This window comes from Cronobacter sakazakii, assembly GCF_000982825.1.
GTDB classification, from domain to species: domain Bacteria; phylum Pseudomonadota; class Gammaproteobacteria; order Enterobacterales; family Enterobacteriaceae; genus Cronobacter; species Cronobacter sakazakii.
Genome location: NZ_CP011047.1, coordinates 1885139 through 1941988 on the forward strand (window position 1 = coordinate 1885139; position 56850 = coordinate 1941988).

Here is a 56850-nt window from a genome sequence, read left to right on the forward strand (position 1 = left end):
CGGCTGGAAGTTTCGTGAAATGTACGAATTTCGCGACCGCACCGCCAAAGCCTACGGCTGCGAGCTGCTGGTGCACAAAAACCCGGAAGGCGTGGCGATGGGCATTAACCCGTTCGTTCACGGCAGCGCCAAGCACACCGACATCATGAAAACCGAAGGGCTGAAGCAGGCGCTGAACAAGTACGGTTTTGACGCCGCTTTCGGCGGTGCGCGCCGTGACGAGGAGAAATCCCGCGCCAAAGAGCGTATTTACTCCTTCCGTGACCGCTTCCACCGCTGGGATCCGAAAAACCAGCGTCCTGAGCTGTGGCACAACTACAACGGCCAGATCAACAAAGGCGAAAGCATTCGCGTCTTCCCGCTCTCCAACTGGACCGAGCTGGATATCTGGCAGTACATCTATCTGGAAAATATCGAGATTGTACCGCTGTACCTGGCCGCCGAGCGTCCGGTGCTGGAGCGCGACGGCATGCTGATGATGATCGACGACGATCGTATCGATTTGCAGCCGGGCGAAGAGATCAAACCGCGCATGGTGCGCTTTCGTACCCTGGGCTGCTGGCCGCTGACCGGCGCGGTGGAATCGAACGCGCAGACGCTGCCGGAGATCATCGAAGAGATGCTGGTCTCCACCACCAGCGAGCGCCAGGGGCGCGTTATCGACCGCGACCAGGCAGGCTCAATGGAGCTTAAAAAACGTCAGGGTTATTTCTAAGGAGCCGCCATGAACACCACTATCGCACAACAGATCGCCAAAGAAGGCGGCGTGGAAGCTTATCTGCACGCTCAGCAGCATAAAAGCCTGCTGCGCTTTCTGACCTGCGGCAGCGTGGATGACGGGAAAAGCACCCTGATTGGCCGTCTGCTGCACGATACCCGCCAGATTTATGAAGATCAGCTCTCGTCGCTGCATAATGACAGCAAGCGCCACGGCACCCAGGGCGAGAAACTGGATCTCGCGCTGCTGGTGGACGGCCTTCAGGCCGAGCGCGAGCAGGGCATCACGATCGACGTGGCGTACCGCTATTTCTCCACCGAAAAACGCAAATTTATCATCGCCGACACTCCGGGGCATGAGCAGTACACCCGCAACATGGCGACCGGGGCTTCTACCTGCGATCTGGCTATTCTGCTGATGGACGCCCGTAAAGGCGTGCTGGATCAGACCCGCCGCCACAGCTTTATCTCGACGCTGCTCGGCATCAAGCATCTGGTGGTGGCGGTGAACAAAATGGATCTGGTGGATTTCAGCGAAGAGACGTTTGAGCGCATTCGCCAGGACTACCTGACGTTCGCGGGGCAGTTGCCGGGCAACCTGGACATTCGCTTTGTGCCGCTGTCGGCGCTGGAAGGCGACAACGTGGCGGTGCAGAGCCAGAATATGCCGTGGTATACCGGCCCGACGCTGCTGGAAGTGCTGGAAAATATCGAGATCCAGCGCGTGGTCGACGAGCAGCCGCTGCGCTTCCCGGTGCAGTACGTTAACCGCCCGAACCTCGATTTCCGTGGTTACGCGGGCACCGTCGCGGGCGGCGTGGTGAAAGTGGGCCAGCGCGTGAAGGCGCTGCCGTCCGGCGTGGAGTCGAGCGTGGCGCGTATCGTCACCTTTGACGGCGATTTACAGGAAGCGGGCGCGGGCGAAGCCGTCACGCTGGTGCTGAAAGATGAAATCGACATCAGTCGCGGCGACCTGCTGGTGGACGCCTCCCAGACGCTGGCGGCGGTACAAAGCGCCGCGGTGGACGTGGTCTGGATGGCCGAGCAGCCGCTGGTGCCGGGCCAGAGCTACGACATCAAAATCGCCGGGAAGAAAACCCGCGCGCGTGTGGACAACGTTCAGTATCAGGTCGATATCAACAACCTGACCCAGCGCGTGGTGGAAAACCTGCCGCTCAACGGCATCGGCCTTGTGGATCTGACCTTCGACGAGCCGCTGAACCTCGATAAATACCAGGAGAACCCGGTGACCGGCGGGCTTATCTTTATCGACCGCCTCTCTAATGTGACGGTCGGCGCGGGTATGGTGCGCGAGCCGCAACAGAATGTGTATCAGGAGCCTTCCGCATTCAGCGCGTTTGAGCTGGAGCTGAATCAGCTGATTCGCCGTCACTTCCCGCACTGGGGCGCGCGCGATCTGCTGGGAGGCAAATAATGGCGCAGCATGACGAAAATGTCGTCTGGCACGCCCACCCGGTGACCACAGCGCAGCGCGAGCAGCTCCACGGCCACCGCGGCGTGGTGCTGTGGTTTACGGGGCTTTCGGGCTCCGGAAAATCCACCGTCGCGGGGGCGCTGGAAGAGGCGCTGCATCAGCTTGGCGTGAGCACCTATCTACTGGATGGCGACAACGTGCGCCACGGCCTGTGCAGCGATCTGGGCTTTAGCGACGACGATCGTAAAGAGAACATTCGCCGCGTCGGCGAAGTGGCGAAACTCATGGTGGACGCCGGTCTCGTTGTATTGACCGCGTTTATCTCGCCGCACCGCGCCGAGCGTCAGATGGTGCGCGATCAGCTGGGCGACGGGCGCTTTATCGAGGTGTTTGTGGACACGCCGCTTTCGGTGTGCGAAGCACGCGATCCGAAGGGGCTCTATAAAAAAGCCCGCGCCGGCGAACTGCGTAACTTTACCGGCATTGATGCCGTGTATGAGGCACCCGAGAGCCCGGAAATTCATCTCGACGGCCAACAATTGGTAACAAATTTGATGGCGCAATTGTTAGACCTGCTGCGTCGCGAAGATATCATCAAATCCTGAGACCGCGCCGGGAGTCCTTTTCCCGGCCCGTCACGTCACAGGATAAGCGATGCGGAATACCACGAATATGATTGTCACCCAGGCGGATAGCGCGCCTGCCGTCGAAGAACCCACTTGGGCCTGGCCTGGCGCCGTGGTGGGCTTTATTTCGTGGCTACTGGCGCTTGGCGCGCCGTTTCTGCTCTACGGCTCCAATACGCTCTTTTTCATGCTCTATACCTGGCCGTTTTTTCTGGCCTTGATGCCGGTGGCCGTGGTGGTCGGCGTGGCGGTCTTTTCGCTGCTGGAGCGCCGTCTGGTCTACAGCACGCTTGCCACGCTCATCAGCGTCGGGCTGATGTTCGGTCTGCTCTTTCTCTGGCTGGTGAGCTAACCTTTCGCGATTTTCACACTCTCTCTACCGGCGCATGCGCATCGGCGCGCTTTCTGTGGTACATTCTGCCGCTGTTTAATTTCTTAACCTGCACGTCGTAGCAAGCCGGGTAGAGTCCGGCGGGAAGTTATGGGATGATGAGGCCGTTTTTCAGGGGGCAGAATGGGTAAACTAACGCTGCTATTGCTGGCTTTGCTGGTCTGGCTACAGTATTCGCTGTGGTTTGGAAAAAACGGCATCCACGACTATTCCCGCGTAGCCGACGACGTGGCGGTACAGCAGGCCACGAACGCCAAACTCAAAGCGCGTAACGATCAGCTTTTCGCCGAGATAGACGATCTCAACGGCGGTCAGGAAGCTATCGAAGAACGCGCGCGCAACGAATTAAGCATGACCAAACCGGGCGAAACCTTCTATCGTCTGGTGCCGGACGCCACAAAACGCGCCGGTGGGCCTGCGCAAAATAATCGATAACCAGAAGCGGGTTTTACACATGGCGCCTTCCTTTGCGGACGTGATTGCCGTGGTGCCGGCGGCCGGAATCGGCAGCCGTATGCAGACGGAATGTCCCAAACAATACCTCACCATCGGGAACCAGACGATTCTCGAACACGCGGTCGCCCCGCTGTTGCAGCATCCGCGCATCAGCCGGGTGATCATCGCGATAAGCCCTGCTGACACCGCCTTCGCCCGGCTGCCGCTCGCGGCGCATCCGGATATCCAGGTGGTGCGCGGCGGCGCGCAGCGGGCTGATTCCGTGCTGGCCGGGCTTCAGGCCGCGGGCGACGCGCGCTGGGCGCTGGTGCATGACGCCGCGCGCCCGTGCCTTGCCGTCCAGGATCTCGAACGGCTGCTGGCCTTAACAGAAACCAGCCAGGTCGGCGGCATTCTCGCCGCGCCCGCCTGCGACACCATGAAGCGCGCGGAGCCGGGCAAACCCGCTATCGCGCATACCGTCGATCGCGAAAACCTCTGGCATGCGCTCACCCCGCAGCTGTTCCCGCTGGAACTGCTGCGCGACTGCCTGACGCGCGCGCTCGCGGAAGGCGCGACCATTACCGACGAAGCCTCGGCGCTGGAGCACTGCGGTTTCCACCCGGAGCTGGTCGCCGGTCGCGCGGACAATATTAAAGTGACCCGCCCTGAGGATCTGGCTCTGGCGGCGTTCTATCTTACCCGCTTAACCCCTATGGAGACGGCATAATGCGTATCGGACATGGTTTTGACGTACACGCCTTTGGTGGCACAGGCCCGATTATTCTTGGCGGCGTCCGTATTCCTTATGAGCAAGGGCTGCTGGCGCACTCTGACGGCGATGTGGCGCTTCACGCGCTGACTGACGCGCTGCTTGGCGCGGCGGCGCTGGGCGATATCGGCAAACTGTTCCCGGATACCGATCCGGCCTTTAAAGGCGCCGATAGCCGCGAACTGCTGCGTGAAGCCTGGCGTCGTATCCAGGCGAAGGGCTACACGCTTGGCAACGTCGATGTCACCATCATCGCTCAGGCACCGAAAATGGCTCCGCACATCCCGCAGATGCGCGTGTTTATCGCCGAAGATCTGGGCTGCCATATGGATCAGGTGAACGTGAAAGCGACCACGACGGAAAAACTCGGCTTTACCGGCCGCGGCGAAGGCATCGCCTGCGAAGCCGTGGCGCTGCTGATGAAGGCTGGCGCATGAGTGATTTCAACACGCTGCGCTGGCTGCACGGTCAGCCGCAGGGGCAGGGGCGTCTGAAGGCCAGCCCGAGCGATTTTCAGGTGGTCGAGGATTTAGGCTTCGCGCCTGACGGCGACGGTGAACACCTGCTGGTGCGCATCCGTAAAACCGGCTGCAACACCCGCGCGGTGGCGGACGCGCTGGCGAAGTTTCTCGGCATCGCGGCGCGTGAGGTCAGCTTTGCGGGGCAGAAAGATAAATACGCGGTAACGGAGCAGTGGCTGTGCGCGCGACTGCCGGGCAAAGAGATGCCCGCGATGCGCGCGTTTACGCTGGAAGGCTGTGAGGTGCTGGAGTTCGCCCGTCACCGCCGCAAGCTGCGTTTAGGCGCGCTGAAAGGCAACCGCTTCTCACTGGTGCTGCGCGATATTACGCACCGCGATGAAATCGAACAGCGCCTGATCCTGATTAGCGAAAAGGGCGTGCCGAACTATTTCGGCCCGCAGCGTTTCGGGCGGGGCGGCAGCAATATCTACCAGGCGAAGCGCTGGGCGCAAACCGGCCAGCCGCCGCGCGAGCGCAATAAGCGCGGTTTCGCGCTCTCTGCCGCGCGCAGCCTGATGTTTAACACGCTGGTCAGCGAACGTCTGCAACGCTTCGGGGTTAACCAGGTGATGGACGGCGACGCGCTGCAACTCGCCGGGCGCGGCAGCTGGTTTGTCGCCACCCCTGAGGAACTTACTGATTTACAGGCTCGGGTGGATAACGGTGAGCTGCTGATCACCGCCGCGCTGCCCGGCAGCGGCGACTGGGGCACCCAGCGCGCGGCGCTGGCGTTTGAGCAGGCGACGCTTGCAGACGAAACCGAGTTGCTGACGCTGTTGACCCGTGAAAAGGTCGAGGCCGCCCGACGCGCCATGTTACTGTTCCCGCGCGAGCTGCGCTGGCAGTGGCAGGACGATGCGACGCTTGAGGTGAGCTTCTGGCTGCCCGCCGGCAGCTTCGCCACCAGCGTTATCCGGGAGCTGTTTAATACCGCTGACGATGTCTCGGATATCAGCGAGTAACACCCCATTGCGTTTTCTTCTTCGCGACGCATTCAAAAACCGCCTCCGGGCGGTTTTTTTGTCTTTACGCTCAGTCAAACAGCCAGCGCCCGGCTTTCGCGGATTGCGCTTTTCCTGAACACCACAGTTTGGCTTTCCTGGCAAAAATGAACTAATAACTGATGACGCGAAGCGCGGGACGTTATTCCTCCTGCTCATGTAACGACATGATATTGCGAAAATCGACCCTACCGGACAGCGGCATCGCGCGTTAGAATGCCAGCGAGCGGCTATCCGGCCTTCTGCCTGAATCAGCTTCAGCGCAGGCAAACAGAAAAAGCAGAATGAGATTTAAGGAATCACGCTTGCATGTTTAACACCAGGAAAGGATTACGCGCGTTATGCGGATATTGTTAAGTAATGATGACGGGATCCACGCGCCGGGCATTCAGGCGCTGGCGAAAGCGTTGCGTGAATTCGCTGAGGTTCAGGTGGTGGCTCCCGACCGCAACCGTAGCGGCGCGTCTAACTCCTTAACGCTCGAATCTTCGCTTCGCACGTTCACCTACCCCAACGGCGACATCGCGGTGCAGATGGGCACGCCCACCGACTGCGTCTTCCTCGGCGTTAACGCGCTGATGCGCCCGCGCCCTGATGTGGTCGTCTCCGGCATCAATGCCGGGCCGAATCTTGGCGATGACGTGATTTACTCCGGCACCGTGGCCGCGGCGATGGAAGGCCGTCATCTGGGCCTGCCGGCGCTGGCGGTGTCTCTTAACGGCCACGAGCACTACGAGACCGCCGCTGCCGTGACCTGCACGCTGTTACGGGCGCTGGCCCGCGAGCCGCTGCGCACCGGGCGCATCCTCAATATCAACGTGCCCGATCTGCCGCTTGAGGAGATCAAAGGCATTCGCGTCACCCGCTGCGGCAGCCGTCATCCGGCGGATAAAGTCATTCCGCAGGACGATCCGCGCGGCAACACGCTCTACTGGATTGGCCCGCCGGGCGAGAAGCTCGACGCCGGCCCGGATACCGATTTCGCCGCGGTGGACGAAGGCTACGTCTCCGTCACGCCGTTGCATGTCGATTTAACCGCGCACAGCGCGCAGGATGTGGTAACCCGCTGGTTATCCAGCGCCGGAGTGAACGGGCAATGGTAAACAATCGTGTTCAGACCCTTCTGAATCAACTGCGTGCTCAGGGCATTAAAGATGAACGCGTGCTTGAGGCGATTTCGCGCGTGCCGCGTGAAAAATTTGTCGATGAAGCGTTTGAGCACAAGGCCTGGGAAAACGTTGCGCTGCCTATTGGTTCAGGGCAAACCATTTCTCAGCCTTATATGGTGGCGCGGATGACCGAGCTTTTGACGCTTACGCCCGCCTCCCGGGTGCTGGAAATCGGCACCGGCTCCGGCTACCAGACGGCGATTCTGGCGCATCTGGTGCATCATGTCTGTTCTGTCGAGCGCATTAAAAGCCTGCAATGGCATGCCAGACGGCGTTTAAAGCAGCTCGATCTGCATAATATCTCCACCCGCCACGGCGATGGCTGGCAGGGCTGGCAGGCGCGCGCGCCATTTGACGCTATTATTGTGACTGCCGCTCCGCCTGAAATCCCGACAGCCTTGCTGTCGCAACTGGACGAGGGCGGCATTCTGGTTCTTCCCGTGGGCGACGAACAGCAGGTGTTAAAGCGCGTTCGTCGGCGGGGGAGCGAATTTATTATCGACACCGTAGAAGCCGTACGCTTTGTGCCTCTGGTAAAAGGGGAGCTGGCGTAAACCAGGAATTTTTCCTGAGTTTTTAGCGCGTTTTTGGCGTATGGTGGGCGAAAATCGCGCCGGCCAGACGCCGGGCAGAGCGGTTGTCATCGTATTTATAGAGAAGTAAACCATTCCAGGGGGATAAATGAGCGCGGGAAGCCCAACCTTCACAGCACGCCGTGTCGCGGCGCTGTCACTGATTTCGCTTTGTCTGGCGGCATGTAATTCAAATAACTCCTCCGCACCGGCGCCTGTCAGTTCCGTTGGCGGCAGCGCGAGCAGCAGCGCAGAAGCCAGTTCCGGCGCAGGCGGCGGGATGATTATGCCGCCATCGAATATCTCCACGCAGGCAAGCCAGCCGCAGATTCAACCAGCGCCGGTGCAGCCGCAGATAAGCCAGCCGCGTCAGACGCAGGCGATCCCTGATGAGCCGGTTCAGACCCAGAACGGCCGTATTGTTTACAATCGCAAGTATGGGAATATTCCGAAAGGCAGCTATGCGGGCGGTAGCACCTATACCGTAAAACGCGGGGATACGCTGTTTTATATCGCCTGGATTACCGGGAACGATTTCCGTGACCTCGCGCAGCGTAACCATATTGAAGCCCCGTACAGCCTTAATGTCGGTCAGACGTTGCAGGTAGGTAACGCATCTGGTACGCCGATCACAGGTGGCAATGCAATTACACAAGCTGATGCAAGCGCACAAGGAATAGTCTCAAAACCTGCGCAAAATACCAGCACAGTGGTTGCGTCGAAACCGACAATTATTTACTCTGAGGATTCAGGTGAACAGAGTGCTAACAAAATGTTGCCTGGGAATGTGAGCTCTGGGGCAGTCGTGGCTCCTTCCACAGCACCTGTTGTTAGCACGCAAGAACCGACCGTAAGCAGCACGACCAATAGCGCACCTGTCGCTACCTGGCGCTGGCCGACTGAAGGCAACGTTATCGAGAACTTCTCCGCCGCTGAAGGGGGGAACAAAGGGATCGATATCGCAGGCAGCAAAGGACAGGCAATCATCGCGACCGCAGATGGTCGTGTTGTGTACGCCGGTAATGCGCTTCGCGGTTACGGTAATCTTATTATCATCAAACACAACGATGATTACCTGAGTGCCTACGCCCATAACGACACAATGCTGGTCCGGGAACAACAAGAAGTTAAGGCGGGGCAGAAAATCGCTACCATGGGTAGCTCCGGAACCAGTTCAACACGCTTACATTTTGAAATTCGTTACAAGGGGAAATCCGTAAACCCGCTGCGCTATTTGCCGCAGCGATAAATTGGCAGAGTGCGCTTCTTCAGGCGCTTTGCTCAGGGATCACGGGTAGGAGCCACCTTATGAATCAGAATACGCTGAAAGTTCATGACTTAAATGAAGACGCGGAATTTGATGAGAACGGAGTAGAGGCTTTTGACGAAAAAGCCTTGGTAGAAGAGGAACCCAGTGATAACGACCTGGCTGAAGAAGAGCTGCTGTCGCAGGGTTCAACACAGCGTGTATTAGATGCAACTCAGCTGTATCTTGGTGAGATTGGTTATTCGCCTCTGCTAACCGCTGAAGAAGAAGTTTATTTCGCACGCCGCGCTCTGCGTGGTGATGTAGCCTCCCGCCGTCGCATGATCGAAAGTAACCTGCGTCTGGTGGTGAAGATTGCCCGCCGTTACAGCAATCGTGGTCTGGCGCTGCTGGATCTGATTGAAGAGGGCAACCTGGGGCTTATCCGCGCTGTTGAGAAATTTGACCCGGAACGCGGGTTCCGTTTCTCTACGTACGCAACCTGGTGGATTCGTCAGACCATCGAACGGGCAATCATGAACCAAACCCGTACGATTCGCCTGCCGATTCACATCGTAAAAGAGCTTAACGTCTATCTGCGTACCGCTCGTGAACTGTCGCATAAACTGGACCACGAACCGAGTGCAGAAGAGATTGCAGAACAGCTGGATAAACCGGTTGATGACGTTAGCCGTATGCTGCGCCTGAACGAGCGTATTACCTCTGTTGACACCCCGCTGGGTGGTGATTCAGAGAAAGCGCTGCTGGATATCCTGGCCGATGAGAAAGACAACGGCCCGGAAGACACCACGCAAGACGATGATATGAAACAGAGCATCGTCAAATGGCTGTTCGAACTGAACGCCAAACAGCGTGAAGTTCTGGCCCGTCGTTTCGGTCTGCTCGGTTACGAAGCGGCAACGCTTGAAGATGTCGGTCGTGAAATTGGCCTGACTCGTGAACGCGTTCGCCAGATTCAGGTTGAAGGCCTGCGCCGTCTGCGTGAAATTCTGCAGGGCCAGGGGCTGAACATCGAAGCGCTGTTCCGCGAATAATCACCATTCCCGTCAAAAAGGCCAGTCATCCGACTGGCCTTTTTCTTTTGCACCTTACGCCTGCCGCGTCTCCTGCAGATGACGCCAGCGCGGCTCTCCTTCATGAAGTTCAAACACGACGGTCGACCAGCGCACCGTGCTCTCCTGCGCTATCCGCTGCGTTTCGCGATACCCCACGACCGCGCCATCGGGCCATTCGGCGATCACCGAAAGCGCATCCACCTGAATCTCAAGCCCGGGTTTACTGCCGCCCGCGGCGGTAAAGAACGCGTTGAGCGCGTGCATATCGAGCGGCACACCGTTCAGCGGGATCATGGAATAGTCCGGGCTAAAACGGCCCAGCAGCGCCTGGACATCACCCTCGCCCCGGCCGAGCCAGCGTTCAATTGCCACATGGGCGTCGAGAACTTCTTTAAACCAGCGATTCATCACTTCTCCTTCTTTTCGACAAATGACAGCGTGACAGCCTGACGGGGCAGACGCCACGCGAAAATCAGCGGCACCAGCGTCAGCGCCGCCGCGAGGGTAAACGTCGCCTGCCAGGCGACAAGTGGTGAAAACTACATCAGCAGCGCATTCAGCGCGAGGCTCACCAGCGTGACGCCAAAGCAGAAGCTGAGCTGGCGGTTGATATTCCACAGCGCGCTGGCGTCCGGCATATCGGTATTGGCGGTATGCAAAAACGCGCTGCTCTGCGCCGTGCTGCTGCACAGGCTGCCGCCTGCGCCCATCAGAAAGAACGCCGTGACCAGCAGCGCCCACGGGCTTTGCGCATTGGTTTGCGTCAGCAGCACAATCCCGCCCGCCTGCAACAGGCAGCCGAGGGAAATTAACGGCCGCGGGCCGAGGCGGTTAAACAGACGGGCGGTCGCGGAAATCGCCATAAACGACGCCACCGACCATGGCACCATCAGCGCGCCGCTGGCGGCGGGTGAAAGCCCCGCGACGGTTTGTAGCCAGAACATGCCGACCACGTTAACGCCAATAAACATGCCGGGCACGCACTGATAAACCAGCATCGAAAAACGCATCAGCGGCTCGCCCAGCAGATGCACTCTCAGCAGCGGCGCGGGATGACGACGACAGCGGCGCAGCATCAGCGCCATAAGCACCATGCCCGACGTAAGACCTGCCGCGGCAAGCCACGGCGACGCTTTTTCGCTAAGTTCATTCAGCCCGAACAGCACCAGCAGCAGGCCGCCTGCGCCGGTAATGACGCTTATCGTATCGAGCGGGCGTTTATCGGGCGCTGGCGCATCGGGCCTGAGCCAGCAGAACGCCATCACAAGCGCCAGCATCGAGAGCGGCAGGCTCGCCAGAAAAACCCACTGCCAGCCCGCCGTCTGAACGATAACTCCGCCTGCGACCGGCGAAAGCGCCGGTGCCAGCAGGCCCGTCAGCATCACGGCGGAAGAGAGCCCGGCACGCTCGTGTTTTGCATATAACTGCCAGACCAGCGCCTGCCCGACCGGGATCAACACGCCGCCGCCCGCGCCCTGGATGACGCGCCAGAAGATGAGCGACTCCAGTGACATCGCCATACCGCAGGCCGCCGTCGCCACGGTGAACAGCGCCAGCGACAGTAAAAACAGACGCCGCGCGCCGAGGCGCTGCGTGAGCCAGGCGCTGAGCGGGATCACCACCGTCAGCCCGGCTATGTAGGCGTTGCTAATCCATGAAAGCTGCGTCACTGACGCATGCAGCGCATCGCCAATGGCCGGAAAGGCCACCGCCGCGATAAACATATTGATGAGATCGAGAAAAAAGCCCAGCAGATAAATCAGGGTAACTCTGTTTCGATAGGTCATGGCACGCCCTCTGTGGAAGAGGGGCACTCTAACCGCTCGCCATGAAAGGAAAAACGGCGTCCGGGTTGATATACTGTCAAACCCTTTTTGACAATCGACGCAAAGACGATGCTGAATTTATCGCGGCTGGCCATGTTTGTCGCCGTCGTGGACGCGAAAAGTTTTACCGGTGCCGCAGCGGCGCTCGGGCAGACCAAAGCCGTAGTCAGCTTTAATATCCGCCAGCTTGAAAGCGAACTCGGCGTGACACTGCTGCTGCGCTCGACGCGCCGCCTGACGCTGACCGACGCGGGCGAGCGGTTATACCAGCGCAGCCTGGTATTGCTGAAAGATGCTGATGCGTTGCTGGACGATGTTCAGGCAAGCCATGATGGGTTCAGCGGCGAGCTGCGTGTGACCACCACGCCGGAATATGCAACGCACGTGGTCGGCCCGGCGCTCGCCGCCTTCAGCCGCGCGCATCCGGCGCTGCGCATTCGCCATTTTTCGTCGTCGCAGCACGCCGATTTAATCTCAGAGCGGGTGGATGTCGCTATCCGGCTCGGCACGTTGCAGGATTCCGCCTACCGTGCGGCGCTGATTTCCCGTTTCGATATTTTCCCTGTCGCATCACCGGCGTGGCTTGAGCGCCACCCGATCTCAACGCCCGGGGCGCTCGGCGACGCGGACTGGCTGGTGCATACCCGGCTGGCGTCGCCACTGCGCTGGGAACTCACCGGCCCGCATAACGAGACGCTGTGGTTTGAGATTACGCGCCCGCCCGTGATTGCGGCCGACGGCGCAGGCGCGCTGATGACGTTCGCGCTGGAGGGCTGCGGCGTGGCGCTGCTGCCCGCGTGGCTGGTTAAAACCGCGCTGGAAGAGGGAAGCCTGGTGCGGCTGCTCCCTGCGTATCGCTTTCCGGCGCAGGGTGTTTATGCGGTCTATCCCGACGCGCGCCACGTTTCCGGCAAAGTGCGGGGGTTTATCGATTTTCTGCGCGCCCGCGAAGCGCAGGCAACTGGCAAATAGCGTTACGGTTTGTCTATCATCCGCGTGATGAGTGCTGCGAACAGCGCCCGCTCTTCGGCGTTCAGCTTGCCTAAAAACGCCTCATCCACGGCGTCGCCCTTCGGAATACTGGCGTGCAAAAGCGCCTCGCCTTCTGGTGTGAGGTAAATAAACCGGCGGCGCTTATCCTCCGGCGCGCTTTCACGGCGCACCAGCCCGCGGCTCTCCATCCGGCTCAGCATTTCGGCAAGCGTCGCTTTGGTGCTGACGGCGGCCTCGGTCAGCGCCACCTGTTCGATGCCGGGGTTTTCGGCTATCGATCGCAGCACCGCGTATTGCGGCTTGGTCAGCTCAGGCAGCGCCAGCTGCCACTGCGCCGTATGCTGCTGAAAAAGCTGGCGTAACAGATGAAAGGCTTGTTGTTTTACGGCCATACACTCTCCGGGATCAGGATCTTCTCACCATCATAACCGCTGCGATGCGGAAAGCTAACGCGGCGCTTTTTAGCAAAAAGTGTGACTGTACACGAACGATCTTGCCAGATTCCCCTGCCGGGCGTACTTTTAATTTATATGTTCGTACACGAACAATAATTGAGGTAACACATGAGGCTAATTGTCGGAATGACGGGCGCAACCGGCGCGCCGCTTGGGGTCGCGCTGTTGCAGGCGCTGAAAGCGATGCCCGAGGTGGAAACCCATCTGGTGATGTCAAAGTGGGCGAAAACCACGATTGAACTGGAAACGCCGTTCTCCTGGCAGGATGTCGCGGGGCTGGCGGATGTGGTGCACAGCCCGGCAGATCAGGCCGCGACGATCTCCTCAGGATCGTTTCGTACCGACGGCATGGTGATTATTCCGTGCAGCATGAAAACCCTGGCGGGCATCCGCGCGGGCTACGCCGACGGGCTGGTGGGCCGCGCCGCTGATGTGGTGCTGAAAGAGAACCGAAAACTGGTGCTGGTGCCACGCGAAACACCGCTTAGCACCATTCATCTGGAAAACCTGCTGGCGCTCTCGAAGATGGGCGTGGCCATCGTGCCGCCCATGCCCGCCTGGTACAACCATCCCGCGACGATCGACGACATCATCAACCATATCGTCGCCCGCGTACTCGATCATTTCGGGCTCGATGCCCGCAACGCCCGCCGCTGGCAGGGGCTAAATCCTGCGAAAACAGCCGACACCCATTCATCACGAGGAGGAAACACGCATGGCGTTTGACGATCTGCGCAGCTTTTTGCAGGCGCTTGAAGAGCAGGGGCAACTGCTAAGGATCAGCGAAGAGGTGCAGGCGGAGCCGGATATCGCGGCGGCCGCCAACGCGACCGGACGCATCGGCGAAGGCGCGCCCGCGCTCTGGTTTGACAATATCCGCGGCTTTACTGACGCGCGGGTGGCGATGAACACCATTGGTTCATGGCCGAACCACGCGATCTCGCTCGGTCTGCCGCCTGCCACACCGGTAAAGCAGCAGATAGAAGAATTTATTCGCCGCTGGGATACCTTCCCGGTCGCGCCGGAACGCCGCGATAATCCGCCGTGGGCGGAAAACAGCGTCGACGGTGATGACATTAACCTGTTCGACATTCTGCCGCTGTTTCGCTTAAACGACGGCGATGGCGGGTTCTACCTCGATAAAGCGTGTGTGGTCTCGCGCGATCCGCTCGATCCCGAACACTTCGGCAAGCAGAACGTCGGTATCTACCGGATGGAAGTGAAAGGCAAGCGTAAGCTCGGGCTGCAACCGGTGCCGATGCATGATATCGCGCTGCATCTGCATAAGGCCGAAGAGCGTGGCGAGGATTTGCCGGTTGCGATTACGCTTGGCAACGATCCGATCATCACGCTGATGGGCGCCACGCCGCTGAAATACGATCAGTCTGAGTATGAAATGGCGGGCGCGCTGCGCGAAAGCCCGTACCCGATCGCCACCGCGCCGCTCACCGGTTTTGACGTGCCGTGGGGGTCGGAGGTGATCCTCGAAGGGGTGATTGAAGGGCGCAAGCGCGAAATAGAAGGGCCGTTCGGCGAGTTTACCGGTCACTACTCCGGCGGGCGTAACATGACCGTGGTGCGTATCGATAAAGTCTCTTATCGCACCAAACCGATTTTCGAATCGCTCTATCTCGGCATGCCGTGGACCGAAATCGACTACCTGATTGGCCCGGCGACCTGCGTGCCGCTTTACCAGCAGCTTAAAGCGGAGTTCCCGGAAGTGCAGGCGGTGAACGCGATGTATACCCACGGGCTGCTCGCGATTATCTCCACCAAAAAACGCTACGGCGGTTTCGCCCGCGCGGTGGGCCTGCGTGCGATGACCACGCCGCACGGGCTTGGCTACGTGAAGATGGTGATTATGGTGGATGAGGATGTCGATCCGTTCGATCTGCCGCAGGTGATGTGGGCGCTGTCGTCAAAAGTGAACCCGGCGGGCGATCTGGTGCAGTTGCCGAATATGTCGGTGCTGGAGCTTGATCCTGGCTCAAGCCCAGCGGGGATTACCGACAAGCTGATTATCGACGCCACGACGCCGGTTGCGCCGGATAACCGCGGGCATTACAGCCAGCCGGTGAAAGACCTGCCGGAAACCGCGCAGTGGGTAGAGAAGCTGACCGCCATGCTGGCTAACCGTAAAAAATAAGGAGACGAGATGATTTGTCCACGTTGTGCCGATGAAACCATCGAAATTATGGCGACGTCGCCAGTGAAAGGCGTCTGGACGGTGTATCAGTGCCAGCATTGTCTGTACACCTGGCGCGACACCGAGCCGCTGCGTCGTACCAGCCGCGAGCATTACCCCGAGGCGTTCCGGATGACGCAGGCCGATATCGATAACGCGCCGGAGGTACCGACGGTGCCGCCGCTGCTGGCGGATGGTAAGCGTTAAGCTTTCACGATGGAGAGTTGAACGGTGGGTGCGAAGCGTAAAACGGCGGGTGCGAAACTTTAAACGGCGGGTGCGCTACGCTTACCCGCCCTACACGACAAAATGATGGCATTCACGTAGGGTGGGTAAGCGAAGCGCACCCACCATTCACGCCCCGCCATCACCAACGACATCCACCCCGTAGGGCGGGTAAGCGTAGCGCACCCGCCACCTCAGACCACCCACCCACCACATCAAACTTACACCAGGCTTTTCAGCCGGTAGATCCACTCCAGCGCCTGACGCGGCGACAGCGAATCCGGGTCGAGATTCTCCAGCGCCTCAACCGCCGGGCTGGTCTCTTCGGCGGCGGCGAGCAGCGACATCTGCGTGCCGTCCACCTGCGTTGCCGCTGCGTTACCGGAAAGGCTCTCCAGCTCGCGCAGCTTCTGGCGCGCGCGCTTAATCACCTCTTTCGGCACGCCCGCCAGCGCCGCAACCGCCAGACCGTAACTCTTGCTCGCGGCGCCGTCCTGAACGCTGTGCATAAACGCTATCGTATCGCCATGCTCAATCGCATCCAGATGCACGTTGGCGACGCCTTCCATCTTCTCCGGCAACTGGGTCAGTTCGAAATAGTGCGTGGCGAACAGCGTCAGCGCTTTAATACGGTTGGCGAGGCTCTCCGCGCACGCCCACGCGAGCGACAGCCCGTCATAGGTAGATGTGCCGCGGCCAATCTCATCCATCAGCACCAGACTGTGCTCGGTGGCGTTATGCAGGATATTGGCGGTTTCGGTCATCTCAACCATAAAGGTCGAACGCCCGGAAGCCAGATCGTCGGCGGCGCCCACGCGGGTAAAAATGCGATCGATCGGGCCGATTTCCGCCTGTTCGGCGGGCACGAAGCTGCCGATATACGCCATCAGCACAATCAGCGCCGTCTGGCGCATATAAGTGCTCTTACCGCCCATGTTCGGGCCGGTGATAATCAGCATCCGGCGCTGCGGGCTGAGCGACAGCGGGTTGGCGATAAACGGCTCGTTCAGTACGCGCTCCACCACCGGGTGACGGCCTTCCACCAGGCGAATGCCGGGCTTGTCGGTCAGCGTCGGGCAGTGGTAGTTCAGCGTGTCGGCGCGCTCGGCAAGGTTTGTCAGCACGTCGAGCTCAGCAAGCGCCGCGGCGCTTTTTTGCAGTTCCGCCAGGTGCGGCAGCAGCAGATCGAACAGCTCGTCATAAAGCTGTTTTTCCAGCGCCAGCGCTTTGCCTTTGGAGGTCAGAACTTTGTCTTCATACTCTTTGAGCTCAGGGATGATATAGCGCTCGGCGTTTTTCAGCGTCTGGCGGCGTACATAGTGAATCGGCACCATATGGCTCTGCCCGCGGCTCACCTGAATAAAGTAGCCGTGCACGGCGTTGAACCCTACCTTGAGCGTGTCGATGCCGAGCTTCTCGCGCTCGCGGATCTCCAGGCGGTCGAGATAATCGGTCGCGCCGTCGGCCAGCGCCCGCCATTCATCAAGCTCTTCATGGTAGCCAGGCGCAATCACGCCGCCGTCGCGCACCAGCACCGGCGGCGCTTCAATAATCGCGCGCTCCAGCAAATCTCTCAGCTCAGCGAAATCGCCCATCTGTTCGCGCAGCGTCTGTACATACTCAGCGTCAATATCGGCAAGCAGCGTATTGAGCATCGGCAACTGCTGGAAGGCGTGACGCATGCGCGCCAGATCGCGCGGGCGGGCGGTACGCAGCGCCAGGCGCGCCAGAATACGCTCCAGATCGCCCACCTGGCGCAGCACCGGCTGGATCTCTGTGCTGTATTCCATTAGCGCCGCGATGGCCTGCTGACGGTGGCGCAACACGCTCGTATCGCGCACCGGCATATGCAGCCAGCGTTTTAACATGCGGCTGCCCATCGGCGTGACGGTGCAGTCGAGTACGGAGGCCAGCGTATTTTCCACCCCGCCCGCCAGATTCTGGGTGATCTCCAGATTACGGCGCGTGGCGGCGTCCATAATGATGCCGTCCTGCTGGCGCTCCATGGTGATCGAGCGGATATGCGGCAGGCTGGTGCGCTGCGTGTCTTTCACGTATTGCAACAGACACCCGGCGGCGCACAGCCCGCGCGGCGCGTTCTCAACCCCAAAGCCCACCAGATCGCGCGTGCCGAATTGCAGATTAAGCTGCTGGCGCGCGGTATCGAGTTCAAACTCCCAGAGCGGGCGACGGCGCAGGCCGCGTCGGCCTTCAATCAGCGACATCTCGGCGAAATCTTCCGCATACAGCAATTCCGCCGGGTTGGTGCGCTGTAATTCCGCCGCCATGGTCTCGCGGTCCTGCGGCTCGCTTACGCGAAAACGCCCGGAGCTGATATCCAGCGTTGCGTAACCAAAGCCTTTGCTATCCTGCCAGATGGCGGCCAGGAGATTATCCTGACGCTCCTGCAACAGCGCTTCATCGCTGATGGTGCCGGGCGTGACGATGCGCACCACTTTGCGTTCCACCGGGCCTTTCGATGTGGCCGGGTCGCCAATCTGCTCGCAAATCGCCACCGACTCGCCAAGGTTAACCAGCTTCGCCAGATAGTTTTCCACGGCGTGGTGCGGCACGCCCGCCATCGGGATCGGCTCGCCCGCCGAAGCGCCGCGTTTGGTCAGCGAAATATCCAGCAGTTGCGACGCGCGTTTCGCATCGTCATAAAAGAGTTCGTAAAAATCGCCCATGCGATAAAACAGCAGAATGTCAGGGTGCTGCGCCTTGAGCTTCAGATACTGCTGCATCATGGGCGTGTGGGCGTCGAAGGTTTCGCTTGTGCTCATGGAGTGGAGATGTCCATTTCGTTGGATTTCAAAAGGATGTGATATTTGTAGTTATCGTGGGTTATCACGCAGAAGGGTATGATAACCAAGTCTCGGGAGCAGGGAAACTGGTGGCGTGCGGCAATGCGCGACACCCTGAAGCCGGGTCGCAAAAATGCGCGCCGAGGAACCGCGCGTGGGCAGGGCTCCTCTTTTTTACTGATAAAAAACCGCGCCGCAATCGTTCGCGATTTTACATCTGGTCACGCCTTTATTTGTCCTTAAACTCGTCCAGATGTTTAATCTGCCGACCGCGCTCATTAAAGTTTTCCGGGCGCAGCCAGGCGCGCAGCGCTTTGGCGTGGTGCGGCCACTCGGCTTCGACAATCGAATACCAGTTCACATTACTGTTGCGGCCTTTTCGCACCTGACATTCCCGGAATGTCCCTTCATAAATAAAGCCGAGACGCTGAGCAGCCTGAATGGCAGGCGTATTCAGCTCATCGGTTTTCCATTCGCAGCGCCGGTATTTTAATTCTTCGAAAACATACGCCAGTAATAAACAGATGGCCTCCGTACCGTAATGGGTTCTTTTCATGGAAGGCGACCAGTTCACATTACCAATTTCAATCACGCCGTGGGTTTTATCGACATTCATCAGGCAGAGTGTGCCGGTGGGCTGGCCGCTAATATTTTCCAGCACGGTGAAATACCAGGCGTCCGGCGTGGCCTCCAGACGACGCAGATAATATTCCGTGGCGGTTAGCGCCGGCGGGCGCTCATCGGCGAGGTAAGTCCAGTCGCGGGTGTCGTCAATGCTGTGCCAGGCGTGGTGCAGCGCCAGCGCGTGGCGCACGCTGACTGGCTCAAGGTGACAAAAATGCCCGGCGAACATTTTCTTTTGTGGCAGCTCACGCGGTTTCCAGTCCGCCACAGGCTGGCCGACATACTGACCGAAGCTGTTTAGCTCTTTCATAGTGCCTCCTTAAAACCCGGAAGGGGACGTTCTGGAACGCTCGCGGGGTGAAAGGGATACTTTGACTATCGGTCAAAAAGCTAAGGTTTTTATCTTTTTATTTTAATTTATGGCGTCGTTCGCATATTTCAGCCGGGTGGATAAAGTTTGTGCGCGCTATTCCGATAACAGCTTCACACGAGCGCCTTGTTCAGGGGATAGTTAACGATGATTAAAAATATAAAAGTGGTTAGCGGGATTATTATTATCCTGTTGACCTTTACGGTGTTGCAGATGGTCACCGGCAGCCTTTTTTATTCGGCAGTCAATAATGACAGAAATAATTTTCAGAATGCGAATTTACTTAATTTTCAGCAGGAGCAGCTTGGCGACAGTTTTCAGACGCTGGTAAAAACCCGCGTGACGGTGAACCGCGTTGCGATCCGTTTTCTGAAAAATCAGCGCGATCCGGCGTCGCTTGCGGCAATCAACAAACTACTGGCGACCGCCTCGACCTCGCTTGGCAAAGCGGAAAAACATTTCGCACTCTACAAAGGCTCGCCGCGTCTGAACGGGCAGGATGAAGCGACGGCCAGCAAAATAACTGAAAAATACCAGGCGCTGCATGACACTCTTCAGGCGTCCATTGGTTATCTTAGCGCGAATAACTATGAGGCTTACGGCAATCTCGACGCCCAGAAAGCGCAGGACGAGATGGAGGAGATCTACACCACGTGGCGCGCGCAGAACACCACGCTGCTGCAGGCCGCCGCCGAGGAGAACCAGCAGAGCTTTACGGGCATGCTCTGGACGCTTGGCGTTATCGCAGTGATTGTCGTACTGGCCATCGCCACTATCTGGCAGGGCTTACGTCATCTGCTGCTGGGGCCATTGCGTGAAGCGATGGAGCATATCCGCGCCATTGCTGGCGGCGATTTAACGCGCCAGATCGCGGTAGAAGGGCGTAACGAGATGGGGCAGCTTGCCGCGTCGCTTCTGGCGATGCAACAGGCGCTGGCGGGCACCGTCACGGCGGTACGCGACAGCACGGAATCCATTTACACCGGCGCGGGGGAAATCTCCGCAGGCAGCAACGATCTCTCCGCGCGCACCGAGCAGCAGGCCGCGTCGCTGGAAGAGACCGCCGCCAGCATGGAGCAGTTGACCGCGACAGTGAAACAGAACAGCGATAACGCGCGTCAGGCGTCGCAACTGGCGAAAAACGCCTCGGAGACCGCAGATAAAGGCGGGCGCGTGGTGGAGAACGTGGTGCAGACCATGAAGTCCATCGCCGAAAGTTCGCAGCAGATTGCGCACATCACAAGCGTTATCGACAGCATCGCCTTCCAGACCAACATTCTCGCGCTTAACGCCGCGGTAGAAGCGGCGCGCGCCGGAGAGCAGGGCCGCGGCTTCGCGGTGGTGGCGGGTGAAGTGCGCACGCTTGCCAGCCGTAGCGCCAACGCGGCGAAAGAGATCAAAGCGCTTATCGAAAATTCAGTAAACCGCGTCGATACCGGCTCCGGCCAGGTACAGGAAGCGGGCGATACTATGAAAGAGATCGTGCAGGCGGTCACCCGCGTGACCGATATTATGGGCGAAATCGCCTCGGCGTCCGATGAGCAGAGCCGCGGTATTGAGCAGGTGAGCCTTGCGGTGTCGCAGATGGACAGCGTTACGCAGCAGAACGCCGCGCTGGTGCAGGAATCCGCGGCAGCCGCCGCTGCGCTGGAAGATCAGGCAGAGCAGCTGCGCCAGGCCGTGGCAGCCTTTAAGGTCTCCCGCGGCGTCGTCAGTGCATCAGCACGTACCGGTGCCGCGCCGCTTGCCCGCGTCGAGCCGGTAAAACCCGCGCTGGCAGCGCCTGCGGGCAGCGATAACTGGGAAACGTTCTGATCTCTGTCTGTTAGCGAAATAAAAAAGCGTGGCGAGCCACGCTTTTTTTATGCCTTCTGTTTATCGCTTCAGCTGACGGACACTTTGAAAAAGCTGCTTTTGACATTGCTGTTGAACCAGCTCTCTTTCTCGTTGCTCATCAGAAACGTTTGCCAGGTTTTCGCCGGTACGCCGAGAAACTGCTCCACGCGCCCATTGGCGTACTCAATTTCCATAATCGAACAGGTTGGATCGTAGCCTGCGCTTTTAAACGTTCTCGACTGGACAGGATGTCGTTTCATTTCAGCCCCTTGATTTGAAAACCACTGAGCGTTATCGGCATTTCACCCGCTGCGCTTGACTACCAGAACTGGCGGGGCGGGTGGAGCGGCGAAGAATATATTCTTGTTGCGCGGCTTGACTAATCTATGTATTTTTATTCACATTGAGTGCATAAAAATGAGGGTTGCGATCATGGTGAAATCTTTACTCAAGGCCGGTTTATTAATGGCAGCCCTCGCGGGCAGCGCGCTGGCAGCGCAGGAAACCTATGTTGTCGGCGCGGGCGGCACCTATCGTCCGTTTGAATTCGAAAACAGCCAGAAACAGCTGGAAGGCTTCGATATCGACATCATTAAAGCCATCGCCAAAGCCGAAAACTTCAACGTGAAGCTGGTGAACACGCCGTGGGAAGGGATTTTCGCAACGCTCGGTTCAGGCGATCGCGACATTATCATCTCCGGCATTACCATCACCGCTGTTTATGCAGGGCGCCTGGATGACCATCAAATGCACCATAATTTGCGTGATCCTCGGCACGCTGTGGGGCTTAACGCTCGGGCTGGGGCGCATGGCGCACGCGGAGCACGGGCCGTGGAAATATGTGCTGCGCTACCTGGTGCAGTTCCCGGTGCGCTTTTATGTCAGCGCGTTTCGCGGCACGCCGCTGTTTGTACAGATAATGGTGGTGCACTTCGCGCTGGTGCCGCTCTTTATTAACCCGCGCGACGGCTGGCTGGTGGAGAGCGGGCTGATGAGCAGCGAATTCGCCCGTATGCTGCGCTCCGATTACGGCGCGTTTCTCTCCTGTATCGTGGCGATCACCCTTAACGCGGGCGCGTATGTTTCCGAAATTTTCCGTGCGGGTATTCAGTCTATCGATCGCGGGCAGATGGAAGCGTCGCGCGCGCTCGGCATGCCGTGGTGGAAAACCATGCGCAAAGTCATTCTGCCGCAGGCGTTTCGCCGCATCCTGCCGCCGCTTGGCAACAATGCGATCGCCATTGTGAAAGATTCGTCGCTCGCGTCTGCCATCGGTCTTGCGGATCTGGCTTACGCGGCGCGTACCGTCTCCGGCGCTTACGCCACATACTGGGAGCCCTACCTGACCATTTCACTGGTCTACTGGGTGATTACCTTCCTGCTATCGCAACTGGTGGCGCGGCTGGAAAAGAGGTTTGGCAAAAGTGATTCACGTTAAAAATCTGCATAAGCATTTCGGCGCAAGCCACGTTCTGCGCGGTATTCACTGCGACATCAAGCCGGAAGAAGTGGTCTGCGTGATTGGCCCTTCCGGCTCCGGGAAAAGCACCTTTTTACGCTGCCTGAACGCGCTGGAGACGGCAGAAGAGGGCGAAATTGTCGTGAACGGTTTTGCGGTGCATGACCGCAACGCCGATATAAACCAGCTGCGCGCAGGCGTCGGGATGGTGTTCCAGCGCTTTAATTTGTTCCCGCATATGACGGTGCTGGAAAATCTTATTATGGCCCCGATGAGCGTGAAGGGCATGAAACGCGCGCAGGCGGTGACGCTCGCCGAAGGGCTGCTCGCCAAAGTCGGGCTTAGCGATAAGCGCGACGCGTGGCCTTCGAGCCTCTCCGGTGGCCAGCAGCAGCGTGTGGCGATTGCCCGTGCGCTGGCGATGAACCCGTCGGTTATGCTGTTTGATGAACCGACCTCCGCGCTGGATCCGGAGCTGGTGGGCGAAGTGTTGGCGGTAATGAAAAATCTTGCCGAAGAGGGCATGACAATGGTTATCGTCACCCACGAAATGGGATTTGCGCGTGAAGTCGCCGACCGGGTGATTTTTATCGACAGCGGCGTGATTCAGGAAGAAGGCCCGCCCGCACAGCTTTTTACCGCCCCGCAAAACCCGCGCACCGCGGCTTTTCTCAGCAAAGTTCTCTGATGGCGGGCGCAGGCGGAAAAATTTACCGCCTGCGCCTCATGCCCGCGCTTCCTCGGCTGGCCCAGGATGATCTACCATTACTGCCATTCGTTCTGAACAGCCATATGGATATCTCATGTTAAAGCGTCGCTATGTCGCCCTGTTGCCGCTGATGATGGCGCTTGCCGCCTGCAGCAGCAAGCCGAAGTCTCAATCTGCAACCACCCAGACCGCAGGCGCAAGCCAGGGCGGCTTCCTGCTCCAGCCGCAGCACGATATGTTGCTGCCAACCGGCGATTTCACCGGCAACCCGGCGGCGGAAAATTTCATCAACATGATGGTCAGCAAGCACGGGTTTAACCGCCAGCAGCTCCAGGAAGTGTTTTCACAGACCAAAAGGCTCGATTACGTGCTGCGTCTGATGGACCGCCAGGCGCCGACCACCCAGCCTGCGCCGGGGCCGAACGGCGCCTGGTTGCGCTATCGCAATAAATTCATTACGCCGGACAACGTGCAAAACGGTGTGGCGTTCTGGAACCAGTATCAGGATGCGCTTAACCGCGCCTGGCAGGTTTACGGCGTGCCGCCGGAAATCGTCGTCGGGATCATCGGCGTGGAGACGCGCTGGGGCCGCGTGATGGGCAAAACCCGTATTATCGACGCGCTGGCGACGCTCGCCTTTAACTACCCGCGCCGCGCTGACTATTTTGCCGGTGAGCTTGAAACTTTCCTGCTGATGTCGCGCGATGAAGGCGACGATCCGCTGGCGCTGAAAGGCTCGTTTGCGGGCGCGATGGGCTACGGCCAGTTTATGCCGTCCTCTTATAAAGAGTACGCGGTCGACTTTAACGGCGACGGGCATATCAACCTGTGGGACCCGGAAGACGCTATCGGCAGCGTCGCGCACTACTTCCAGCAGCACGGTTGGGTGAAGGGCGATCTGGTGGCCGTGCCCGCCAACGGTCAGGCACCGCAGCTTGAGAATGGCTTTAAAACCAAATACAGCGTCGGCCAGCTGGCGGCGGCGGGTTTAACGCCGCAGCAGCCGCTTGGCGATCACACCGAAGCAAGCCTCCTGCGTCTTGATATCGGCAGCGGCTATCAGTACTGGTACGGCCTGCCTAACTTCTACGCCATTACGCGCTATAACCATAGTACGCACTATGCGATGGCGGTCTGGCAGCTCGGCCAGGCGGTGGCGCTCGCCCGGGTACAATAAGACGTTTCCCCGTCTGTACAGGCGGGGAAATAAACACGACCTCAAACCTTGAATTCGCCTCGTAAAACCCGATGTAACTGCCTGCAACGCTTAAAAATCGCTGTGGGATGCCTGGGGTTACGTTTACAATCGGAGCCGTCATGACAGATAACGAATTAATGCAGTTAAGTCAGCAGCTTGGCGCTGCGCTGAAGGCGCAGGGCGCGACCGTGACGACGGCGGAATCCTGCACCGGCGGCTGGGTGGCGAAAGTCATTACCGATATCGCCGGTAGTTCCGCCTGGTTTGAACGCGGCTTCGTGACCTACAGTAATGAGGCTAAAGAACAACTTATCGGCGTGGATGGCGCTACGCTCGCGGCGCACGGCGCGGTCAGCGAGCCGGTTGTCAGGCAAATGGCGCAGGGCGCGCTGAATGCCGCAGCGGCCTCTTATGCTGTTTCTGTGAGCGGTATTGCCGGGCCCGATGGCGGCAGCCCTGACAAGCCCGTCGGCACCGTCTGGTTTGGTTTTGCCGACAACCAGGGAAGGGTGGAGGCACACGTGCAACGCTTTGATGGTAATCGGGATTCCGTACGCCGCCAGGCGACCGCGTTTGCGCTGCAAACCTTGTGGCAACATTTTATACAAAAGACTTGATACTGTATGCTCATACAGTATAATTGCACCAACGAAACAAATTCGCAGCGTGGCGCAATTGGGCTCACCCTGCATGACAGGAGTAAAAATGGCTATCGACGAAAACAAGCAGAAGGCGTTGGCGGCAGCACTCGGCCAGATTGAGAAGCAATTCGGCAAAGGCTCCATCATGCGTTTGGGTGAAGATCGCACCATGGATGTGGAAACGATCTCCACCGGCTCTCTCTCCCTGGACATCGCGCTGGGAGCGGGTGGTCTGCCGATGGGGCGTATCGTGGAAATTTACGGCCCGGAATCTTCAGGTAAAACCACGCTGACGCTGCAGGTGATTGCCGCAGCACAGCGCGCGGGTAAAACCTGTGCGTTTATCGACGCAGAGCACGCGCTCGATCCCGTCTATGCCCGTAAACTCGGCGTAGATATCGATAACCTGCTCTGCTCTCAGCCGGACACCGGTGAGCAGGCGCTGGAAATCTGTGACGCGCTGGCGCGCTCCGGCGCGGTAGACGTGCTGGTGGTCGACTCCGTTGCGGCCCTGACGCCGAAAGCGGAAATCGAAGGGGAAATCGGTGACTCTCACATGGGCCTCGCGGCACGTATGATGAGCCAGGCGATGCGTAAGCTGGCCGGTAACCTGAAAAACTCTAATACCCTGCTTATCTTCATCAACCAGATCCGTATGAAGATTGGCGTGATGTTTGGTAACCCGGAAACCACGACCGGTGGTAACGCGCTGAAATTCTACGCGTCTGTGCGTCTCGACATCCGCCGTATCGGCGCGGTGAAAGAGGGCGAGGAAGTGGTAGGTAGCGAAACCCGCGTGAAAGTGGTGAAAAACAAAGTCGCTGCGCCGTTTAAACAGGCTGAGTTCCAGATCCTCTACGGTGAAGGGATCAACTTCTACGGCGAGCTGGTTGATCTTGGCGTGAAGCACAAGCTGATTGAAAAAGCGGGCGCCTGGTACAGCTACAACGGCGAGAAGATCGGCCAGGGTAAAGCGAACGCGACCAACTTCCTCAAAGAGAATAAGCCGATGGCTGACGAAATTGAGAAGAAACTGCGCGACATGCTGCTCAACAATCAGGACTCTACGCCTGACTTCACCGTCGATGATAACGACGGCGGCGTTGAAGAAACCAACGAAGAGTTTTAATCTCAAGGGCTGCTGATGCAGCCCTTACTTTTTTCTGTCTCCTCAACTTCGCCACTGTTATTCACGCCTATGACTGACGCTACTCCCCGCCGCTCCGCTTACTCCCGCCTTCTTGACCGCGCCATGCGAATACTCGCGATGCGCGACCACAGCGAGCAAGAGCTCAGGCGCAAGCTTGGTGACGTGTTGCCGGGCAAAAATGAAGATGAGCAGGCGCAGGCGACGCCGGAAGATATCGAGAAAGTGATTGCGTGGTGCCACGAGCAGCATTATCTCGACGATGCGCGTTTCGCCGAGCGCTATATCGCCAGCCGTGGCCGCAAAGGCTACGGGCCGCAACGCATTCGCCAGGAGCTGCAGCAGAAGGGTATCTCCCGAAACGCGTGCGACAGCGCCTTCGCTGACTGCGAGGTGGACTGGGAGCAACAGGCCCGCGATCAGGCCGAGCGTAAATTCGGCGCGCCGCTGCCGCGCACCTTCCCCGAAAAAGCCAAAGTCCAGCGCTTTTTACTGTATCGCGGCTATTACATGGAAGATATCCAGGCGATCTACCGAAATTTTGAGTGATGACCCCATGCGGGGTTTTACTTCCCTGTAAAGAAAACTTATCTTATTCCCACTTTTTTCCGTTTAGCCTGGTCTGGCGGCAGCGTGCTGCGCCACTCGGGTGACACATTTCGTTAGCTTGATTTCAGGATAATTATGAGCAAGAGCACCGCTGAGATCCGTCAGGCGTTTCTCGACTTTTTCCATAGCAAGGGACACCAGGTAGTCGCCAGTAGCTCTCTGGTCCCGAATAATGACCCGACTTTGCTGTTTACCAACGCCGGGATGAACCAGTTCAAGGACGTGTTCCTTGGTCTCGACAAGCGTAATTATTCCCGCGCGACGACGGCGCAGCGCTGCGTGCGCGCTGGTGGTAAGCACAACGACCTGGAAAACGTCGGTTACACCGCCCGCCACCACACCTTCTTCGAAATGCTGGGCAACTTCAGCTTCGGTGACTACTTCAAACATGACGCTATCCAGTACGCCTGGGAGCTGCTGACCGGTGAGCAGTGGTTTAACCTGCCGAAAGATCGCCTGTGGGTAACCGTCTACGAAACCGATGACGAAGCTTACGAAATCTGGGAAAAAGAAGTCGGGATCCCGCGCGAACGCATCATCCGCATCGGTGATAACAAAGGCGCGCCTTACGCGTCTGACAACTTCTGGCAGATGGGCGATACCGGTCCGTGCGGCCCGTGCACCGAGATTTTCTACGATCATGGCGACCACATCTGGGGCGGGCCTCCGGGCAGCCCGGAAGAAGATGGCGATCGTTATATTGAGATCTGGAACATCGTGTTTATGCAGTTTAACCGTCAGGCTGACGGCACCATGGAACCGCTGCCGAAGCCGTCCGTGGATACCGGAATGGGCCTTGAGCGTATCGCCGCGGTGCTGCAACACGTTAACTCCAACTACGAAATCGATCTGTTCCAGAAGCTTATCAAGGCAGTGGCGAACGTCACCGGTGCCACCGATCTGAGCAACAAATCGCTGCGCGTTATCGCCGACCATATCCGTTCGTGCGCATTCCTGATCGCGGATGGCGTCATTCCGTCTAACGAAAACCGCGGCTATGTGCTGCGTCGCATCATTCGTCGGGCGATTCGTCACGGCAATATGCTGGGCGCGAAAGACACCTTCTTCTACAAGCTGGTTGGGCCGCTGGTGGACGTGATGGGCGCGGCGGGCGAAGAGCTGAAACGCCAGCAGGCGCAGGTGGAACAGGTTCTGAAAACCGAAGAAGAGCAGTTTGCCCGCACGCTAGAGCGTGGTCTGGCACTGCTGGATGAAGAACTTTCTAAGCTTACCGGCGACACGCTCGATGGCGAAACGGCTTTCCGTCTGTATGACACCTATGGCTTCCCGGTTGACCTGACCGCGGACGTCTGCCGCGAGCGCAACATTAAAGTTGACGAAGCGGGCTTTGAGGCCGCTATGGAAGAGCAGCGCCGTCGCGCGCGCGAATCCAGCGGTTTCGGCGCGGATTACAACGCGATGATCCGCGTTGACGGCGCGTCAGAATTCAAAGGCTACGATCACACCGAACTGACAGCGAAAGTCACCGCGCTGTTTGTCGACGGCAAATCCGTTGAGCAAGTCACAGCGGGCCAGCAGGCTGTCGTCGTGCTGGATGAAACGCCTTTCTATGCGGAGTCCGGCGGTCAGGTGGGCGATAAAGGCGAGCTGAAAGGCAACGGCTTTACATTCACCGTTAACGACACCCAGAAATATGGTCAGGCGATTGGTCATATTGGCGAGCTGGCCAGCGGCGTTCTGAAAGTGGGCGAGGGCGTTAAAGCGGAAGTGGACCATGCGCGCCGCGACCGTATCCGTCTCAACCACTCGGCGACGCACCTGATGCACGCCGCGCTGCGCCAGGTGCTTGGCACCCATGTCGCGCAGAAAGGTTCTCTGGTCAACGACAAAGGCCTGCGTTTCGATTTCTCCCATTTCGAAGCGATGAAGCCGGAAGAGATCCGCAAGGTGGAAGATCTGGTCAACGCCCAGATCCGCCGTAATCTGCCGATTGAAACCAACGTCATGGATCTGGAAACGGCGAAAGCCAAAGGGGCGATGGCGCTGTTCGGCGAGAAATATGAAGACCGCGTACGCGTACTGAGCATGGGCGATTTCTCCACCGAGCTGTGCGGCGGTATCCACGCGTCGCGCACTGGCGATATCGGCCTGTTCCGCATCGTTTCTGAATCAGGCACTGCCGCAGGCGTGCGCCGTATCGAAGCGGTAACCGGCGAAGGCGCGCTGTCTCTGGTTCATGCCCAGAACGACCGCCTGAACGAACTCTCTCACCTGCTTAAAAGCGACAGCCAGACGCTGAACGATAAAGTTCGCGCGATGGTTGAGCGCACCCGTCAGCTGGAAAAAGAGCTGCAGCAGCTCAAAGAACAGCAGGCGGCGCAGGAAAGCGCTAACCTCAGCAGCAAAGCCGTGGACATTAATGGCGTGAAACTGCTGGTGAGCGAGCTTGCAGGCGTCGAGCCGAAAATGCTGCGCACGATGGTTGATGATCTGAAGAATCAGCTGGGTTCTTCGGTTATCGTGCTGGCGACCGTCGCGGAGGGGAAAGTCTCTCTGATCGCGGGCGTATCAAAAGATGTGACGGATCGCGTCAAAGCTGGCGAGCTGGTGGGCATGATCGCTCAGCAGGTCGGCGGTAAAGGCGGTGGCCGCCCGGATATGGCGCAGGCAGGCGGCACCGATGCCGCGGCGCTGCCCGCAGCGCTGGGCAGCGTTGAAAGCTGGGTAACCGCGAAGCTGTAAAACCAAAACGGCAGTAAAGACGCCATAACGCATTGTTGTTATGGCGTCTTTATCTGTGCCCGAACTATAACGATAAAGTCGGGTTGATTTTTTCTGGATCGGCTAAACTTAGGTTTAACAGAATGTAATGCCGTGACTGCTTACACCTCAGGTGTTTGTCATCGCTTACTTTTTGGCGTTATATGATGGATAATGCCGGGATACAGAGAGACCCGACTCTTTTAATCTTTCAAGGAGCAAAGAATGCTGATTCTGACTCGTCGAGTTGGTGAAACCCTCATGATTGGGGATGAGGTGACCGTGACAGTTCTTGGGGTAAAAGGCAACCAGGTACGTATTGGCGTTAACGCCCCCAAAGAGGTATCTGTACACCGTGAAGAGATCTACCAGCGTATCCAGGCTGAAAAATCGCAACAGTCCAGTTACTGAGTTGTCGCGTCTCGCTCATACCGGCGAGGCGCATCCCCCTTTTGGTTTCTTCCTCGCTTCTTCCTGTTTCTCCGTCTTTTGACGCGCTTTTCCGTTTCCCTTTTCCTCATTTGATACGACCCTGTTGCAGCGCATTTGCGTTGATAAAACAGCCTTTTTGTTGGCAAAACAGGCGGATTGGGCGGTAATTGTGCAAACGATACAGAGTCGGGAAAAATTGTTTGACTTATAAGTCCCAGAAAGTAATATGTGCGCCACGCAGCGACGATGAGAGGAAACAAGCTCTTCGAAGCACTCGTAAGAGGCGTGTGGTGAGGTGGCCGAGAGGCTGAAGGCGCTCCCCTGCTAAGGGAGTATGCGGTCAAAAGCTGCATCGGGGGTTCGAATCCCCCCCTCACCGCCATTTTGCATCCGTAGCTCAGCTGGATAGAGTACTCGGCTACGAACCGAGCGGTCGGAGGTTCGAATCCTCCCGGATGCACCATCTCTTACTTAGTATGGCTTTCGTAGCGATACTAATATCAGCAGTAAAGCAGTATTCCCGATGCATCCGTAGCTCAGCTGGATAGAGTACTCGGCTACGAACCGAGCGGTCGGAGGTTCGAATCCTCCCGGATGCACCATTATTTTTCACGCTGTCTTTATGATGACGTGAACCGCAGTAAAGCAGTATCCCCAATGCATCCGTAGCTCAGCTGGATAGAGTACTCGGCTACGAACCGAGCGGTCGGAGGTTCGAATCCTCCCGGATGCACCATATTTCTCCACGTTATCGGCAATGATGACGTGATCTGGTAAGCGATGATTATCGCGAATTCCAGGGAGGATAACGCTGCCCTGGCAGCGGCCCGTCAGGGTGAGGCGAAGCCGAATAATCCTCCCGGATGCACCATTATTTTTCACGCTGTCTTTATGATGATGTGAACCGCAGTAAAGCAGTATCCCCAATGCATCCGTAGCTCAGCTGGATAGAGTACTCGGCTACGAACCGAGCGGTCGGAGGTTCGAATCCTCCCGGATGCACCATCTTCCTGCACAGTATCAGCAATGATGACGTGACCTGGTATGCGATGATTATCGCGAATTCCAGGGAGGATAACGCTGCCCTGGCAGCGGCCCGTCAGGGTGAGGCGAAGCCGAATAATCCTCCCGGATGCACCATTTCCTCACCTGAATATACCCTTTCTCTGCCAAAGATATTTCGCAACGCCTCCTTTCCCTTTTTATACTTTCCCTGAAATCACTTTTACCAGCTTGATTCCTTAAGCCATCGCCATCGCCCGCAAGCCTTAACAGCGACAACATTAACGGTTTAGGCTAAAGTAACATTCCTGGCGGTCAGGTGATGAGGACATGATGTACGAGCGTTACGACGGGCTGATTTTTGACATGGATGGCACCATCCTCGATACCGAGCCGACGCACCGGAAAGCCTGGCGCGACGTTCTTGGCCGCTACGGCATGCAGTTTGACGAGCAGGCGATGGTCGCGCTGAACGGTTCGCCTACCTGGCGCATCGCCCAGGCGGTCATTGAACTGAATCAGGCCGATCTCTGTCCGCATGCGCTGGCGCGTGAGAAAAACGCGGCGGTACAGGCGATGCTGCTGGATACGGTGCGTCCACTGCCGCTCATTGATGTCGTTAAAGCGTGGCATGGCCGTCGTCCTATGGCTGTCGGCACCGGCAGCGAAAGCGCGATGGCGGAAGCGCTGCTGGCGCATCTTGGCCTGCGTCACTATTTCACCGCGGTGGTTGCCGCCGATCATGTACAGCATCACAAACCCGCTCCCGATACGTTCCTGCGCTGTGCCACGCTCATGGGCGTCGCGCCTGAGAAATGCGTCGTGTTTGAAGACGCGGATTTCGGTCTCGAAGCGGCGCGTCTCGCGGGAATGGATGCCGTGGACGTGCGTTTGCTGTGAGCGACGCGCTGTCGCTCCTCTCGCTCTTCACCAGCAGTTTTCTGAGCGCCACGCTGCTGCCGGGCAGTTCCGAAGCGGTACTGGTGGCGCTGTTGGTTAGCGTAAAAACCGCCCCCTGGCTTTTGGTATTAACCGCAACAATAGGTAATAGCCTTGGGGGGTTAACTAACGTTATTCTTGGGCGGCTGTTTCCGCTGCGCGAGTCGTCGCGCTGGCAGGAGCGCGCGCAGGGCTGGCTGCAAAGATTCGGCGCGCCGGCGCTGCTGTTAAGCTGGCTGCCTTTAGTCGGTGATTTATTATGCCTGCTGGCAGGGTGGCTGCGTCTTCCCTGGGGGCTGGTGATTTTTTTTCTGTGCCTTGGCAAGGCGCTGCGCTACATCATCATTGCAGCAGCGACTTTACAGGGTATGACGTGGTGGCACTAATTGGATTGTTTGAGCGACCTTTCATCGTCAACCTTTACCATTACAATTATGCTTAATAAAAATATTTTCGACACGACAGGCGGGAGGTCAATTTGATCCCGGACGTATCACAGGCGCTGGCCTGGCTAACCGAGCATCCTGAGGCATTGAAAGGCATTCGCCGTGGGCTTGAGCGCGAAACACTGCGCGTCACGCCCGAAGGCGAGCTGGCGACCACGGGGCATCCGGAAAGCCTGGGCGCCGCGTTAACCCATAAGTGGATCACGACGGACTTTGCCGAAGCCCTTCTGGAATTTATCACGCCAGTAGATGGCGATATCGACCACATGCTGACGGTTATGCGCGATATCCATCGCCACACCGCCAGAGCGCTCGGCGACGAGCGCATGTGGCCGCTCAGCATGCCCTGCTATATCAAAGAGGGGCAGGACATTGAGCTCGCGCAATACGGCTCCTCGAATATCGGGCGTTTTAAAACGCTCTATCGCTCAGGGCTGAAAAATCGCTATGGCGCGCTGATGCAGACGATTTCCGGCGTGCACTATAACTTCTCGCTGCCGCTGGCGTTCTGGCAGGCGAAGTGCCAGGTGGACGATGCCGAAAGCGGTAAAGAGGCGATTTCAGCGGGCTATTTCCGTCTGATCCGCAACTACTACCGTTTTGGCTGGGTGATCCCGTACCTGTTTGGCGCATCACCGGCGATCTGTTCGTCTTTCCTGCAGGGCAAGCCGACCAAACTGCCGTTTGAGAAAACCGACTGCGGCATGTATTACCTGCCTTATGCGACGTCGCTGCGCTTAAGCGATCTGGGCTATACCAATAAATCGCAAAGCAATCTCGGGATTACGTTTAACGATCTGCACGGTTATGTGGCAGGATTGAAGCGCGCGATTAAAACCCCGTCGGAAGAGTATGCGAAGCTGGGGCTGAAGAAAGACGGCGAATATCTGCAAATCAACACCAACATTTTGCAGATTGAAAATGAACTCTACGCGCCCATTCGTCCGAAGCGCGTCACGCGTGATGGCGAATCGCCGTCCGATGCGCTGCTGCGTGGCGGTATTGAATATATCGAAGTGCGTTCGCTCGATATCAACCCATTCTCGCCGATTGGCGTTGATGAAAATCAGGTGCGTTTCCTCGATCTCTTTATGGTCTGGTGCGCGCTGGCGGATGCGCCGGAGATGAGCAGCGATGAGCTGTTGTGTACCCGCACCAACTGGAACCGCGTGATTCTGGAAGGCCGCAAGCCGGGGCTGACGCTTGGCATCGGCTGCGAAACGGCGCAGTTCCCGCTGGAGAAAGTGGGCAAAGATCTGTTCCGCGATTTACGTCGCGTGGCGCAAACGCTCGACGGCATTCACGGCGGCCAGGAGTACCAGCAGGTCTGTGACCGACTGGTGGCCTGCTTTGACGATCCCGAGCTCACTTACTCGGCGCAGATTTTGCGTTCGATGATTGAAAACGGGATTGGCGGCACCGGACGGATGCTGGCGGATCGCTACCGCACCATGCTGCGTGAAGAGCCGTTGCAGGCGTTGCATGAAGAAGATTTTCGTCAGGAGCAGGCGGCGTCGCTGGCGCGCCAGCGTGAGATTGAGGCCGCGGATACCGAACCGTTTGATGAATGGCTGGCGAAGCAGGCGTGACACAAAAGAAAAAGGCCACATCGCTGTGGCCAAATTGTCATCTCTGAACTCAGTGATGATGATAACAAATGCGCGTCTTTCATAGATTCAGACCGGGCCCGCGAACATAAGTTCAGTTAAATTTAAAAAAATCACTACTCGGAGGTGATCAGATGCCATTGCTTGATAGCTTCACTGTTGACCATACCCGTATGGAAGCGCCTGCGGTACGTGTGGCGAAAACCATGAACACGCCGCACGGCGATACCATCACCGTGTTCGACCTGCGTTTTTGCGTGCCAAACAAAGAAGTGATGCCGGAAAAAGGCATTCACACGCTGGAGCACCTGTTTGCCGGTTTCATGCGCGATCATCTGAACGGCAACGGTGTGGAGATCATCGATATCTCCCCGATGGGCTGCCGCACCGGTTTCTATATGAGCCTCATCGGCCAGCCTGACGAGCAGCGCGTGGCTGACGCCTGGAAAGCGGCGATGCAGGACGTGTTAAAAGTCAAAGAGCAGAATCAGATCCCTGAGCTGAACGTCTACCAGTGCGGCACTTATGAGATGCACTCGCTGGAAGAGGCCCAGGAAATCGCCCGCCACATTATCGAACGCGGCGTAGGCGTTAACAGCAATGATGCGCTGGCGCTGCCGAAAGAAAAATTACAGGAACTGCATCTGTAAGCCGTCAAAATAAATAATAAAAAGGGAGCCTTAATGGCTCCTTTTTTATTATATGATTGCCGTAACGGTTATATTCACGCGCCACCTGGCGCCATCCAGGCGACTTAAAACAAATTTTTTGTAAGCCTTAAAATAGGACCGTCAAATAAAATATCGGTTTTCAATCATTAACCCCTTAACGAATAGCCTGAACAGCGTTGCAGATGCGTGGCGGGCCGCGTCCGGTCTTGCATATCGTCAGCGTCATGCGTTCAGGGGTAACACCGTGAATAATAATGATATCGCGCGCTGCGCAGATCTTTTCACGGACGTCATACTATTATCAAGGCTATTGCAGACTGGGAACGAGGAATGAGGGGTTTATTCAGACGCGGCGTTTCTGACTTATCCGGTAACGAGACGGGAAATACCACCCGGTTTATCCGGCGAACATTACTTTTTATGGGCGCTCTGTTAGGGCTGTTTTTCCTGATAGCGATGCTTTCTCTTCTGCACATTGCGAATACTATCAACGAGCGCGCGGATGCACAAAGCCGCCATCTGTTATTAAAAGCCCTGCAAAATCGCCAGGATACGATAAAAACCACGCTTAATGACTACTCTGACTGGGGCGAGGCTTACCTGAATTTGCATCAGGCGGTCAACGTGACCTGGGCGTGGGACCGCGGAAATCTGGGCGCATCGCTCTATGAGATGTTCGGCTATGACGGCGTTTTTGTCGTTGATGGCAGCAATGCGACCCGCTACAGCGTTGTGAACGGCAAACTCAGTCACCAGAAAGTGGAGCACTGGACAGGCGCGCCGGTGTTGAGCAGTCTGCGCACCGCGCTTGATGCCTCCGATGGGGCTTGTGTCATCACGCCGATGGAATACCACGGCCAGCCCGCGCTGGTGGGGGCCGCCTGGATACGCAGTGGCGGGGACAAAAATGTTGCCGCTGAACCCGGCACGCCGTCGCTGCTGATTTTTATCGATGTGCTGAGTGGCGCGGAGCTCGCGCAGATGGGCCACGAATACGGCATTGAGGATCTGCATGTGCGTAAACCCGGCGACGCATCGCCCGGCTACCGTGAGGTGACGCTGAGCCTGCCGCTTGGCAACGGCCACGTCACGATGGTCTGGCGCAGCGAAGATCCCGGCCACAACCTGATTGTCGTTATCCTGCCGCTGCTGATTTTCCTGATGTGTTTTACGGGGCTGGTCGCAGGTATTTCCATGCGTAACGCGCTCAATAAAGCGCGGCTCAATGATGAAAATGCCTTTTTGCTGGAGCAAAACCGGCTCGCGCTGGCTGCCAGCGAACGGCGTTTTCGTGATGTCGCGGAAGCGACCACCGACTGGATCTGGGAAACGGACGACGAGCTGCGCTTCACCTGGCTTTCCGAGCGTTTTCCGGTCATTACCGGCTATCGCATCGCCGACTGGTTAGGGCGGCGCGTCACCGAGTTTATTCAGGAGGACAGGGCGACGCTGGAAGCGTGGTTCCATCAGCCGGGGCACGGCGGACACCGCAACATGACCCACTGCCGCTATCTGTCCGCGCAGGGACATCAGCGCTACTGCAATCTGGTGGCGAAGCCCATCGCCACACCGGAGGGCGGGCTAAGCTTTCGCGGCACCGCGACCGACGTCACGCTTGAAGTCGAAGCGCAGGCGCGTGTGCAGTATCTCTCGCTGCATGATGAACTGACCGGCCTGCCTAACCGGGTGCGCATGAAAGAGTTTCTGGAAGGCAAACTTCAGTCGCGCCCGACGCGCGAGCATCCGCTGGCGATGATTAGCCTCGATCTCGATAAGTTTAAACCGGTTAACGATCTCTTTGGCCACGGCGTCGGCGACGAACTGCTGCATCAGGTTTCCGAGCGTCTGCGCGCCTGCCTGCGCGATTTCGATCTGGTGGCGCGCCAGGGCGGCGATGAATTTATCCTGATTATCCCGGATATCGAACGCAAGGAAGCGCTGGAGCAGCTCTGCGCGCGCATTCTTGCCGAGCTCAACCGGCCCTTCAGCGTGCAGGATCATGAGATCCTCATCGGTGCCAGTATGGGGATCGCGCTCGCGCCGCAGGACGCGGTAAACGCGACCGATCTGCTGCGCTTCTCGGACATCGCGCTCTATAAAGCGAAAAGCCGCGGGCGCAACGGCTGGGTATTTTATAACGCCGATATGGCCGAACAGATTGTCCAGCGCCGCGAAATGGAGAACAGCCTGCGTGAAGCTATCCGCGAGCAGCAGTTCCGGCTGGTCTATCAGCCGCGCTATGACGTCAACGCTGAAAAGGTGGTGGCGGTTGAAGCGCTGTTACGCTGGCATCACCCGACGCTCGGGCTGCTGATGCCGGATCAGTTCATTCCGCTCGCCGAAGAGACCGGGCTGATTATCGCCATCAGCGACTGGGTGCTGAACGCCGCCTGCCGCGATGCGCAGCGCGACATGCCCGGGCTTTCTGTCTCCGTGAATATTTCGGCGATGGAGTTCCGAACGCCAGGGCTGGTGGAGCGTGTGCAGGAGGTGCTGAACACGACCGGGCTTGCGCCAGAAAGGCTGGAGCTGGAAGTCACGGAAAACGCCACGCTCTCAAACCCTGAGCAGAGTCTTGCGCTGATGAATGGCCTCAAAGCGCTCGGCGTGCGGCTGCTTATCGATGATTTCGGCACGGGCTATTCGTCGTTAAGCTACCTGCGCACGTTCCCGTTCGATGGCATTAAGCTTGATAAATCCTTTGTGGCGGGCATGCCGCACTCGGATAACGCCAACAGCATCGTGGAGAATATCATCGGGCTTGGCAAAGCGTTCTCACTCAGCATCACCGCGGAAGGCGTGGAGACGCCGGAGCAGCTGGCGCAGCTTAAAATGTATCAATGCGATGAAACCCAGGGATATCTGATGTGTCGGCCACTGCCGCTGGAGCGTCTCATCGCGCAATTGCGTAAGCAGGGCATCCCCCCCGCGAAGGAATAATCCGCATCAATAAAAAAGGCCCGCCAGTGCGGGCCTTTTTACAGAACCATCAGTGAGCGCCACCGCCGCCGCCGCCCGCGCCGAAAGGCGGTCTCGCGAACCAGATAAGCCCGAGCAGGACGAGGAACACGCCCGCAGACGCCCAGAAAATCTCATTGGCGGAGATAATCAGCCCCTGGTTGGTAATCTGCTGCGCAATATACCCGGACGCCTGCTGCTGCGTCATTCCCATGCCCTGGAGCTGGTTATACATCTCCTGCGCGTTGGGGTTAAACGGCGTGACCGACTCGGTCAGCTGCGCGTGGTGCATCGATTCCCGGTTGGTCCACAGCGTCGTGGTTATCGAGGTGCCGATGGAGCCCGCGAGCGTCCTTAAGAAGTTCGACAGGCTCGACGCCGCCGCCAGCCGCTCCGGCGGCAGGCCGGAGAGGGTGATGGTAGTGAGCGGCATGAAGAAGCATGCCACCGCGAAGCCCTGAATAAACTGCGGCCATGCCGACGCCCCGAAATCCATTCCCGGCTCAAATGTATACGCGCGCCAGTAGAAGCACACCGCGTACATAATAAAGCTGAATGTCACCAGGCGGCGCATATCCAGCCGGTGCGCGAAGCGCCCGATAATCGGCGAGAGAATCACCGGGATTATCCCGACCGGTGCCGACGCCAGCCCCGCCCAGGTCGCGGTATAGCCGTAGACCTCCTGCAACAGCTGCGGCAGCAACACAATCGAGCCGAAGTAGAGCATATAGGCAAGACTGATACTCAGACAGCCGATGGTAAAGTTGCGCGATTTAAACAGCGAGAGATCGACAATCGGATGTTCGTCGGTCAGCTCCCAGACAATCAGGAAGCTCAGCGCCACTACCGCCACAACGGTCAACACGATGATTTCGGTTGAGTTAAACCAGTCGAGCTCTTTACCCTGGTCGAGCATCACCTGCAGGCAACCGATGCCTATCACCAGCAGCCCCAGCCCCACGGCGTCGATGCGCCGTTGCTCGGTGCGGGTTTCGCGCCCGCGCAGCGATTGCAGCGTCATCAATACCACGACGATGCCGATCGGCACGTTGATGAAGAATATCCAGCCCCAGTGATAGTTATCGCTGATCCAGCCGCCGAGAATGGGCCCGCAGATGGGGGCGACGATCACCGTCATCGACCACAGCGCCAGCGCGACCGAACGTTTGGCGGGCGGATAGTTGCTCAGCAGCAGACTCTGAGAGAGCGGGATCAGCGGCCCGGCCACGATCCCCTGAATCACGCGGAAGAAAATCAGCATGTTCAGACTGTTTGAGACGCCACAGGCCCAGGAGGCAATCGCGAACGCGATAGTCGACCAGACGAACAGCTTCACCTCGCCGACGCGCTTCGCAAGCCAGCCGGTCAAGGGAATCGAGATGGCGTTCGCCACCCCGAAGGAGGTAATAACCCAGGTGCCCTGGCTTAACGAGGCACCGAGGTTACCGGCGATCGTCGGGATCGCCACGTTCGCGATGGTGGAATCCAGCACCTGCATGAAGGTGGCAAGCGAAAGGGCGATGGTCATGACGACCAGTTGCGCCCCTTCAAGCGGTTTACGTTGCTGCATACAACCTCCGCCGGTTAACCCGCGTTCGCCTGCACGATATCGTTAATCAGCTTGTTCACCGGCTCCAGCGCGATTTCGCGCGCGTTGCTCTGGTACGCAGGCTCAGAGCGCGTCTGGGTCGCGAGAACGCCGCCGTCGCGATTGGTGGTATCGACTTTCACCAGCGTGGACAGGCCGATGCGCAGCGGATGCTGCTCCAGCTGTTTCGCGTCCAGCTCGATACGTACCGGCAGACGCTGAACCACTTTGATCCAGTTACCGGTGGCGTTCTGCGCAGGCAGCAGGGAGAAGGCGCTGCCGGTGCCCATATCGAGGCCGACCACTTTACCGGTGTACTCCACGTCATCGCCGTAGATATCGCTCACCACGGTAGCCGGCTGGCCGATGCGCATATGCGCCAGCTGGGTTTCTTTAAAGTTCGCGTCCACCCACAGACCGCTCGACGGAACGATAGCCATCAGCGGCGTCGTCGGGCTAATCTGCGCGCCGACCTGAACAGAGCGGCGCGACACATAACCGGTCATCGGGCTGACGATTTTGGTACGCTCAAGCGCAAGCCAGGCGTTGCGCACTTCGGTGGCGGCCTGTTGCACCGCAGGCTGGTCTTCAAGCTTCGTGCCGAGGATCATCGCCTGGTTGGCGTTGTACTGCTGGATAGCGACATCCAGCTGCGCCTGGGCACTGGCGACCGCATCGCGGGCATGCTGCAGTTCTTCACGGCCAATTAAATTCGCGCTGCCGAGCGGCACGCGGCGGTTTAAGTCGCTCTGCGCCTGCGCCAGTGCGGTTTTCTTAACCTCAATATTCGCGGCGTACTGCTTGCTGTTAATCATCAGCTGTCGGGTCTGACGTACGCTTGAGGCCAGTTCCGTTTTCGCTTTCTCAAACGCCTGCTGGGCGTCGGTCGGGTCGAGCGTCACCAGCACGTCGCCTTTTTTCACAAAGTCGGTGTTCTCCACCCAGACTTTGGTGACGCTGCCGGAGACCTGCGCCATGATTTGTACCTGATTCCCGGCCACGTAGGCGTCATCGGTCTCTTCAAAATGACGCGCCACTAAAAACCAGTAAACGCCATACGCCACGGCAATAACAACAAAGAGCAAGGTTAATAACAGCAGGGCGCCTTTGCGTTTGCCCTTTTTGTTACTGACCGGTTGCTGCGGGGTGGTGTTCTCCGCATTTGCGCTCATGTTTATCTCCACGTTCTTATTGTTGTTGTCGGCGATAGCCGACCTCTGTTGTCAAAAAGGCCAGCATGAAAATGCTGGCCTGTCAGTGTAGCGGTTTCCTTGCAACGGCACGTTTGCGAAACGAGCGCTTATCGGCGCGTTAGCGAACGGCCTCAAGCAGCGTATTGTCCTCTTCCATCTGGTCGAGGCGGTCGAGCAATTTGCGGGTTATCTGCTCAAGCTGCTCTTTTTCCTGGCTGTTTAAAGAGGACCAGAGCAGATGCAGGCAGTGATGCTGCGGCGGCAGTACCTGACGTAAGAATTCCTGACCTTTTTCTGTCAACTGAAGATGCAGGCAGCGGCGATCGTTATCGCTTTCACGACGCTCGATCCAGCCGCGTTTTTCCAGCTCATCGGCAATACGGGTGGCGTTCGTGCGCGACGATCCCAGTGCGCAGCTCAGCTCGCTCGGCTGAATGCTGTGATTCTCCTGAGATTCCAGGGTCAGCAACGCCATAAACAATGTCTCGTTAATCCCCTGAGCCTTCAGCATTTTATTGCGGTTTTCCAGCAGCTTGCCTTGCATGTGCATGCACAGGCGAGTCAGGAGAATTTCCTGGTACGGAAAATCCTCATAGCGACTGGCGCGAAATTTAAGCATCTGTTCAATGGGCGTAAACGAACTATCCATTTGGGTATAACCTCATTAATTGCAGCCGATATAATAACGACGGTAACAAATCATGTAAATCTATTATTTAGATGAATCATTAATGGCTACGTTACCGTCATGAGCTTCCGGGCTATTCCATACCCGGAGCGCCCGCCGCCTGCGACCTGGCGGGCAGAATATGAAATCGACGACCCCTGCGCGGTATGCGTATCGGCGAAAAACGGTGCGGGTCGGCGGTCGTTCATATAAGCGACAGAAAAGTAAAAAGTGGATTCGGATGATGTCAAACCAGACGGTAGCGAGCACAAACGCGGGATAACAGCCACGGACAAGCCGCTGAAAAATGATGGCAAAGTTTCGCTTATGCTCCCTGCCAGTGAAAATGCGCGAGGAGGCAGGGAGGGGCTTAAAGGTGTGGGTATATCCATATACGTTTTTGATATATTACCGAAGTTAAAATCACTCGAATAAATAACTCCGCATAACCTTAACAGAGTGTTACCGCCCTTAACACCCTTCGCAGGCATTCTGGACGGCAAAGGTGCGACGCAGACCTCACTCTGCCCCGCTATGGCGGTGATAGCCGCGCCACCACACTACCAGATTTAGTAGGGCGACAATGGCGCCTGCGGCGCAGACGCCGTTCCAGCCTGCGTGTTGCCACGCCGAGGCGGAGATAAGCGAACCCGCCGCGCCGCCAATAAAGTAGCTGGTCATATAACCGGCGGTAAGACGGTTACGGGCGTCCGGGGGGATGCGGTAAATCACGCTCTGGTTGGTGATATGTACGCCCTGTACCGTAAGATCGAGCACCAGAATGCCGATGATGAGCGCGATAACCGAAAACTGTCCGAACGCTACGGCAATCCACGACAGCAGCAGCAGGACCAGCCCCCAGGTGGTGGTGAGATGCGCCTTGCCTTTATCGACAAAACCGCCTGCCGGACGCGCGCCAAGTGCGCCAGCCGCACCCGCGAGACCGAACAGTCCAATCACGCCGTCTGAGAAATGAAACGGCGCGCCCGCCAGTAAAAACGCCATTGATGTCCAGAGAATGCTGAAGTTGGCGAAGGTGAGGCAGCCGAGCAGCGCGCGGGTGCGCAGCAGTTTATCGCGGGTAAACAGGCGGAAGATGGAGCCGAGCAGTTGCGGATAGTTAAGCGTACTGGTCTGCCTGACGACAGGCAGGCCGCGCCAGAGCGCCAGCGCCATAACGGCCATCAGCACCGTCGCGACCCAGTACACCGTGCGCCAGCCGCCAAGATTCGCCAGCGCGCCGGAAACGGTACGCGCCAGCAGAATGCCGAGCAGCAGGCCGCTCATGATGGTCCCCACGACCTTACCGCGTTTTTCCGGCGCGGCGAGCGTGGCGGCAAGCGGCACCAGGATTTGCGCCACGACGGAGAACAGGCCGGTCAGCGCGGTGCCCAGAATCATCATCGCGAGCGTATGACTGCTCGCGGTGATAAGCATCCCGGCGGCGGCTAGCAGCGTCATCACCACGATCATGCTGCGGCGTTCAAACATATCGCCGAGCGGCACCAGAAACAGCAGCCCGAAAGCGTAGCCGAGCTGGGCGGCGGTGACGATAAAGCCCGCCTGGTTAGCGGTAATGGCGAACGCGTGGGCGATGGTGTCGAGCAGCGGTTGAGCATAGTAGTTGCTCGCGACCACAAGCCCGGTAGCGACGGACATCAGTACCGTCAGCGATGTGCTAAGTCCTTGAGTTTGTTTGGTCATAATGGTTCTGTATTGTTATCCAGAGAGGCGGGAAAACGCTTGCCGAAAGCCATTATGATAACGGAACCGCATCGTAGCGCCAGAATGTTGGGGATTTGTTAAGTGTCGGATTGTGCGTTTTGGCGCGGTGGGTGCGGTGGGTGCGCTGCGCTTACCCACCCTACATTGAAGAAGCGACTCCATTTGTAGGGCGGGTAAGCGCAGCGCACCCGCCGTTAAAAATACGCCCGCCATTAAAACAAAACACCCGCCGGGTGGCGGGTGTTATCTCTCATCGCAAAGCGCTTACTTCTGCGCGGCCAGCGCTTCCTTGATCCAGCCGTCGAACTGCTGCTGGTGCGCTTTAATCCAGCCATCCACATGGCTTTCGATATCCGCCTCGCTCGCTCTGCCGCTGTGCATCATCGCGTTCTGGGCGTTGATATCGGTAATCGGCAACTTCATTACCGCGAACAGCTTCGCCGCCGCCGGGTTCTTCTCCGCCCAGGCTTTGTTCGCCACAATGTGCATCGTATTCACCGGGAAGCCGAAGTTATTGCCGTTTGAAAGTTTGGTATCGATATCCTTCTGCTCGCCCGGCAGGGACGAGAACGGCACCTGCAGCCACACCACATCTTTACCCGGCTTCAGCACGTCGCTCACCCAGTACGGCGTCCAGGTGTAATAGAGCACCGGTTTGCCTTCTTTATAACGTGCAATGGTATCGGCCATCATCGCCGCGTAGTTGCCGTGGTTCACGGTCACGGTGTTTTGCAGGCCATATGCCGTGTTCTGATGATTAATCACCGCCTCGCAGCCCCAGCCAGGCGTACAGCCCATCATGTCCGCTTTGCCGTCGCCGTTGCTGTCAAACAGCTTCGCGAGCTTCGGATCTTTCAGCTGCGCGATATTGGTAATGTGATATTTCTCGGCGGTTTTACGGTCAATCAGATACCCCTGCGCCGCGCCGGTCACATAGGTGCCTTCACGGTAAAACTTCTTGTCGCCGCCTGCGGCCGCGTACATATCGTCATGCAGCGGCTGCCAGTTCACGGCGGTAAAAGTAGCGTCGCCGGAGGCAATCGAGGTGTAGCCGACGTTGTAATCCACTTCGCTGGTTTTATTCACGGTATAGCCGAGCTTCTCCAGCGCGCGGCTTACTAACCGCGTCTGAAAACTCTCTTCGGAAATTGTGCTCTGCACCGGCTGGACGGTAATGCCTTTGCCGGGCAGGTCGGCGGCAAAGGTGCTGGTGGTAACGAGTGTGGCAAAGGCTGTGGCGAAAAGAACAGAATGTCGCATCGTTATTCCTTTTATTCAGATGAGGGAAAGCGGGCGGCCTGCGCCGCCAGCGCTTTATTTAATGAATGGACGGGTGATAAGACCAAGCGGGCCGCTGGCGTACCAGCGACGGTTGCCGCGGCTGCGGGCGTCACGGCCCACGGCCTGCGTCAGCCGGTCGAGAATAATGGCGAGGATAACAATCCCCACGCCGCCGACCGTGGCAAGCCCCATGTCGAGGCGGCCAATACCGCGCAGTACCATCTGGCCCAGCCCGCCGACGGCGATCATCGAGGCGATCACAACCATAGAGAGAGCCAGCATCAGCGTCTGGTTAATCCCCGCCATAATGGTGGGCATGGCCAGCGGTAACTGTACTTTAAACAGCATCTGGCGCGGGCTGGAGCCGAACGAGCGCGCCGCTTCGATAAGATCTTCCGGCACCTGGTTAATCCCGAGGATCGTCAGGCGCACTACTGGCGGCAGGGCGAAGATAATCGTTACCACCACGCCCGGCACGTTGCCGATGCCAAACAGCATCACAATCGGCACCAGATAAACAAACGCGGGCGTCGTCTGCATCGCATCCAGCAGCGGGCGAATAATTTTCGCCGCGCGCGGGCTACGCGCCAGCCAGATCCCAAGCGGCAGGCCAATCACCACGCAGAACAACAGCGCGGTCAGCACCAGCGCCAGCGTCACCATCGCCTGCGACCAGGCGCCAATGGCGCCGATGAGGATCAGCGATACCAGCGTCGCAACCCCCATACCCGCCCCGGAAATCTGCCAGGCGATCAGGGCAAACAAGATAATCGCGACAGGCGCGGGCATCCCCAGCAGCAGCTGCTGGAAGGCGTTCAGGATGTAATCCACCGGCACGCGAATGCCCTGGAACAGCGGGCGGAAGTGCGTCACCACCCAGTCGATGCCTTCCGTTACCCAGCGGTCGAGCGGAATCAGCGTGTTATGGAACGGATCCATAATGTTGAAATGCTCGGGCGCAGGCGCGGGCGCGCTGTTCAGCCAGTCGGTAGAGCCGCTCTCCGGCGCAGGTGTCGGGCTGCCCCAGGCGTCTGCGCTGCTGGCGCTGTTCGCGGCGGCATCCGCGCTGCCGGTATCCCACGGATTTTGCGTCTGGTCAGTCATGGATGGCCCCCTCGCGATCTAAAGCTTTCAGCAATACCCCTTTTGAGATAACGCCCACATACTGTTGTTCGTCGCCGATGACCGGGACGGCACACGGCGCAAGCCCAACCGGTGAGAGCAGTTCGCTTAACGGCGTATCGGCGCTTACCGCCGCGGGTGTCTCCAGCAACGCGCTGTCCAGCCCCTGGCCTGCCGCCAGCGCCGCTTTCAGGGAATCGACAGACACGGTGCCGACAAAGCGGTTGCCGCGCTCGACGACGTAGCCAAATTCACGGTCTTCATCCTGCAACAGCTTGATGGCCGAGCGCGGGCCAAAGCCTGGCGTTTTACGCAACAGGCCCGCCGGGCTGCGGCGTGCGATATCTTTCGCGCTAAAGACCTGGCTAATATCAACACCGCGGAAAAACGTGCGCACATAATCGTTCGCCGGATTATTCAAAATTTCATCCGGCGTGCCGACCTGCACCACTTCGCCGTTTTGCATAATCGCGATGCGATCGCCAATTCGCATGGCTTCATCCAGGTCATGGGAAATAAACACGATGGTGCGCTGGTGGCGCGACTGAAGCTTAATTAATTCATCCTGCATTTCACTGCGAATTAACGGATCGAGCGCCGAGAAGGCTTCATCCATTAACAGGATGTCAGGGTTAATGGCCAGCGCGCGCGCAAGCCCGACACGCTGGCGCATTCCGCCTGAAAGTTCATCGGGATACGCGTGGGCGTAATTCTCAAGCCCGACCTGGCGCAGAGCGTCAAGCGCTTTTTCCTGACGCTCTTTTTGCGGCACGCCAGCTAATTCCATGCCGAAGGCGGTATTATTTAAAACCGTCATATGCGGCATCAGCGCAAATGACTGGAATACCATCGCTATCTTTTTCTTGCGCACCTCGCGCAGCGCGGCGTCAGATATTCTGGCGATATCCTCGCCGTCAATCAGCACCTGACCGCGGGTGGGTTCAATCAGGCGATTGAGAAGGCGAACCATAGTGGATTTACCCGAGCCGGATAACCCCATGATCACAAATATCTCGCCTTCTTCAATGGCCAGAGTGGCGTCTTTTACGCCGACAGACAGCCCAGTCTTTTCCAGTATTTCGGCTTTTGAAAGCCCTTGTTCAATATATTTAAAGGCCCGCTGTGGGTGCTCTCCAAATATTTTATATAGATTCTTAATTTCTAATTTAATTGCCATGCAATAGCGTGAGTCCTGTTATATTTTGCCGTTAAGATGATTCCTGCAGGAAATAGTTACCGGGGCATACCCTAGCATACTCAGATTCTGAGACAACCCTCAATTTCCGCAGTCCGGGGCGAATTGCGTCGTCGAATGGCGATTATTTCCCGCTATTGCTGGGCTGAGCGGCAATGAATGAAGTGTGATATTTTTGCGGCCAGGTGTCGAAATGGCGGGTGAATCGGCGTGATTCACCCGTGAGAGTCCGGAAATAGCGGTCAGGAATGTCGCAGAGATATTTTCGTGGATTTTACAATTTTGCAGCAAATAATTCTGCGAAATTTATAGCGATTATTTGCGCCTGAGGGCGAATTAAAAATCCCAGTCTTCGTCTTCGGTTTCCACCGCTTTGCCCATGACATAAGACGAGCCAGAGCCGGAGAAAAAGTCGTGGTTTTCATCGGCACCGGGGGAGAGGGCGGCCAGAATCGACGGGTTCACCTGCGCCATTTCCGGCGGGAACAGCGCCTCATAACCGAGATTCATCAGCGCTTTGTTGGCGTTGTAACACAAAAACGCGCTGACATCGTCCACCCAGCCGACGTCGCGATACAGCGCTTCGGTGTACGCAAGTTCGTTGTCGTAGAGTTCCATCATCAGATCCAGCGCGAAAGTTTTGAGCGATTCGCGCCGCGCGGCGTCCTCTTGCGCCAGCGCCTGCTGATATTTGTAGCCGATGTAATACCCATGCACCGCCTCGTCGCGAATGATAAGACGAATCAGATCGGCGGTATTAGTGAGCTTGCCGCGGCTCGACCAGTACATCGGCAGATAAAAACCGGAGTAGAACAGGAAAGATTCCAGAAATACGCTCGCGATTTTCTTCTTCAGCGGATCGTCCTCGCGATAATGCGCAAGGATAATCTGCGCTTTGCGTTGCAGCGGCGCGTTTTCTTCACTCCAGGCGTAGGCGGCGTCCACGTCCGGCGTCTGGCAGAGCGTGGAGAAAATCGAGCTGTACGAGCGCGCGTGTACCGCCTCCATAAAGCTCACGTTCGAGAGCACCGCTTCTTCGTGCGGTGTCAGCGCGTCGGCCATCAGCGCGGGCGCGCCCACCGCGTTTTGAATGGTGTCGAGCAGCGTCAGCCCGGTAAAAACGCGGATGGTCAGCTGCTGCTCGCCGGGCGTTAGGGTCTGCCAGGCCGGAATATCGTTTGAGAGCGGCACTTTTTCCGGCAGCCAGAAGTTGCTGGTGAGCCGGTTCCACACCTCCAGATCTTTCTCGTCCTGAAGTTTATTCCAGTTAATGGCGCTAATACGGCTTAAACGGATCATGGTGTTTCCTCACAGGGCGCAGGAGACGCAGCCCTCAATTTCGGTGCCTTCCAGCGCCAGCTGGCGCAGTCGAATGTAATAGAGCGTCTTGATGCCTTTCTTCCAGGCGTAAATCTGCGCTTTGTTGATATCGCGCGTGGTGGCGGTATCCGGGAAAAAGAGCGTCAGCGACAGCCCCTGATCCACATGGCGCGTCGCCTCGGCGTAGGTATCGATGATCTTCTCGGGGCCGATTTCATACGCATCCTGGTAGAGCGACAGATTCTCGTTGGTCATAAACGGCGCGGGGTAATAGACGCGGCCGATTTTGCCTTCCTTGCGGATTTCGATTTTCGAGACGATCGGGTGAATGCTCGACGTCGCATGGTTGATATACGAGATAGAGCCGGTCGGCGGCACCGCCTGGAGATTGCGGTTATAGAGCCCGTGACGCATCACGTCGTCGCGAAGCGCGCGCCACATCTCTGGCGTCGGCAGCGTAATGCCCGCGCGCGCGAATAATTCTGCGACCCGCGCGGTGCGCGGCGTCCATATCTGCGTAAGGTATTTGTCAAAGTACTCGCCGCTCGCGTAGCGCGACGCTTCGAACCCTTCAAACCGCTCGCCGCGCTCGCGCGCCAGTTTCATCGACGTGTTCAGCGCGTGCCAGGTAACGGTATAAAAATAGAGGTTAGTGAAATCGAGCCCTTCCGGCGAGCCATAAGCGATGCCTTCGCGCGCCAGGTAGCCGTGCAGGTTCATCTGCCCAAGCCCGATGGCGTGCGAGGCGGCGTTGCCCGCTTCGATGGACGGCACGCTGCGGATATGGCTCATGTCTGACACCGCCGTCAGCGCGCGTACCGCTACTTCCACCGTCCGGCCGAAATCGGGCGAATCCATGGTATGCGCGATATTCAGCGAGCCGAGATTGCAGGAGATATCGTGGCCTGTGGTCGCGTAATTGAGGTTTTCATCAAACGTGGAGGCGCTGTTGACCTGCAAAATCTCCGAGCACAGGTTGCTCATGTTAATGCGCCCGGCAATCGGGTTGGCGCGGTTCACCGTATCCTCAAACATGATGTACGGATAGCCGGATTCAAACTGAATTTCCGCCAGGCGCTGGAACAGTTCGCGCGCGCTGATATAGCGCTTGCGGATACGCTCGTCTTCCACCAGTTGTGAATACATCTCGCTGACGCTGATATCGCCGAACGGCTTGCCGTAAATACGCTCCACGTCATAGGGCGAAAACAGCGCCATCTGCGCGTTGGCTTTCGCCAGCTCAAAGGTGATGTCGGGGATCACGACACCAAGCGAGAGCGTTTTGATGCGGATTTTCTCATCGGCGTTTTCACGTTTGGTATCGAGAAAACGCAGGATATCCGGGTGATGCGCGCTCAGATAGACCGCACCCGCGCCCTGGCGCGCGCCGAGCTGATTGGCGTAAGAGAAGGCGTCTTCCAGCATTTTCATCACCGGGATAACGCCGGAGGACTGGTTTTCGATGCGCTTAATCGGCGCGCCCGCTTCACGCAAATTCGAGAGCGAAAACGCCACGCCGCCGCCGCGTTTGGAGAGCTGGAGCGCGGCGTTTACCGCGCGGCCGATGGACTCCATATTATCTTCAATACGCAGCAGGAAGCAGGAGACCAGTTCGCCGCGCTGCTTTTTCCCGCAGTTCAGGAATGTGGGCGTGGCGGGCTGGAAGCGGCTGCTTAAGATTTCATCGAGGATCTGGCGCGCCAGCGTTTCATCGCCGCAGGCGAGCGTCAGCGCCACCATGCAGGCGCGATCCGGGAAGTGCTCCAGATAGCGCTTGCCGTCGAAGGTTTTCAGCGTGTAGCTGGTGTAAAACTTCCACGCGCCGAGAAATGTTTTAAAGGTAAAACCGTAGCGCTGTGCCTCATCAAACAGCCCGGCAACGAAGCTGGCGTCGTAGCGTTTGAGGACATTCTCATCGTAATAGCCTTCGCTTACGAGATACGCCAGACGCGCGTGGGTGTCGGGAAACGTCACCGAGCGCGGCGCCACATGCGCGGTCATAAACGCCGCCACCGCCTCGCGGTCTTTCTCAAACTGGATGCGTCCGTCGGCATCGTAAAGGTTGAGCATCGCGTTCAGCGCGTGATAGTCCGGCGGCGTTTGCAGTACGGCGTCGCCGGTTAATGTTGTCGTTGCCAAAATTCGCTCACTCCCTTACGCACGTTATCGATATCTTGCCCGGTGCCCATCAGCTCGAAGCGATAGAGAAACGGCACCTGACATTTATGGGCGATGATGTCGCCAGCGCGGCAATACCCTTCGCCGAAATTACGGTTGCCTGCGGCGATCACCCCGCGCAGCAACGCGCGGTTGTGTTCATCATTAAGAAACCGAATCACCTGGCGCGGTACGGCACCGGCGGTGCCGCCACCGCCGTAGGTTGGCACCACCAGGATGTAAGGCTCGTCTGCCCGCAGCCGCTCGCGGTCTTCCAGCGGAATTCGCGCCGCCGGCAGCCCCAGACGCGCGATAAACCGGTGGGTGTTTTCCGAGCGGCTGGAGAAGTAAATGAGCCTGGTCATGCGTTCGCCGCAAGGGAGTCCGCGCGCAGGCGGTTAATCATGTCCGGGCGAAAACCACTCCAGCTCAGGGAGTCGGTCATCACGACCGGTAACTGGCGAAAACCCTGTGCGCGCAGCGTGTCGATGGCTTCCGGCTGCTCGTCGAGATTGATGGTGTCAAACGCGATCTCGCGGCTTTCCAGCGCGCGTTTAGTGGCGTGACACTGGACGCAATCATTTCTTGTGTAAATAGTTATGCGCATGATTCGTATTCTCATCAATAGATTAAAATCCCCACAGCGAGGCAGTGAAGATTGGGGTTGTCTGATAAGAAAGATACTAGATGTAGTTATAATAAGTTTCAACTACGCAATATATAGGGTTTATGGAGAAGGGCGTGTCAACGCCGCGCAGACGCAGGCAGGACGCCATTCAGGCACAAGAAAGATTTTTGAGAGGAAGAAGGGCAGAGAAGAGACTTACAAGACGCCGTTCCCCGGCAGCGCCGGGGAAAAGGCATTGAACCGTGCTTCAGAGGTTAGCGGCGGGTAATCAGCAGCGCGCCGAGGAAGATCCCGACCGCTGCGCCGATACCCAGGCTGCTCAGCGGGCGCTCGCGCACAAACGTGCTCGCGCAGCTCACCGCGTCACGGGCCGCCTGAGAAACCTGGCTTCTCCCGTGCATACGGGCGCGGGTTTCGCGCAGCAGCGATTCTGCTTTACGGCGCGCCACATCCGCTTCGCCTTTGGCATCGCTGCCCCAGGATTTGAGTACGCCTTCCAGCGTATCGGCGAGGCGGCTAATGTCCTGGTTAATCTCATCCACACCAGCGTTCACGTCACTACGGGTATTTCGGTTAAACATAACGCTCTCCCTTTTGTGTTTACTTAATAACAGTATAGAACAAAATGTGAGCCGTCTCGGCGCGTGGGGCCGTCAGGAGGCGTTTCTGGACTTTTCCGAAAGCCCTGCTATTCCTCCTAATGTAAGGTTTCCCCGCAGCTGAAGCAGATGAGGAAAATTTATGTATTTACGACCCGATGAGGTGGCGCGCGTCCTGGAGAAAGCCGGATTTACCATGGATGTGGTGACGCCAAAAACTTATGGTTATCGTCGCGGCGAGAATTATGTCTATGTGAATCGTGAAGCGCGGATGGGGCGCACGGCGCTGGTTATTCACCCGACGCTCAGAGAGCGCAGCCAGTCGCTGGCGGACCCGGCTTCAGAAATGAAAACCTGCGATCACTACCAGCAGTTTCCGCTGTGGCTTGGCGGGGACGCGCAGGAGCATTACGGCATCCCGCTGGGATTCAGCTCCCGCATGGCGCTGGAGCGTTATCTGAACGGCTTATTTGGCGAACCGCAGTAAACCGTCCCTTCTCAGGCCTGCGCGCTGACCGGCGCAGCGGGGCTTACCCGGAACAGACGGCGGCAATAATCGAGGAAATACCCGTAGGCCGCCCCCATCATCATCGACACCACAATATTGGAGCTTACCGCGGTAATAATCTGCGGGATATCCGCGCCGACAAACAGCAGGATGGCGGCGTACACCGGCGACTGAAAAGTAATGTAGGCGATAACATCTGCCAGATTTTTCACCAGGCGGCCCTTACCCACACGCGCGGCAAGGCGCATCACGGCGTCACGGTAAAGGCCATACGGCCAGGCAATCACCATATTGACCGGGATCGCCATCAGGCGTGACGAGAGCGATTGTTCGAAGCTCATTCCTGAGACGAATATTTCAATCATCATCCCCACGACGGAGCAATACACTACCATGGCAAACGTGTCCGCTACGGCGTGACGCAGGCGAGAATGCGGCGAAAACATCGAATTAAGCTCCTGGCTCATCAACAGGGAAAACGGGAAGGTAAAGGCTATGCTGGCGATATGCCTTGCATTTTGCGTTGATGATAGAGTATATGGCTGGCTTATTGCTTTCAATTAGCGATAAATTTTTATTTATCGCCGCTTTGTCCATAAAATCCTCTGTAAATTCAAAAACGTGCGGCGCTTCGCTATTTTTTCGCACTCGTTATCATTTTTATATTTAGTTTCAATGGGTTATTTTTTCTCTGGCAAACGTATTGCTTCGCCTGCGGCAGAGAATTTTTTGCCAGGCGTTTTTGGGTTTGTCGTGGAGTTTTCCATAGCGTCTGCGTGAAAATTGCAGCTTTTTATGCTGTTCTGGCGTGAGGTACAGGCAGGTGCCATGGGAAGGATTTATCGGTGCGATGAATATGATTAGCCCGCCGTAAAACAGGTTTAACCATTATTCAGCCCAACTCTGTGCGTGCTGTCGGATAATGCCCGTCATGCTTTCTACGGGGATTAACTATCATCATGGACGCAATCAGCGACGTGTTATATCAGGTTGAACGGGGCATTATGGCGCTCGTTCGTGAAGGGGATTTGCGCAAAAAACTGCGGCGATTCTGGTTTGAATCGCTTATCGACATATCGCCCGCCGCACTGCCAGAAGCACTACAGCGCGAGCTGCATATGCTTCGTGCGCCTTTCAGCGCTGTGCAGGCGCGCCCGGTCGCGCAGTGGAGTGAGAACGAGGTTCAGCAGTGGCTTAAAGCTGTCCTGAGGTTTTATCACAGGCTGAGTGAACAGGCGTTCAGAGAGAATGCGGGGCAGAAGATGTAAGGCGGATGCACTTCGCTTATCCGCCAGACGTAAAACCGAAGGGTGGGTAAGCGAAGCGCACCCACCGTGAAACGCCGCTACCGTACTCACAACCGGCGCGGCCGCAGATCAACACACCCCGAAATCGCCGTCTTCTTTATACAGCGCCACATCGGCGGCTTTCAGCGTGACTTTCTCACCCTGCTCGTCATCCGGGCGCACCGCGACAATCTGATCGCCATGCACTTCGATAACTTTCAGTTTCGGGCCGCCCAGACGCGGTTGAACGATATCGCCTGCTGCAAACATCATGACCTCCTTTATTCATAGGGTTTCTGTAACAGTAGCCCACCACCGCGCTCACCGACAACCGCAATCCCGCGCTTTGTTGGCAAAATGTTAATAACTTATCTTCTGTATAGCCGCGTTAGGCCAGGTAAAGTCCTGTATGGCGGGTGGCGCTTTGTGTTTCAGCGACTAAACTTAATAAAAATAAGCGACTTACAACACCTGCAAAAAACTACAGGAGTAACTATGGGATTCTGGAGAATCATTTTTACCATCATTCTGCCGCCGCTTGGCGTACTGCTGGGGAAAGGTGTCGGTGGGGCGTTCCTTATTAACATCCTCCTGACGCTGCTGGGCTATTTCCCGGGGCTCATCCACGCCTTCTGGGTGCAAACCAAAAACTAATCCCTCTTTAAAGAAACCCGCTACGGCGGGTTTTTTTACGCATGATTTCTGCCATTTTTTCCCGCCCTTTTCCCGTTTCAACCCGACTGCGAAACCGCTCACGATTTAACCGCAGTGTTGCATTTTAATTGCATACAAAACGTGCGGATTTACTCGCGCTTAACAATATTTTAGCGAATGAACTGTTTTAATCGAAACTTTTGCCGATAACAGAGGGGCAGAGAGGCGTTTTTCTCTGAATAACTTGAAAAATAGAGATAAAAAGAGGCCACCATGGGGATCCTGTCAACATTAATCACGGGTCCAGGACGGACATTTTCGGCGCAAAGCCCCCGTAGCGGTGTGTATCGCTGTAATAAATTACCTACATCGTTACGTGACGCGGGCGTGCCGGATAAGCCGGGCATCTTAATGGTATTTGTACCGCCCAACGCGGATTTTCATGCTGTCAGTCAGGTCTGGCAGCGCTTCGCCACGCCGGAACGCACCGTACTGGTGCTTTCCTCCACCGGCACGCTGTGCCAGCAGGATAAAGCGACGGTCTATTGCTCTCTGGAGAGCGACGAGGGAAGCTGGCTGCTGCTCCCCAAAGGGCTGATCGGCCGCCACGAAGTGCATTCTGTCGATCTTCATACCCGCATTCCGGGCGCGGTACAGCGCGTGCAGGCAATTTCACGCGATCTCAGCGCACTCGACGTGAAGATGTCGTTAAGCGCTGACCGCACCTTTGCAATGATTTATTGCGATGGGCTTGCCGCCTCGGAAGGGTTCCTGATGCAGGCCTGGTATAAATCCGGGCGTTTCCCGTGCCTCGCGGTTGGCGGGGCGGCGGGCGGCAAGCTCGATTTCAGCGGCACCTGGATGAGCGTCAATGGCCGGATGATGGATGGCCGCGCGATTGTCATCCTGTGTGAAATGGCACCGGGTAAATCTTTCGCGCCGTTTAAAAGCCAGAACTTCCAGCCGACCGACAAAAGCTGGCTGGTGGCGCAGGCCGATCCGGTCGCGCGTACCGTCACGTCGCTGTTCGACGCCAAGGATCATCAACAGCCCATTACGTCGTATCTGGCAAGCCAGCTCAACTGCAAACCGGATCAGCTGGCGCAGGCGCTGGAGGGGTATACCTTCGCGGTAAAAGTGGGCGATGACTTCTTTATTCGTTCCGTGGCGCAGATTGAATCCTCACAGATTCGCTTCTTCTGCGATCTGGAGTTTGGCGACAGGCTGTATCTGATGAAAGCGACCGATTTTGTCGCGCACACGGAGCACGACTGGCAGGCGTTCACGCGCCGTTACGGTAAACCGTCCGGGATGCTGCTTAACGACTGCGTACTGCGCCGGATGAACAACCTGGCAACGCTGCCGCGCGCCGATTTCTTTCGCAAGATCCCGGCGGCGGGCTTTTCAAGCTTTGGTGAAATTCTTGGGGTGCCTATCAACCAGACGCTCTCCGCGCTGGTGTTTTTCGATAAGCCCAATCAGGCGATGAGCCAATTCCCGGTGGAATACGCGGCTTACGCGGCACACTACGCGCAACGCACGCTGCGCCGCTGGGAGGCGATGCACCGTATGCAGTCGCAGGTGATTGAGCAGGTCATCAGCTATCAGCAGGAGCTGTCGCCGCTGCTCTCCACGCTGCCGCTGCTGGAGCACGCAACGTCGCAGCAGACCGAAACGCTGGATATTGCGCAGGGGAATATCCGCTCCATGAGCAATGCCGCGCGCGACACCCGTGACGCGCAGGACAGGCTGGAGCAGGGCTTAAGCGATCTGGAGACCATTTCGGCGGGGATCACCAAAATCACCAGCGGGATCCGCTCTATCGCCGATCAGACCAACCTGCTGGCGCTCAACGCCGCGGTGGAAGCCGCGAGAGCCGGGGAATCCGGACGCGGTTTCGCGGTGGTGGCAGGCGAAGTGCGCCGCCTGGCGCATCTGTCACGCGAGCAGGCGGAGGCGACGGCGCACAGCATCAACGAGTCTGTTGAAACTATCGCGCGTATTCGTCAGGTCACCACGGAAACGGTCAGCGCGACCCAGACTATGGCGGACCGCAGTATCGAAGCCGCGGATCGTATCGCTTCGATGAGCGAGCAGACCAGCGAAGAGCGCGAAAACGTCGCCCAGAGCCTGGGCCGCCTGAAAGTCGTCGCGAAAGGGATGGACGCGATGCAGGAGGCGGTCGCGCAACTGCGTACGTTGCAGGAGCTGGCGGGTAATGACTCCAACTTATTGATAGTGTTTTATGTTCAGATAATGCCCGATGACTTTGTCATGCAGCTCCACCGATTTTGAGAACGACAGCGACTTCCGTCCCAGCCGTGCCAGGTGCTGCCTCAGATTCAGGTTATGCCGCTCAATTCGCTGCGTATATCGCTTGCTGATTACGTGCAGCTTTCCCTTCAGGCGGGATTCATACAGCGGCCAGCCATCCGTCATCCATATCACCACGTCAAAGGGTGACAGCAGGCTCATAAGACGCCCCAGCGTCGCCATAGTGCGTTCACCGAATACGTGCGCAACAACCGTCTTCCGGAGCCTGTCATACGCGTAAAACAGCCAGCGCTGGCGCGATTTAGCCCCGACGTATCCCCACTGTTCGTCCATTTCCGCGCAGACGATGACGTCACTGCCCGGCTGTATGCGCGAGGTTACCGACTGCGGCCTGAGTTTTTTAAATGGCGGAAAATCGTGTTGAGGCCAACGCCCATAATGCGGGCGGTTGCCCGGCATCCAACGCCATTCATGGCCATATCAATGATTTTCTGGTGCGTACCGGGTTGAGAAGCGGTGTAAGTGAACTGCAGTTGCCATGTTTTACGGCAGTGAGAGCAGAGATAGCGCTGATGTCCGGCGGTGCTTTTGCCGTTACGCACCACCCCGTCAGTAGCTGAACAGGAGGGACAGCTGATAGAAACAGAAGCCACTGGAGCACCTCAAAAACACCATCATACACTAAATCAGTAAGTTGGCAGCATCACCGGGAATCTGAAAAAAGTAAAGACTGTGTGATTTGTGAGCTTGATTGAATGCACTGTGAGCTCACGCCGCTGGCGATATTGCTTAAACACCACCGGCAAATAGATCGATAGTCCCCACGGAGGAACGA

Annotated in this window: 55 protein-coding genes, 5 tRNA genes and 2 pseudogenes (1 of these 62 running past the window's edge); 41 read left to right on the top strand and 21 right to left on the bottom strand. The window is 57.6% G+C overall.

Going from position 1 to position 56850, the window contains the following annotated elements; genetic code table 11:
- The 12 genes from cysD to rpoS form a co-directional block, all read left to right on the top strand.
- Nucleotides 1–715 carry the 3' portion of a sulfate adenylyltransferase subunit CysD gene (cysD, locus tag CSK29544_RS08845; RefSeq protein WP_004387918.1) on the top strand. The gene continues 194 nt to the left of window position 1, outside the view, so 715 of the gene's 909 nt are visible here — the last part of the coding sequence; its start codon lies beyond the left edge, outside the window; the stop codon is at nt 713–715.
- 9 nt (nt 716–724) lie between these two features.
- Nucleotides 725–2152, top strand: a complete 1428-nt coding sequence (cysN, locus tag CSK29544_RS08850) for a sulfate adenylyltransferase subunit CysN (RefSeq protein ID WP_007894549.1) — start codon at nt 725–727, stop codon at nt 2150–2152.
- Nucleotides 2152–2757: an adenylyl-sulfate kinase gene (cysC, locus tag CSK29544_RS08855; protein WP_007894552.1), complete on the top strand. Its 606-nt coding sequence runs from the start codon at nt 2152–2154 to the stop codon at nt 2755–2757. Before cysN ends, cysC begins: the two co-directional genes overlap by 1 nt.
- 49 nt (nt 2758–2806) lie before the next feature.
- Nucleotides 2807–3130, top strand: coding sequence for a DUF3561 family protein (locus tag CSK29544_RS08860; RefSeq protein WP_004387921.1), 324 nt, complete (start codon nt 2807–2809; stop codon nt 3128–3130).
- 162 nt (nt 3131–3292) lie between these two features.
- Nucleotides 3293–3604: a cell division protein FtsB gene (gene ftsB, locus CSK29544_RS08865; RefSeq protein WP_004387922.1), complete on the top strand. Its 312-nt coding sequence runs from the start codon at nt 3293–3295 to the stop codon at nt 3602–3604.
- 19 nt (nt 3605–3623) lie between these two features.
- A complete protein-coding gene (gene ispD, locus CSK29544_RS08870) occupies nt 3624–4334 on the top strand; it encodes a 2-C-methyl-D-erythritol 4-phosphate cytidylyltransferase (RefSeq protein ID WP_007894555.1) in 711 nt (236 codons plus the stop codon).
- The gene (gene ispF / locus CSK29544_RS08875) at nt 4334–4813 is read left to right on the top strand and encodes a 2-C-methyl-D-erythritol 2,4-cyclodiphosphate synthase (RefSeq protein ID WP_007851809.1); all 480 of its coding nucleotides are present in this window, start codon (nt 4334–4336) and stop codon (nt 4811–4813) included. Before ispD ends, ispF begins: the two co-directional genes overlap by 1 nt.
- On the top strand, nt 4810–5859 hold the full coding sequence (truD, locus tag CSK29544_RS08880; RefSeq protein WP_007894558.1) for a tRNA pseudouridine(13) synthase TruD: 1050 nt from the start codon (nt 4810–4812) through the stop codon (nt 5857–5859). Before ispF ends, truD begins: the two co-directional genes overlap by 4 nt.
- A 380-nt stretch (nt 5860–6239) precedes the next feature.
- Nucleotides 6240–7001 (top strand): 5'/3'-nucleotidase SurE, encoded by a 762-nt coding sequence (gene surE, locus CSK29544_RS08885; RefSeq protein ID WP_007777731.1) that lies wholly within the window; start codon nt 6240–6242, stop codon nt 6999–7001.
- A complete protein-coding gene (locus CSK29544_RS08890) occupies nt 6995–7621 on the top strand; it encodes a protein-L-isoaspartate(D-aspartate) O-methyltransferase (protein WP_012123933.1) in 627 nt (208 codons plus the stop codon). The genes surE and CSK29544_RS08890 overlap by 7 nt, the downstream gene beginning before the upstream one ends.
- Nucleotides 7622–7748: 127 nt before the next feature.
- The gene (gene nlpD, locus CSK29544_RS08895) at nt 7749–8888 is read left to right on the top strand and encodes a murein hydrolase activator NlpD (RefSeq protein ID WP_007894563.1); all 1140 of its coding nucleotides are present in this window, start codon (nt 7749–7751) and stop codon (nt 8886–8888) included.
- A 59-nt stretch (nt 8889–8947) separates the two neighbouring features.
- Entirely contained in the window at nt 8948–9940 is a 993-nt protein-coding gene (gene rpoS / locus CSK29544_RS08900) for an RNA polymerase sigma factor RpoS (protein WP_007663544.1), read from the top strand.
- Nucleotides 9941–9994: 54 nt separating this feature from the next.
- On the opposite strand, the gene CSK29544_RS08905 is transcribed toward rpoS, so the two are convergent.
- Both CSK29544_RS08905 and CSK29544_RS08910 read right to left on the bottom strand, forming a co-directional pair.
- Complete coding sequence (locus CSK29544_RS08905; protein ID WP_007894568.1) at nt 9995–10369, bottom strand: hypothetical protein; 375 nt, start codon at nt 10367–10369, stop codon at nt 9995–9997.
- Nucleotides 10369–11748 (bottom strand): annotated as a pseudogene (locus CSK29544_RS08910) (MFS transporter). The gene CSK29544_RS08905 and the pseudogene CSK29544_RS08910 overlap by 1 nt, the downstream one beginning before the upstream one ends.
- Before the next feature lie 108 nt (nt 11749–11856).
- On the opposite strand from CSK29544_RS08910, the gene CSK29544_RS08915 reads away from it, so the two are divergent.
- Nucleotides 11857–12759 (top strand): LysR family transcriptional regulator, encoded by a 903-nt coding sequence (locus tag CSK29544_RS08915; RefSeq protein WP_029039221.1) that lies wholly within the window; start codon nt 11857–11859, stop codon nt 12757–12759.
- Nucleotides 12760–12761: 2 nt separating this feature from the next.
- Here CSK29544_RS08915 and CSK29544_RS08920 read toward each other — a convergent pair whose 3' ends face one another.
- Nucleotides 12762–13172, bottom strand: coding sequence for a MarR family winged helix-turn-helix transcriptional regulator (locus CSK29544_RS08920; RefSeq protein ID WP_007870392.1), 411 nt, complete (start codon nt 13170–13172; stop codon nt 12762–12764).
- Between the two features lie 171 nt (nt 13173–13343).
- On the opposite strand from CSK29544_RS08920, the gene CSK29544_RS08925 reads away from it, so the two are divergent.
- The 3 genes from CSK29544_RS08925 to CSK29544_RS08935 are packed head-to-tail and all read left to right on the top strand — an operon-like array spanning nt 13344 to nt 15627.
- Nucleotides 13344–13961, top strand: a complete 618-nt coding sequence (locus CSK29544_RS08925) for a non-oxidative hydroxyarylic acid decarboxylases subunit B (protein WP_071601516.1) — start codon at nt 13344–13346, stop codon at nt 13959–13961.
- On the top strand, nt 13951–15381 hold the full coding sequence (locus CSK29544_RS08930) for a non-oxidative hydroxyarylic acid decarboxylases subunit C (protein WP_007894573.1): 1431 nt from the start codon (nt 13951–13953) through the stop codon (nt 15379–15381). The genes CSK29544_RS08925 and CSK29544_RS08930 overlap by 11 nt, the downstream gene beginning before the upstream one ends.
- Nucleotides 15382–15390: 9 nt before the next feature.
- A complete protein-coding gene (locus CSK29544_RS08935) occupies nt 15391–15627 on the top strand; it encodes a non-oxidative hydroxyarylic acid decarboxylases subunit D (RefSeq protein ID WP_007894575.1) in 237 nt (78 codons plus the stop codon).
- A 239-nt stretch (nt 15628–15866) separates the two neighbouring features.
- Here the strand turns inward: CSK29544_RS08935 and mutS are convergent, their stop codons facing one another.
- Nucleotides 15867–18428 (bottom strand): DNA mismatch repair protein MutS, encoded by a 2562-nt coding sequence (gene mutS, locus CSK29544_RS08940; RefSeq protein WP_004387888.1) that lies wholly within the window; start codon nt 18426–18428, stop codon nt 15867–15869.
- Nucleotides 18429–18678: 250 nt separating this feature from the next.
- A complete protein-coding gene (locus tag CSK29544_RS08945) occupies nt 18679–19383 on the bottom strand; it encodes a GNAT family N-acetyltransferase (RefSeq protein WP_007894580.1) in 705 nt (234 codons plus the stop codon).
- Nucleotides 19384–19590: 207 nt separating this feature from the next.
- On the opposite strand from CSK29544_RS08945, the gene tcp reads away from it, so the two are divergent.
- Complete coding sequence (gene tcp, locus CSK29544_RS08950; protein WP_007894584.1) at nt 19591–21258, top strand: methyl-accepting chemotaxis citrate transducer; 1668 nt, start codon at nt 19591–19593, stop codon at nt 21256–21258.
- 68 nt (nt 21259–21326) lie between these two features.
- On the opposite strand, the gene CSK29544_RS08955 is transcribed toward tcp, so the two are convergent.
- Nucleotides 21327–21539 carry a KTSC domain-containing protein gene (locus tag CSK29544_RS08955; protein WP_007870378.1) on the bottom strand — a complete coding sequence of 71 codons (213 nt, stop codon included), beginning with the start codon at nt 21537–21539 and terminating at the stop codon, nt 21327–21329.
- A gap of 172 nt (nt 21540–21711) precedes the next feature.
- Here CSK29544_RS08955 and CSK29544_RS22635 point away from each other — a divergent pair.
- The 19 genes and pseudogenes from CSK29544_RS22635 to CSK29544_RS09045 all read left to right on the top strand — a co-directional run.
- Nucleotides 21712–21993, top strand: a pseudogene (locus CSK29544_RS22635) (transporter substrate-binding domain-containing protein); the annotation flags it as partial.
- Nucleotides 21994–22000: 7 nt separating this feature from the next.
- Nucleotides 22001–22717, top strand: coding sequence for an amino acid ABC transporter permease (locus tag CSK29544_RS08960; protein WP_007894587.1), 717 nt, complete (start codon nt 22001–22003; stop codon nt 22715–22717).
- Nucleotides 22704–23426: an amino acid ABC transporter ATP-binding protein gene (locus CSK29544_RS08965; RefSeq protein ID WP_029039218.1), complete on the top strand. Its 723-nt coding sequence runs from the start codon at nt 22704–22706 to the stop codon at nt 23424–23426. The genes CSK29544_RS08960 and CSK29544_RS08965 overlap by 14 nt, the downstream gene beginning before the upstream one ends.
- A 115-nt stretch (nt 23427–23541) precedes the next feature.
- Complete coding sequence (mltB, locus tag CSK29544_RS08970; protein WP_004387895.1) at nt 23542–24624, top strand: lytic murein transglycosylase B; 1083 nt, start codon at nt 23542–23544, stop codon at nt 24622–24624.
- A gap of 140 nt (nt 24625–24764) precedes the next feature.
- On the top strand, nt 24765–25262 hold the full coding sequence (pncC, locus tag CSK29544_RS08975) for a nicotinamide-nucleotide amidase (protein WP_004387896.1): 498 nt from the start codon (nt 24765–24767) through the stop codon (nt 25260–25262).
- Between the two features lie 88 nt (nt 25263–25350).
- On the top strand, nt 25351–26415 hold the full coding sequence (gene recA / locus CSK29544_RS08980) for a recombinase RecA (RefSeq protein WP_004387897.1): 1065 nt from the start codon (nt 25351–25353) through the stop codon (nt 26413–26415).
- A gap of 69 nt (nt 26416–26484) precedes the next feature.
- The gene (gene recX / locus CSK29544_RS08985) at nt 26485–26982 is read left to right on the top strand and encodes a recombination regulator RecX (protein WP_029039217.1); all 498 of its coding nucleotides are present in this window, start codon (nt 26485–26487) and stop codon (nt 26980–26982) included.
- Nucleotides 26983–27117: 135 nt separating this feature from the next.
- The gene (gene alaS, locus CSK29544_RS08990) at nt 27118–29745 is read left to right on the top strand and encodes an alanine--tRNA ligase (RefSeq protein WP_007894598.1); all 2628 of its coding nucleotides are present in this window, start codon (nt 27118–27120) and stop codon (nt 29743–29745) included.
- A 243-nt stretch (nt 29746–29988) separates the two neighbouring features.
- Nucleotides 29989–30174 (top strand): carbon storage regulator CsrA, encoded by a 186-nt coding sequence (csrA, locus tag CSK29544_RS08995; protein ID WP_000906486.1) that lies wholly within the window; start codon nt 29989–29991, stop codon nt 30172–30174.
- 310 nt (nt 30175–30484) lie between these two features.
- Nucleotides 30485–30577 (top strand) — tRNA-Ser (locus CSK29544_RS09000).
- Nucleotides 30578–30581: 4 nt separating this feature from the next.
- A tRNA-Arg gene (locus CSK29544_RS09005) sits at nt 30582–30658 on the top strand.
- 62 nt (nt 30659–30720) lie between these two features.
- Nucleotides 30721–30797, top strand: a tRNA-Arg gene (locus CSK29544_RS09010).
- A 57-nt stretch (nt 30798–30854) separates the two neighbouring features.
- A tRNA-Arg gene (locus tag CSK29544_RS09015) sits at nt 30855–30931 on the top strand.
- A 192-nt stretch (nt 30932–31123) separates the two neighbouring features.
- Nucleotides 31124–31200, top strand: a tRNA-Arg gene (locus tag CSK29544_RS09020).
- Between the two features lie 330 nt (nt 31201–31530).
- Complete coding sequence (yqaB, locus tag CSK29544_RS09025) at nt 31531–32097, top strand: fructose-1-phosphate/6-phosphogluconate phosphatase (protein WP_029039619.1); 567 nt, start codon at nt 31531–31533, stop codon at nt 32095–32097.
- On the top strand, nt 32094–32522 hold the full coding sequence (locus tag CSK29544_RS09030) for a YqaA family protein (protein ID WP_007894601.1): 429 nt from the start codon (nt 32094–32096) through the stop codon (nt 32520–32522). The genes yqaB and CSK29544_RS09030 overlap by 4 nt, the downstream gene beginning before the upstream one ends.
- Before the next feature lie 92 nt (nt 32523–32614).
- Complete coding sequence (gshA, locus tag CSK29544_RS09035; protein ID WP_007894603.1) at nt 32615–34171, top strand: glutamate--cysteine ligase; 1557 nt, start codon at nt 32615–32617, stop codon at nt 34169–34171.
- Nucleotides 34172–34323: 152 nt separating this feature from the next.
- Nucleotides 34324–34839, top strand: coding sequence for an S-ribosylhomocysteine lyase (gene luxS, locus CSK29544_RS09040; protein WP_004386442.1), 516 nt, complete (start codon nt 34324–34326; stop codon nt 34837–34839).
- Between the two features lie 441 nt (nt 34840–35280).
- Complete coding sequence (locus tag CSK29544_RS09045; protein WP_029039620.1) at nt 35281–37800, top strand: bifunctional diguanylate cyclase/phosphodiesterase; 2520 nt, start codon at nt 35281–35283, stop codon at nt 37798–37800.
- 49 nt (nt 37801–37849) lie between these two features.
- Here CSK29544_RS09045 and emrB read toward each other — a convergent pair whose 3' ends face one another.
- The 3 genes from emrB to mprA form a co-directional block, all read right to left on the bottom strand.
- On the bottom strand, nt 37850–39388 hold the full coding sequence (emrB, locus tag CSK29544_RS09050; RefSeq protein ID WP_004386444.1) for a multidrug efflux MFS transporter permease subunit EmrB: 1539 nt from the start codon (nt 39386–39388) through the stop codon (nt 37850–37852).
- A gap of 14 nt (nt 39389–39402) precedes the next feature.
- The gene (gene emrA, locus CSK29544_RS09055; RefSeq protein WP_004386445.1) at nt 39403–40578 is read right to left on the bottom strand and encodes a multidrug efflux MFS transporter periplasmic adaptor subunit EmrA; all 1176 of its coding nucleotides are present in this window, start codon (nt 40576–40578) and stop codon (nt 39403–39405) included.
- A 139-nt stretch (nt 40579–40717) separates the two neighbouring features.
- Complete coding sequence (gene mprA, locus CSK29544_RS09060) at nt 40718–41248, bottom strand: transcriptional repressor MprA (RefSeq protein WP_004386446.1); 531 nt, start codon at nt 41246–41248, stop codon at nt 40718–40720.
- Between the two features lie 249 nt (nt 41249–41497).
- On the opposite strand from mprA, the gene CSK29544_RS09065 reads away from it, so the two are divergent.
- Nucleotides 41498–41701: a hypothetical protein gene (locus tag CSK29544_RS09065; protein WP_004386447.1), complete on the top strand. Its 204-nt coding sequence runs from the start codon at nt 41498–41500 to the stop codon at nt 41699–41701.
- Nucleotides 41702–41785: 84 nt separating this feature from the next.
- On the opposite strand, the gene CSK29544_RS09070 is transcribed toward CSK29544_RS09065, so the two are convergent.
- The 9 genes from CSK29544_RS09070 to CSK29544_RS09115 form a co-directional block, all read right to left on the bottom strand.
- On the bottom strand, nt 41786–42970 hold the full coding sequence (locus CSK29544_RS09070) for an MFS transporter (protein ID WP_029039621.1): 1185 nt from the start codon (nt 42968–42970) through the stop codon (nt 41786–41788).
- Between the two features lie 285 nt (nt 42971–43255).
- Entirely contained in the window at nt 43256–44251 is a 996-nt protein-coding gene (gene proX, locus CSK29544_RS09075) for a glycine betaine/L-proline ABC transporter substrate-binding protein ProX (RefSeq protein WP_007894633.1), read from the bottom strand.
- Nucleotides 44252–44305: 54 nt separating this feature from the next.
- A complete protein-coding gene (gene proW / locus CSK29544_RS09080) occupies nt 44306–45376 on the bottom strand; it encodes a glycine betaine/L-proline ABC transporter permease ProW (RefSeq protein WP_029039622.1) in 1071 nt (356 codons plus the stop codon).
- Nucleotides 45369–46571, bottom strand: a complete 1203-nt coding sequence (proV, locus tag CSK29544_RS09085; RefSeq protein WP_007894639.1) for a glycine betaine/L-proline ABC transporter ATP-binding protein ProV — start codon at nt 46569–46571, stop codon at nt 45369–45371. Before proV ends, proW begins: the two co-directional genes overlap by 8 nt.
- Nucleotides 46572–46925: 354 nt before the next feature.
- Complete coding sequence (gene nrdF / locus CSK29544_RS09090) at nt 46926–47885, bottom strand: class 1b ribonucleoside-diphosphate reductase subunit beta (protein WP_029039623.1); 960 nt, start codon at nt 47883–47885, stop codon at nt 46926–46928.
- A gap of 12 nt (nt 47886–47897) precedes the next feature.
- A complete protein-coding gene (gene nrdE, locus CSK29544_RS09095; protein WP_029039624.1) occupies nt 47898–50015 on the bottom strand; it encodes a class 1b ribonucleoside-diphosphate reductase subunit alpha in 2118 nt (705 codons plus the stop codon).
- Between the two features lie 14 nt (nt 50016–50029).
- Nucleotides 50030–50431 carry a class Ib ribonucleoside-diphosphate reductase assembly flavoprotein NrdI gene (gene nrdI / locus CSK29544_RS09100; protein ID WP_007894657.1) on the bottom strand — a complete coding sequence of 134 codons (402 nt, stop codon included), beginning with the start codon at nt 50429–50431 and terminating at the stop codon, nt 50030–50032.
- Nucleotides 50428–50673, bottom strand: a complete 246-nt coding sequence (gene nrdH / locus CSK29544_RS09105; RefSeq protein ID WP_007894667.1) for a glutaredoxin-like protein NrdH — start codon at nt 50671–50673, stop codon at nt 50428–50430. The genes nrdI and nrdH overlap by 4 nt, the downstream gene beginning before the upstream one ends.
- Before the next feature lie 275 nt (nt 50674–50948).
- A complete protein-coding gene (locus CSK29544_RS09115; RefSeq protein WP_004386456.1) occupies nt 50949–51275 on the bottom strand; it encodes a DUF883 family protein in 327 nt (108 codons plus the stop codon).
- A gap of 160 nt (nt 51276–51435) precedes the next feature.
- Between CSK29544_RS09115 and CSK29544_RS09120 the strand changes: the two genes are divergently transcribed.
- Complete coding sequence (locus tag CSK29544_RS09120; RefSeq protein ID WP_004386457.1) at nt 51436–51780, top strand: DUF2002 family protein; 345 nt, start codon at nt 51436–51438, stop codon at nt 51778–51780.
- An 11-nt stretch (nt 51781–51791) separates the two neighbouring features.
- On the opposite strand, the gene CSK29544_RS09125 is transcribed toward CSK29544_RS09120, so the two are convergent.
- Nucleotides 51792–52247 (bottom strand): L-alanine exporter AlaE, encoded by a 456-nt coding sequence (locus CSK29544_RS09125; RefSeq protein ID WP_007894668.1) that lies wholly within the window; start codon nt 52245–52247, stop codon nt 51792–51794.
- Nucleotides 52248–52760: 513 nt separating this feature from the next.
- Between CSK29544_RS09125 and CSK29544_RS09130 the strand changes: the two genes are divergently transcribed.
- A complete protein-coding gene (locus CSK29544_RS09130; protein WP_007894671.1) occupies nt 52761–53069 on the top strand; it encodes an SAM domain-containing protein in 309 nt (102 codons plus the stop codon).
- Nucleotides 53070–53177: 108 nt separating this feature from the next.
- On the opposite strand, the gene CSK29544_RS09135 is transcribed toward CSK29544_RS09130, so the two are convergent.
- Nucleotides 53178–53357, bottom strand: a complete 180-nt coding sequence (locus CSK29544_RS09135) for a GDFGVC terminal motif YodC-like protein (RefSeq protein ID WP_004386460.1) — start codon at nt 53355–53357, stop codon at nt 53178–53180.
- A 225-nt stretch (nt 53358–53582) separates the two neighbouring features.
- Between CSK29544_RS09135 and CSK29544_RS22645 the strand changes: the two genes are divergently transcribed.
- A complete protein-coding gene (locus CSK29544_RS22645) occupies nt 53583–53741 on the top strand; it encodes a YqaE/Pmp3 family membrane protein (RefSeq protein WP_004386461.1) in 159 nt (52 codons plus the stop codon).
- A gap of 342 nt (nt 53742–54083) precedes the next feature.
- Nucleotides 54084–56036, top strand: a complete 1953-nt coding sequence (locus CSK29544_RS09145) for a methyl-accepting chemotaxis protein (RefSeq protein ID WP_007894673.1) — start codon at nt 54084–54086, stop codon at nt 56034–56036.
- Here the strand turns inward: CSK29544_RS09145 and CSK29544_RS09150 are convergent.
- Nucleotides 55971–56668 (bottom strand): IS1-like element IS1B family transposase gene (locus CSK29544_RS09150; RefSeq protein WP_095033700.1). Its coding sequence is split into 2 segments (ribosomal slippage): nt 55971–56419 and nt 56419–56668, totalling 699 coding nucleotides; the frame shifts between segments, so codons are not numbered across the junction. The genes CSK29544_RS09145 and CSK29544_RS09150 overlap by 66 nt on opposite strands.
- Nucleotides 56669–56850 lie beyond the last annotated feature (182 nt).

Bases quoted from the DNA above. Each gene is read 5' to 3' on its own strand.
- cysN (WP_007894549.1), top strand. From the start codon at position 725: ATGAACACCACTATCGCACAACAGATCGCCAAAGAAGGCGGCGTGGAA.
- cysC (WP_007894552.1), top strand. From the start codon at position 2,152: ATGGCGCAGCATGACGAAAATGTCGTCTGGCACGCCCACCCGGTGACC.
- CSK29544_RS08860 (WP_004387921.1), top strand. From the start codon at position 2,807: ATGCGGAATACCACGAATATGATTGTCACCCAGGCGGATAGCGCGCCT.
- ftsB (WP_004387922.1), top strand. From the start codon at position 3,293: ATGGGTAAACTAACGCTGCTATTGCTGGCTTTGCTGGTCTGGCTACAG.
- ispD (WP_007894555.1), top strand. From the start codon at position 3,624: ATGGCGCCTTCCTTTGCGGACGTGATTGCCGTGGTGCCGGCGGCCGGA.
- ispF (WP_007851809.1), top strand. From the start codon at position 4,334: ATGCGTATCGGACATGGTTTTGACGTACACGCCTTTGGTGGCACAGGC.
- truD (WP_007894558.1), top strand. From the start codon at position 4,810: ATGAGTGATTTCAACACGCTGCGCTGGCTGCACGGTCAGCCGCAGGGG.
- surE (WP_007777731.1), top strand. From the start codon at position 6,240: ATGCGGATATTGTTAAGTAATGATGACGGGATCCACGCGCCGGGCATT.
- CSK29544_RS08890 (WP_012123933.1), top strand. From the start codon at position 6,995: ATGGTAAACAATCGTGTTCAGACCCTTCTGAATCAACTGCGTGCTCAG.
- nlpD (WP_007894563.1), top strand. From the start codon at position 7,749: ATGAGCGCGGGAAGCCCAACCTTCACAGCACGCCGTGTCGCGGCGCTG.
- rpoS (WP_007663544.1), top strand. From the start codon at position 8,948: ATGAATCAGAATACGCTGAAAGTTCATGACTTAAATGAAGACGCGGAA.
- CSK29544_RS08905 (WP_007894568.1), bottom strand. From the start codon at position 10,369: ATGAATCGCTGGTTTAAAGAAGTTCTCGACGCCCATGTGGCAATTGAA.
- CSK29544_RS08915 (WP_029039221.1), top strand. From the start codon at position 11,857: ATGCTGAATTTATCGCGGCTGGCCATGTTTGTCGCCGTCGTGGACGCG.
- CSK29544_RS08920 (WP_007870392.1), bottom strand. From the start codon at position 13,172: ATGGCCGTAAAACAACAAGCCTTTCATCTGTTACGCCAGCTTTTTCAG.
- CSK29544_RS08925 (WP_071601516.1), top strand. From the start codon at position 13,344: ATGAGGCTAATTGTCGGAATGACGGGCGCAACCGGCGCGCCGCTTGGG.
- CSK29544_RS08930 (WP_007894573.1), top strand. From the start codon at position 13,951: ATGGCGTTTGACGATCTGCGCAGCTTTTTGCAGGCGCTTGAAGAGCAG.
- CSK29544_RS08935 (WP_007894575.1), top strand. From the start codon at position 15,391: ATGATTTGTCCACGTTGTGCCGATGAAACCATCGAAATTATGGCGACG.
- mutS (WP_004387888.1), bottom strand. From the start codon at position 18,428: ATGAGCACAAGCGAAACCTTCGACGCCCACACGCCCATGATGCAGCAG.
- CSK29544_RS08945 (WP_007894580.1), bottom strand. From the start codon at position 19,383: ATGAAAGAGCTAAACAGCTTCGGTCAGTATGTCGGCCAGCCTGTGGCG.
- tcp (WP_007894584.1), top strand. From the start codon at position 19,591: ATGATTAAAAATATAAAAGTGGTTAGCGGGATTATTATTATCCTGTTG.
- CSK29544_RS08955 (WP_007870378.1), bottom strand. From the start codon at position 21,539: ATGAAACGACATCCTGTCCAGTCGAGAACGTTTAAAAGCGCAGGCTAC.
- CSK29544_RS08960 (WP_007894587.1), top strand. From the start codon at position 22,001: ATGCAGGGCGCCTGGATGACCATCAAATGCACCATAATTTGCGTGATC.
- mltB (WP_004387895.1), top strand. From the start codon at position 23,542: ATGTTAAAGCGTCGCTATGTCGCCCTGTTGCCGCTGATGATGGCGCTT.
- pncC (WP_004387896.1), top strand. From the start codon at position 24,765: ATGACAGATAACGAATTAATGCAGTTAAGTCAGCAGCTTGGCGCTGCG.
- recA (WP_004387897.1), top strand. From the start codon at position 25,351: ATGGCTATCGACGAAAACAAGCAGAAGGCGTTGGCGGCAGCACTCGGC.
- recX (WP_029039217.1), top strand. From the start codon at position 26,485: ATGACTGACGCTACTCCCCGCCGCTCCGCTTACTCCCGCCTTCTTGAC.
- alaS (WP_007894598.1), top strand. From the start codon at position 27,118: ATGAGCAAGAGCACCGCTGAGATCCGTCAGGCGTTTCTCGACTTTTTC.
- csrA (WP_000906486.1), top strand. From the start codon at position 29,989: ATGCTGATTCTGACTCGTCGAGTTGGTGAAACCCTCATGATTGGGGAT.
- yqaB (WP_029039619.1), top strand. From the start codon at position 31,531: ATGTACGAGCGTTACGACGGGCTGATTTTTGACATGGATGGCACCATC.
- luxS (WP_004386442.1), top strand. From the start codon at position 34,324: ATGCCATTGCTTGATAGCTTCACTGTTGACCATACCCGTATGGAAGCG.
- CSK29544_RS09045 (WP_029039620.1), top strand. From the start codon at position 35,281: ATGGGCGCTCTGTTAGGGCTGTTTTTCCTGATAGCGATGCTTTCTCTT.
- emrB (WP_004386444.1), bottom strand. From the start codon at position 39,388: ATGCAGCAACGTAAACCGCTTGAAGGGGCGCAACTGGTCGTCATGACC.
- emrA (WP_004386445.1), bottom strand. From the start codon at position 40,578: ATGAGCGCAAATGCGGAGAACACCACCCCGCAGCAACCGGTCAGTAAC.
- mprA (WP_004386446.1), bottom strand. From the start codon at position 41,248: ATGGATAGTTCGTTTACGCCCATTGAACAGATGCTTAAATTTCGCGCC.
- CSK29544_RS09070 (WP_029039621.1), bottom strand. From the start codon at position 42,970: ATGACCAAACAAACTCAAGGACTTAGCACATCGCTGACGGTACTGATG.
- proX (WP_007894633.1), bottom strand. From the start codon at position 44,251: ATGCGACATTCTGTTCTTTTCGCCACAGCCTTTGCCACACTCGTTACC.
- proW (WP_029039622.1), bottom strand. From the start codon at position 45,376: ATGACTGACCAGACGCAAAATCCGTGGGATACCGGCAGCGCGGATGCC.
- proV (WP_007894639.1), bottom strand. From the start codon at position 46,571: ATGGCAATTAAATTAGAAATTAAGAATCTATATAAAATATTTGGAGAG.
- nrdI (WP_007894657.1), bottom strand. From the start codon at position 50,431: ATGACCAGGCTCATTTACTTCTCCAGCCGCTCGGAAAACACCCACCGG.
- nrdH (WP_007894667.1), bottom strand. From the start codon at position 50,673: ATGCGCATAACTATTTACACAAGAAATGATTGCGTCCAGTGTCACGCC.
- CSK29544_RS09115 (WP_004386456.1), bottom strand. From the start codon at position 51,275: ATGTTTAACCGAAATACCCGTAGTGACGTGAACGCTGGTGTGGATGAG.
- CSK29544_RS09120 (WP_004386457.1), top strand. From the start codon at position 51,436: ATGTATTTACGACCCGATGAGGTGGCGCGCGTCCTGGAGAAAGCCGGA.
- CSK29544_RS09125 (WP_007894668.1), bottom strand. From the start codon at position 52,247: ATGTTTTCGCCGCATTCTCGCCTGCGTCACGCCGTAGCGGACACGTTT.
- CSK29544_RS09130 (WP_007894671.1), top strand. From the start codon at position 52,761: ATGGACGCAATCAGCGACGTGTTATATCAGGTTGAACGGGGCATTATG.
- CSK29544_RS09135 (WP_004386460.1), bottom strand. From the start codon at position 53,357: ATGTTTGCAGCAGGCGATATCGTTCAACCGCGTCTGGGCGGCCCGAAA.
- CSK29544_RS22645 (WP_004386461.1), top strand. From the start codon at position 53,583: ATGGGATTCTGGAGAATCATTTTTACCATCATTCTGCCGCCGCTTGGC.